Annotated in this window: 51 protein-coding genes and 2 pseudogenes (1 of these 53 only partly in view); 28 read left to right on the plus strand and 25 right to left on the minus strand. The window is 63.7% G+C overall.

What is annotated here, in order from left to right:
• Positions 1-358 precede the first annotated feature (358 nt).
• Positions 359-1,174: a hypothetical protein gene (locus tag ACODSK_RS12885; RefSeq protein WP_489016496.1), complete on the plus strand. Its 816-nt coding sequence runs from the start codon at positions 359-361 to the stop codon at positions 1,172-1,174.
• A gap of 38 nt (positions 1,175-1,212) precedes the next feature.
• Here the strand turns inward: ACODSK_RS12885 and ACODSK_RS12890 are convergent, their stop codons facing one another.
• The 4 genes from ACODSK_RS12890 to ACODSK_RS12905 form a co-directional block, all read right to left on the minus strand.
• Entirely contained in the window at positions 1,213-2,430 is a 1,218-nt protein-coding gene (locus tag ACODSK_RS12890) for a class I SAM-dependent methyltransferase (protein ID WP_489016498.1), read from the minus strand.
• A 102-nt stretch (positions 2,431-2,532) separates the two neighbouring features.
• Positions 2,533-3,150, minus strand: coding sequence for a TPM domain-containing protein (locus tag ACODSK_RS12895; RefSeq protein WP_489016499.1), 618 nt, complete (start codon positions 3,148-3,150; stop codon positions 2,533-2,535).
• A gap of 132 nt (positions 3,151-3,282) precedes the next feature.
• Complete coding sequence (locus tag ACODSK_RS12900) at positions 3,283-4,020, minus strand: TPM domain-containing protein (protein ID WP_489016500.1); 738 nt, start codon at positions 4,018-4,020, stop codon at positions 3,283-3,285.
• Positions 4,020-4,616 (minus strand): LemA family protein, encoded by a 597-nt coding sequence (locus ACODSK_RS12905; RefSeq protein ID WP_489016502.1) that lies wholly within the window; start codon positions 4,614-4,616, stop codon positions 4,020-4,022. The genes ACODSK_RS12900 and ACODSK_RS12905 overlap by 1 nt, the downstream gene beginning before the upstream one ends.
• Before the next feature lie 185 nt (positions 4,617-4,801).
• Here ACODSK_RS12905 and bglX point away from each other — a divergent pair, with 185 nt between their 5' ends.
• From bglX to ACODSK_RS12935, 6 genes are all read left to right on the plus strand, one after another.
• Positions 4,802-7,099, plus strand: a complete 2,298-nt coding sequence (gene bglX, locus ACODSK_RS12910; protein ID WP_489016504.1) for a beta-glucosidase BglX — start codon at positions 4,802-4,804, stop codon at positions 7,097-7,099.
• 60 nt (positions 7,100-7,159) lie between these two features.
• Positions 7,160-8,917 carry an ATP-binding protein gene (locus ACODSK_RS12915; RefSeq protein ID WP_489016505.1) on the plus strand — a complete coding sequence of 586 codons (1,758 nt, stop codon included), beginning with the start codon at positions 7,160-7,162 and terminating at the stop codon, positions 8,915-8,917.
• On the plus strand, positions 8,911-10,245 hold the full coding sequence (locus ACODSK_RS12920) for a sigma-54-dependent transcriptional regulator (RefSeq protein ID WP_489016507.1): 1,335 nt from the start codon (positions 8,911-8,913) through the stop codon (positions 10,243-10,245). Before ACODSK_RS12915 ends, ACODSK_RS12920 begins: the two co-directional genes overlap by 7 nt.
• Positions 10,246-10,518: 273 nt before the next feature.
• On the plus strand, positions 10,519-11,844 hold the full coding sequence (locus tag ACODSK_RS12925) for an MFS transporter (protein WP_489016509.1): 1,326 nt from the start codon (positions 10,519-10,521) through the stop codon (positions 11,842-11,844).
• Positions 11,845-11,950: 106 nt separating this feature from the next.
• A complete protein-coding gene (locus ACODSK_RS12930) occupies positions 11,951-12,550 on the plus strand; it encodes a DUF6036 family nucleotidyltransferase (RefSeq protein WP_489016510.1) in 600 nt (199 codons plus the stop codon).
• On the plus strand, positions 12,528-13,007 hold the full coding sequence (locus ACODSK_RS12935; RefSeq protein WP_489016511.1) for a hypothetical protein: 480 nt from the start codon (positions 12,528-12,530) through the stop codon (positions 13,005-13,007). Before ACODSK_RS12930 ends, ACODSK_RS12935 begins: the two co-directional genes overlap by 23 nt.
• 45 nt (positions 13,008-13,052) lie before the next feature.
• On the opposite strand, the gene ACODSK_RS12940 is transcribed toward ACODSK_RS12935, so the two are convergent.
• Positions 13,053-13,805, minus strand: coding sequence for a COG4705 family protein (locus tag ACODSK_RS12940; protein WP_489016513.1), 753 nt, complete (start codon positions 13,803-13,805; stop codon positions 13,053-13,055).
• Between the two features lie 351 nt (positions 13,806-14,156).
• Here ACODSK_RS12940 and ACODSK_RS12945 point away from each other — a divergent pair, with 351 nt between their 5' ends.
• Together ACODSK_RS12945 and ACODSK_RS12950 are read left to right on the plus strand one after the other, a co-directional pair.
• Positions 14,157-14,561 carry a heme utilization protein gene (locus tag ACODSK_RS12945; protein WP_489016514.1) on the plus strand — a complete coding sequence of 135 codons (405 nt, stop codon included), beginning with the start codon at positions 14,157-14,159 and terminating at the stop codon, positions 14,559-14,561.
• Positions 14,562-14,678: 117 nt separating this feature from the next.
• Positions 14,679-15,284: a flavin reductase family protein gene (locus ACODSK_RS12950; protein ID WP_489016515.1), complete on the plus strand. Its 606-nt coding sequence runs from the start codon at positions 14,679-14,681 to the stop codon at positions 15,282-15,284.
• A gap of 7 nt (positions 15,285-15,291) precedes the next feature.
• Here the strand turns inward: ACODSK_RS12950 and ACODSK_RS12955 are convergent, their stop codons facing one another.
• Together ACODSK_RS12955 and ACODSK_RS12960 are read right to left on the minus strand one after the other, a co-directional pair.
• Positions 15,292-15,522 (minus strand): hypothetical protein, encoded by a 231-nt coding sequence (locus ACODSK_RS12955; protein ID WP_489016516.1) that lies wholly within the window; start codon positions 15,520-15,522, stop codon positions 15,292-15,294.
• Positions 15,523-15,561: 39 nt separating this feature from the next.
• Positions 15,562-15,855 carry an antibiotic biosynthesis monooxygenase family protein gene (locus ACODSK_RS12960; protein ID WP_489016517.1) on the minus strand — a complete coding sequence of 98 codons (294 nt, stop codon included), beginning with the start codon at positions 15,853-15,855 and terminating at the stop codon, positions 15,562-15,564.
• 304 nt (positions 15,856-16,159) lie between these two features.
• Here ACODSK_RS12960 and ACODSK_RS12965 point away from each other — a divergent pair, with 304 nt between their 5' ends.
• The gene (locus ACODSK_RS12965; RefSeq protein WP_489016519.1) at positions 16,160-17,074 is read left to right on the plus strand and encodes an AraC family transcriptional regulator; all 915 of its coding nucleotides are present in this window, start codon (positions 16,160-16,162) and stop codon (positions 17,072-17,074) included.
• On the opposite strand, the gene ACODSK_RS12970 is transcribed toward ACODSK_RS12965, so the two are convergent.
• Positions 17,071-18,708, minus strand: a complete 1,638-nt coding sequence (locus ACODSK_RS12970; RefSeq protein WP_489016521.1) for a 5-guanidino-2-oxopentanoate decarboxylase — start codon at positions 18,706-18,708, stop codon at positions 17,071-17,073. The two genes, ACODSK_RS12965 and ACODSK_RS12970, sit on opposite strands and share 4 nt — an antisense overlap.
• A gap of 116 nt (positions 18,709-18,824) precedes the next feature.
• Here ACODSK_RS12970 and ACODSK_RS12975 point away from each other — a divergent pair, with 116 nt between their 5' ends.
• Positions 18,825-19,688: a LysR substrate-binding domain-containing protein gene (locus ACODSK_RS12975; RefSeq protein ID WP_489016523.1), complete on the plus strand. Its 864-nt coding sequence runs from the start codon at positions 18,825-18,827 to the stop codon at positions 19,686-19,688.
• 103 nt (positions 19,689-19,791) lie between these two features.
• On the opposite strand, the gene ACODSK_RS12980 is transcribed toward ACODSK_RS12975, so the two are convergent.
• Both ACODSK_RS12980 and ACODSK_RS12985 read right to left on the minus strand, forming a co-directional pair.
• Complete coding sequence (locus ACODSK_RS12980) at positions 19,792-20,406, minus strand: NAD(P)-dependent oxidoreductase (RefSeq protein ID WP_489016525.1); 615 nt, start codon at positions 20,404-20,406, stop codon at positions 19,792-19,794.
• 28 nt (positions 20,407-20,434) lie between these two features.
• Positions 20,435-21,319: an MBL fold metallo-hydrolase gene (locus ACODSK_RS12985; RefSeq protein ID WP_489016526.1), complete on the minus strand. Its 885-nt coding sequence runs from the start codon at positions 21,317-21,319 to the stop codon at positions 20,435-20,437.
• Positions 21,320-21,423: 104 nt separating this feature from the next.
• Between ACODSK_RS12985 and ACODSK_RS12990 the strand changes: the two genes are divergently transcribed.
• The 3 genes from ACODSK_RS12990 to ACODSK_RS13000 all read left to right on the plus strand — a co-directional run bounded on the left by ACODSK_RS12990 (position 21,424) and on the right by ACODSK_RS13000 (position 24,137).
• Complete coding sequence (locus ACODSK_RS12990; RefSeq protein WP_489016527.1) at positions 21,424-22,332, plus strand: LysR family transcriptional regulator; 909 nt, start codon at positions 21,424-21,426, stop codon at positions 22,330-22,332.
• A 76-nt stretch (positions 22,333-22,408) separates the two neighbouring features.
• Positions 22,409-22,582: a hypothetical protein gene (locus tag ACODSK_RS12995; protein WP_489016528.1), complete on the plus strand. Its 174-nt coding sequence runs from the start codon at positions 22,409-22,411 to the stop codon at positions 22,580-22,582.
• 154 nt (positions 22,583-22,736) lie between these two features.
• Positions 22,737-24,137: an MDR family MFS transporter gene (locus ACODSK_RS13000; RefSeq protein WP_489016635.1), complete on the plus strand. Its 1,401-nt coding sequence runs from the start codon at positions 22,737-22,739 to the stop codon at positions 24,135-24,137.
• Here ACODSK_RS13000 and ACODSK_RS13005 read toward each other — a convergent pair whose 3' ends face one another.
• Together ACODSK_RS13005 and ACODSK_RS13010 are read right to left on the minus strand one after the other, a co-directional pair.
• On the minus strand, positions 24,138-25,022 hold the full coding sequence (locus ACODSK_RS13005; RefSeq protein WP_489016529.1) for a DMT family transporter: 885 nt from the start codon (positions 25,020-25,022) through the stop codon (positions 24,138-24,140).
• Between the two features lie 156 nt (positions 25,023-25,178).
• On the minus strand, positions 25,179-25,811 hold the full coding sequence (locus ACODSK_RS13010) for a TetR family transcriptional regulator (RefSeq protein WP_489016531.1): 633 nt from the start codon (positions 25,809-25,811) through the stop codon (positions 25,179-25,181).
• A gap of 262 nt (positions 25,812-26,073) precedes the next feature.
• Between ACODSK_RS13010 and ACODSK_RS13015 the strand changes: the two genes are divergently transcribed.
• From ACODSK_RS13015 to ACODSK_RS13035, 5 genes are all read left to right on the plus strand, one after another.
• A complete protein-coding gene (locus ACODSK_RS13015) occupies positions 26,074-27,225 on the plus strand; it encodes an efflux RND transporter periplasmic adaptor subunit (protein WP_489016533.1) in 1,152 nt (383 codons plus the stop codon).
• A 3-nt stretch (positions 27,226-27,228) separates the two neighbouring features.
• Positions 27,229-30,381 (plus strand): multidrug efflux RND transporter permease subunit TtgB, encoded by a 3,153-nt coding sequence (gene ttgB / locus ACODSK_RS13020; protein WP_489016534.1) that lies wholly within the window; start codon positions 27,229-27,231, stop codon positions 30,379-30,381.
• Positions 30,378-31,811 carry an AdeC/AdeK/OprM family multidrug efflux complex outer membrane factor gene (locus ACODSK_RS13025; protein WP_489016535.1) on the plus strand — a complete coding sequence of 478 codons (1,434 nt, stop codon included), beginning with the start codon at positions 30,378-30,380 and terminating at the stop codon, positions 31,809-31,811. The genes ttgB and ACODSK_RS13025 overlap by 4 nt, the downstream gene beginning before the upstream one ends.
• A gap of 360 nt (positions 31,812-32,171) precedes the next feature.
• Positions 32,172-33,428: an OprD family porin gene (locus ACODSK_RS13030; RefSeq protein WP_489016537.1), complete on the plus strand. Its 1,257-nt coding sequence runs from the start codon at positions 32,172-32,174 to the stop codon at positions 33,426-33,428.
• 139 nt (positions 33,429-33,567) lie between these two features.
• Positions 33,568-34,494, plus strand: coding sequence for a LysR family transcriptional regulator (locus ACODSK_RS13035; protein WP_489016539.1), 927 nt, complete (start codon positions 33,568-33,570; stop codon positions 34,492-34,494).
• On the opposite strand, the gene ACODSK_RS13040 is transcribed toward ACODSK_RS13035, so the two are convergent.
• The gene (locus ACODSK_RS13040; RefSeq protein ID WP_489016540.1) at positions 34,491-35,180 is read right to left on the minus strand and encodes a Crp/Fnr family transcriptional regulator; all 690 of its coding nucleotides are present in this window, start codon (positions 35,178-35,180) and stop codon (positions 34,491-34,493) included. The two genes, ACODSK_RS13035 and ACODSK_RS13040, sit on opposite strands and share 4 nt — an antisense overlap.
• Before the next feature lie 91 nt (positions 35,181-35,271).
• Between ACODSK_RS13040 and ACODSK_RS13045 the strand changes: the two genes are divergently transcribed.
• Positions 35,272-35,796, plus strand: coding sequence for an Mpo1 family 2-hydroxy fatty acid dioxygenase (locus ACODSK_RS13045; protein ID WP_489016542.1), 525 nt, complete (start codon positions 35,272-35,274; stop codon positions 35,794-35,796).
• Positions 35,797-35,910: 114 nt separating this feature from the next.
• Here the strand turns inward: ACODSK_RS13045 and pcaC are convergent, their stop codons facing one another.
• From pcaC to pcaR, 8 genes and pseudogenes are all read right to left on the minus strand, one after another.
• Positions 35,911-36,303 carry a 4-carboxymuconolactone decarboxylase gene (gene pcaC, locus ACODSK_RS13050; protein ID WP_489016543.1) on the minus strand — a complete coding sequence of 131 codons (393 nt, stop codon included), beginning with the start codon at positions 36,301-36,303 and terminating at the stop codon, positions 35,911-35,913.
• Between the two features lie 13 nt (positions 36,304-36,316).
• Positions 36,317-37,108 carry a 3-oxoadipate enol-lactonase gene (gene pcaD, locus ACODSK_RS13055; protein WP_489016545.1) on the minus strand — a complete coding sequence of 264 codons (792 nt, stop codon included), beginning with the start codon at positions 37,106-37,108 and terminating at the stop codon, positions 36,317-36,319.
• An 11-nt stretch (positions 37,109-37,119) separates the two neighbouring features.
• Complete coding sequence (locus ACODSK_RS13060; RefSeq protein ID WP_489016546.1) at positions 37,120-38,484, minus strand: 3-carboxy-cis,cis-muconate cycloisomerase; 1,365 nt, start codon at positions 38,482-38,484, stop codon at positions 37,120-37,122.
• Between the two features lie 46 nt (positions 38,485-38,530).
• Positions 38,531-39,820 carry an MFS family transporter gene (locus ACODSK_RS13065; protein ID WP_489016548.1) on the minus strand — a complete coding sequence of 430 codons (1,290 nt, stop codon included), beginning with the start codon at positions 39,818-39,820 and terminating at the stop codon, positions 38,531-38,533.
• A gap of 122 nt (positions 39,821-39,942) precedes the next feature.
• Complete coding sequence (pcaF, locus tag ACODSK_RS13070) at positions 39,943-41,148, minus strand: 3-oxoadipyl-CoA thiolase (RefSeq protein WP_489016549.1); 1,206 nt, start codon at positions 41,146-41,148, stop codon at positions 39,943-39,945.
• Positions 41,145-41,282: pseudogene (locus tag ACODSK_RS13075) on the minus strand (CoA-transferase subunit beta); the annotation flags it as partial. The gene pcaF and the pseudogene ACODSK_RS13075, both read right to left, overlap by 4 nt.
• Positions 41,283-41,491: 209 nt before the next feature.
• A complete protein-coding gene (gene pcaK / locus ACODSK_RS13080; protein WP_330073371.1) occupies positions 41,492-42,838 on the minus strand; it encodes a 4-hydroxybenzoate transporter PcaK in 1,347 nt (448 codons plus the stop codon).
• 276 nt (positions 42,839-43,114) lie between these two features.
• Positions 43,115-43,990, minus strand: a complete 876-nt coding sequence (gene pcaR / locus ACODSK_RS13085; RefSeq protein WP_489016550.1) for a pca regulon transcriptional regulator PcaR — start codon at positions 43,988-43,990, stop codon at positions 43,115-43,117.
• 540 nt (positions 43,991-44,530) lie between these two features.
• Between pcaR and ACODSK_RS13090 the strand changes: the two genes are divergently transcribed.
• Complete coding sequence (locus ACODSK_RS13090) at positions 44,531-44,737, plus strand: hypothetical protein (protein ID WP_489016551.1); 207 nt, start codon at positions 44,531-44,533, stop codon at positions 44,735-44,737.
• Positions 44,738-45,066: 329 nt separating this feature from the next.
• The gene (locus tag ACODSK_RS13095) at positions 45,067-46,539 is read left to right on the plus strand and encodes an inorganic phosphate transporter (protein WP_489016553.1); all 1,473 of its coding nucleotides are present in this window, start codon (positions 45,067-45,069) and stop codon (positions 46,537-46,539) included.
• A gap of 141 nt (positions 46,540-46,680) precedes the next feature.
• On the opposite strand, the gene ACODSK_RS13100 is transcribed toward ACODSK_RS13095, so the two are convergent.
• Positions 46,681-48,156, minus strand: a complete 1,476-nt coding sequence (locus tag ACODSK_RS13100; protein ID WP_489016555.1) for a helicase HerA-like domain-containing protein — start codon at positions 48,154-48,156, stop codon at positions 46,681-46,683.
• 314 nt (positions 48,157-48,470) lie between these two features.
• Here ACODSK_RS13100 and ACODSK_RS13105 point away from each other — a divergent pair.
• The 5 genes and pseudogenes from ACODSK_RS13105 to gpgF all read left to right on the plus strand — a co-directional run.
• Positions 48,471-49,346 (plus strand): annotated as a pseudogene (locus ACODSK_RS13105) (HAMP domain-containing protein); the annotation flags it as partial.
• 90 nt (positions 49,347-49,436) lie between these two features.
• Complete coding sequence (locus tag ACODSK_RS13110; RefSeq protein ID WP_489016636.1) at positions 49,437-50,201, plus strand: methyl-accepting chemotaxis protein; 765 nt, start codon at positions 49,437-49,439, stop codon at positions 50,199-50,201.
• 153 nt (positions 50,202-50,354) lie between these two features.
• On the plus strand, positions 50,355-51,470 hold the full coding sequence (gene gpgS / locus ACODSK_RS13115) for an N-acetylglucosaminyl phosphatidylglycerol synthase (protein ID WP_489016638.1): 1,116 nt from the start codon (positions 50,355-50,357) through the stop codon (positions 51,468-51,470).
• The gene (gene gpgD / locus ACODSK_RS13120) at positions 51,463-52,227 is read left to right on the plus strand and encodes an N-acetylglucosaminyl phosphatidylglycerol deacetylase (RefSeq protein WP_489016557.1); all 765 of its coding nucleotides are present in this window, start codon (positions 51,463-51,465) and stop codon (positions 52,225-52,227) included. The genes gpgS and gpgD overlap by 8 nt, the downstream gene beginning before the upstream one ends.
• Positions 52,224-53,216 carry a glucosaminyl phosphatidylglycerol flippase gene (gene gpgF / locus ACODSK_RS13125; RefSeq protein ID WP_489016559.1) on the plus strand — a complete coding sequence of 331 codons (993 nt, stop codon included), beginning with the start codon at positions 52,224-52,226 and terminating at the stop codon, positions 53,214-53,216. Before gpgD ends, gpgF begins: the two co-directional genes overlap by 4 nt.
• A 159-nt stretch (positions 53,217-53,375) precedes the next feature.
• Here gpgF and purU read toward each other — a convergent pair whose 3' ends face one another.
• Positions 53,376-54,227: a formyltetrahydrofolate deformylase gene (gene purU, locus ACODSK_RS13130; protein ID WP_489016560.1), complete on the minus strand. Its 852-nt coding sequence runs from the start codon at positions 54,225-54,227 to the stop codon at positions 53,376-53,378.
• 309 nt (positions 54,228-54,536) lie between these two features.
• On the opposite strand from purU, the gene mvaT reads away from it, so the two are divergent.
• Positions 54,537-54,917, plus strand: a complete 381-nt coding sequence (gene mvaT, locus ACODSK_RS13135) for a histone-like nucleoid-structuring protein MvaT (RefSeq protein ID WP_489016562.1) — start codon at positions 54,537-54,539, stop codon at positions 54,915-54,917.
• 59 nt (positions 54,918-54,976) lie between these two features.
• Here the strand turns inward: mvaT and sbcB are convergent, their stop codons facing one another.
• Complete coding sequence (sbcB, locus tag ACODSK_RS13140; protein ID WP_489016639.1) at positions 54,977-56,422, minus strand: exodeoxyribonuclease I; 1,446 nt, start codon at positions 56,420-56,422, stop codon at positions 54,977-54,979.
• Positions 56,423-56,468: 46 nt separating this feature from the next.
• Positions 56,469-56,496, minus strand: the end of a protein-coding gene (locus tag ACODSK_RS13145; protein ID WP_489016564.1) for a PilZ domain-containing protein. 332 nt of this gene lie beyond the right edge of the window; only the last 28 of its 360 coding nucleotides appear in the window; its start codon lies off the right edge, out of view; its stop codon occupies positions 56,469-56,471.

The following is a 56,496-nucleotide window of genomic DNA, read 5'->3' on the forward strand; positions in this document are numbered from 1 at the left end:
AACAAATGTGGGAGCTGGCTTGCCAGCGATGCGCCGCGCGGGCGGCGCTCGATCTCAAGAACGCTGCAAGGATCAAGGCAAGCACCTGGCAGCCATGACGCGATCTCCTGCCAGGCCAGCCTCCCTTCAGATGGATGGCGCCAGCACCAAACCGCCGCTTATCTAGACTTGCCAGACAGCCAGGCGACATTGCGCGCCAGGCTTCCTCATCCGCTCCCTAGCAGAGTCGTCCGCCGTCGCTATCGCGCTGATAACACGGGGGCCGATCGTGTATCCCCCACCTTTCCTGCACGGGTACGGCGCCCGTTGCACCGGTCTTCTTGCGGTGGCACAGCGAGGTGCCGCCAGGGAGCCAGGTATGCGTACCATCACGTCGCTCAACGGACTTCAACAGCCTTATTCGCGAGGAACAGCACAACCCACCGAATCACCCATCTATTGCTTGTATTGGGACTTACGCCTTTACATGCTCGATGTTCCACCCTGGGGCATCATTCTTCCTGCGGAGATCGCCGAGGCGGGGCCTGTCGGTTTCTTTCTGGAAATCAAATCCCTCGGACTGCCCGCAGGTACGGTACTGGGGATGCGCTGGACACCGGAAAACGGTAACCATGTACACCGCATCACCCACCGTTTGACCGGCGATGAAACCAGCCATACCCACCTTAGCCTGGAAGACCAGTGGCTGCTGGAGGCCGAGGGCCAAAGTGTGCTGATCGAGCATGAAATCGTCCTGCCTGACGGCAGCATCACGGTTGGACAGCCGGTCACTGTGAAGGTCGCCAGTCGACTGGCATTCGGCAAGATGACAATCGACGGACTGGAAGAGGGAAGCCTGCTCGATCCTGCCGATTACCCTGATGGCATTCGCGTGCATTACCAACCGATCGACAATATCCGCGAATACCACAATGTGTCCTTTACCTGGAATGCCATTGGGGTCCTCGGAAATGCTCACGGATTGATCTCGACCACCCATTTCTCGTCACCCGGCAACCCGGGTGAGGACTATCAATTCCTGGTTCCGCCGGAGTGCTACACCGGCCTGGAAGATCCGCGTTACCAACTGATCTACTTCCAGGCGATTGCCGACGTGAAGCTGGTTCCGGCGCCGATCCCGCAGTTCTATTACGGTTACGGTGGAATAACCTTCGACTTGCTGCAAAACACCTAGGTCCGCGTCTGTCCGGGGACACCACGTCCCCGGACACCTCACCCCGCAATCAACCCATCCGCCTTGAGCAACGTCTCCAGGCAATGCTCCGACACCCCGTAGAACGCCTTCAACTCGGCGATCTTCTCCAGCAGCGCCGTCGGATCCCCGGCGTCCTTGCGCTTGGTGGCGAGGATCATCTTGTTCTTGTTGGTGTGCTCCAGCGAGATGAACTCGAACACCTTGGTGTCGTAGCCGCAGGCTTCCAGGTACAGGGCACGCAGGCTGTCGGTGAGCATTTCGGCCTGCTGGCCGAGGTGCAGGCCGTATTGCAGCATCGGCTTGAGCAGGCCCGGGCTGTGCAGTTGCGGGCGGATCTGCTTGTGGCAGCACGGCGAGCACATGATGATTGCCGCGCCGCAACGGATGCCGGTGTGGATGGCGTAGTCGGTGGCGATGTCGCAGGCGTGCAGGGCGATCATCACGTCGATCTGCGCTGGCACCACGCTGCGCACGTCGCCCTGTTCGAACACCAGGCCCGGATGCTCCAGGTGGCTGGCGGCCTTGTTGCACAGCTCGACCATGTCGGCGCGCAGTTCGACCCCGGTGACCTCGGCGGGACGCTGCAAGGTGTTGCTCAGGTAGTCATGGATGGCGAAGGTCAGGTAGCCCTTGCCCGAGCCGAAGTCCGCCACCCGCACCGGCTGCTGCGCGGGCAGCGCGACGCTGGTGAAGGCGTGGGAGAACACCTCGATGAACTTGTTGATCTGCTTCCACTTGCGCGACATGGCCGGGATCAGCGCCTGCTGCTTGTCGGTCACGCCGAGGTCATGCAGGAACGGCCGGCTCAGTTCCAGGTAGCGCTTCTTCTCGCGGTCATGCTCGCCCGCCGCGACCTGGCGCACCTGCTGCGCGGCATTGCGGTGGAGCATCGGCTTGCCCTTCTTGCTGAACTCCAGCTGCACTTCGTCGGCCAGGCTGAGCAGGTGGGCATTGCGGAAAGCGCCCGGCAGCCATTCGCCGATCTGCGCCAGGGCCTCGTCCAGCGCCAGGTTGCGGGTGATGTCGCGGGTCTTGTAGCGGTAGACGAACTGCAGGCTCGGCGTGCCCTTGACGGTCAGCGGCTTGGCCGTGATGCGCTGCAGGTCGGCTTCGGCACCGACGTGGCGGGCCAGCACCAGCTTGACCAGGGATTGCTGTTGCAGGCTCTCGGCCAGCAGGGCGAGAAACTGCGCACGCGCGTCCGAAGCGGACGGGGCGGTGGAGGTAGCGGACATGGAAATGGGGTGCCTCGGGGTTGCGGGGGCGCCAGCCGGCGCGCAATGCCGGGCATTTTACGTGGATGCCCGGCCAGCGCACAGGTTTTGTCGAGCCGTGTGTCAGTCGAGGATCACCAGGCGGTTGGGCAGCTCGTTGCGCTGGCTGGTGGCCGGGACGTGGACCTTGAGCAGTTCGCCACAGGCGGCGATGCAGGTGAGGAAGCCTTCCAGCACCTGCCCGGCGCGGACCTGGGCGGTGAAGCCGGCGACCAGGGCGTCCCATACCTGGTCGTCGAGCCGCGCGGCGATGCCGTCGTCCACCAGGATCTCCACGTAGCGCTCCGCCTCGCAGACGAAGATCAGCACCCCGGTGCGCCCGGCGGTGTGGTGCAGGTTCTGTTCGAGAAACTGTCGCCGAGCGAGGTTGGACGCCCGCCAGTGGCGGACCCGGCGCGGCACCAGGCGGCTGGTGAACAGCGGCAGGCGCAGGACCAGGACCAGCACGATGAAGGTCAGCCACTGGGTGAGCAGCAGGCCATGGGCGCTGAACCAGCCGGTGAGGTAATACAGCAGGCCCGGCACCAGCAGCGCCAGCAGGCTGGCCCAGACCAGCGGCACATAGGCGTAATCGTCGGCGCTGCGGGCCAGCACGGTGACCAGCTCGGCGTCGGTATGGCGCTCGGCCGCGGCGATGGCCTCGGCGACCTGGCGTTGCTGGAATTCGTTGAGTAGTGCCATGGATTTCCCTTGTGTCTTGTATTGCTGCTGATGGCCCCATCGCTGGCAATGCCAGCTCCCACAGGTACTGTGAACACCGCTAACTCTGTGGGAGCCGGCGTTGCCGGCGATGAGGCCGGCAGGAGCAACAACTCACCAACTGCCGGACGAACCTCCGCCCCCGAAGCTGCCGCCACCGCCCCCGAAACCACCCCCGCCACGACCGCCACCACCCAGCCCGCCGAAGCCACCACCGAACCCACCACCGGGCCCACCGTGCCGGCCACCACCACCGAGGCCCTGAAGATAAAGCACAACCACCACCAGCAGGATGAACAAACCAATCGCCCACAACGACGGCGGCTCGCCCTCCCCCTCGGCCGAACTGGCCCGCGACGGCTGGGCCAGCGGATTGCCGCCAAGCACCTGAAGGATCGCCGCGCTGCCCTGGACGATGCCCTGGCTCATTTCGCCGCGCTTGAACGCCGGCAGGATGATGCGATTGATGATCACCGAGCTCTGCGCATCGGTCAGCACGCCCTCCAGGCCATACCCCACCTCGATACGCACCTTGCGCTGCTGCGGCGCGACGATCAGCAACGCGCCATTGTCCTTGCCCTTCTGGCCGATGCCCCAGAAGCGCCCGAGCTGATAGCCGTACTCCTCGATGGGCAGTCCTTGCAGATCGGGCAGGGTGACCACTACCACCTGCTCGCCAGTGCTCTGCTCATGGGCTTCGAGCATCTGCCCGAGCTGGGCGCGGGTGTGGGCGTCGAGCAGGTTGGCGTTATCGACTACCCGCCCGCTCAGCGGCGGGAATGCCACCTCGGCACGCAGCGCCAGCGCCACCAGCAGCAGCACCAGCACCACCAGCGCCTTGGCCGGGCGCATCAGAATTTCACTTCAGGGGCTTTGTCGGCGTTGGCGCTGGTGGCCTCGAAGCTCTCGCGCAGCGGCAGGTCGCTGTACATCACCGTGTGCCAGATGCGTCCGGGGAAAGTGCGGATCTCGGTGTTGTACTTCTGCACGGCGGCGATGAAGTCCTTGCGCGCCACGGCGATGCGGTTTTCCGTGCCTTCGAGCTGGGATTGCAGGGCGAGGAAATTCTGGTCGGCCTTGAGGTTGGGGTATTGCTCGGCCACCACCATCAGCCGGCTCAGGGCGCCGGTCAGTTGGGTCTGGGCAGCCTGGAACTGCTTGAGCTTTTCCGGATCGTCGAGGGTTTTCGCATCGACCTGGATCGAGGTCGCCTTGGCCCGCGCCTCGATCACTGCGGTGAGGGTGTCCTGTTCGTGCTTCGCGTAGCCCTTGACCGTTTCCACCAGGTTGGGGATGAGGTCGGCACGCCGCTGGTACTGGTTCTGCACCTGGCCCCAGGCAGCCTTGACCTGCTCGTCGTAGCTGGGAATGTTGTTGATGCCGCAGCCGGACAGCAGGCTGGCGAGCAGGATCAGGGCCCAGGTGTTGATGCGGGTGAGTGCAACCATCGTGCGAAGCTCCTTGATTATCCGTTTGGCCATGGACTTGAGGCATAATCCGTGACCGCCGCTGGCGAGTGCAGGTTCGATCGACTACAAAACTGCCCCAGCAACCTACAACAATAGCCGCTCCCCCACTTTCGGCTGGCCGGTGTCGCCCGTGAACGCCGGTGTGAGCCACGAGAACAGAATTCATGAAGAAACTGTGTTTGCTGGGTCTGCTCGTCAGCCTGGCCAGTCAGACGGCCCTGGCCGACACCTCCGCCGCCGCCGCGCAGCTGCAGGAAAAGAAAGCCTTCGTCGACAAGCTGCTGGGCCAGATGACCCAGGACGAGAAGATCGGCCAGTTGCGCCTGATCTCCATCGGCCCGGAAATGCCACGGGAGAAGATCCGCGAGGAAATCGCCGCCGGCCGCATCGGCGGGACCTTCAACTCGCGCACCGCGCCGGAGAACCGGCCGATGCAGGACGCGGCCATGCGCAGCCGCCTGAAGATCCCGATGTTCTTCGCCTACGACACCATTCACGGCAACCGCACCATCTTCCCGATCGGCCTGGGCATGGCCTCGTCCTGGGACATGCAGGCGATCGCCAAGGTCGGCCGCACCTCGGCCATCGAGGCCGCCGCCGACTCCCTCGACATGACCTTCGCACCGATGGTCGACATCGCCCGTGATCCGCGCTGGGGCCGCACCAGCGAAGGCTTCGGCGAAGACACCTACCTGACCTCGAAGATCGGCAAGGTGATGGTCGAGTCGTTCCAGGGCAAGAGCCCGCAGAACCCCGACAGCATCCTCGCCATCGTCAAGCACTTCGCCCTGTACGGCGCGGTTGAAGGCGGGCGCGACTACAACACGGTCGATATGAGCCTGCCGAAGATGTACAACGACTACCTGCCGCCCTACCGCGCGGCCATCGACGCCGGTGCCGGCGGGGTGATGGTAGCGCTGAACTCGATCAACGGCGTGCCGGCCACCTCCAATACCTGGCTGATGAACGACCTGCTGCGCAAGGAGTGGGGCTTCAACGGCGTGACCATCAGCGACCACGGCGCCATCCAGGAACTGATCCGCCATGGCGTGGCCCGCGACGGCCGCGAGGCGGCCAAGCTGGCGATCAAGGCCGGCATCGACATGAGCATGAACGACACCCTGTACGGCGAGGAACTGCCGGGCCTGCTCAAGTCCGGCGAAGTCAGCCAGGCCGAGCTGGACCAGGCGGTGCGCGAGGTACTCGGCGCCAAGTACGACATGGGCCTGTTCAAGGACCCGTACGTGCGCATCGGCAAGGCCGAGAACGACGTGCCGGACTACTACGCCGACGCCCGCCTGCACCGCGACGCCGCCCGCGACGTGGCGCGCCGTGGCCTGGTACTGCTGGAAAACCGCGGGCAGACCCTGCCGCTGAAGAAGAGCGGCACCATCGCCCTGGTCGGCCCGCTGGCCGATGCGCCGATCGACATGATGGGCAGTTGGGCAGCCGACGGTAAGCCGGTGCACTCGGTGACCGTCCGCGAAGGCCTGCGCCGCGCCGTCGGCGACAAGGCGCAACTGGTCTATGCCAAGGGCTCGAACATCACCGGCGACAAGGCGATGTTCGACTACCTGAACTTCCTCAACTTCGACGCCCCGGAAATCGTCAACGACCCGCGCCCGGCTGCCGTGCTGATCGACGAAGCGGTCAAGGCGGCCAAAGGCGCCGACGTGGTGGTCGCAGTGGTCGGCGAATCCCGTGGCATGTCCCACGAGTCGTCCAGCCGCACCACCCTGGAAATCCCGGCAGTGCAGCGCGACCTGATCAAGGCCCTGAAGGCCACGGGCAAGCCGTTGGTGCTGGTGCTGATGAACGGCCGTCCGCTGTCGATCGGCTGGGAGCGCGAGCAGGCCGACGCCATCCTCGAAACCTGGTTCTCCGGCACCGAAGGCGGCAACGCCATCGCCGACGTGCTGTTCGGCGACTACAACCCGTCCGGCAAGCTGCCGATCACCTTCCCGCGCTCGGTCGGGCAGATCCCGATGTACTACAACCACATGCGCATCGGTCGGCCGTTCACCCCGGGCAAGCCGGGCAACTACACCTCGCAGTACTTCGAGGAACCGAACGGCCCGCTGTATCCGTTCGGCTATGGCCTGAGCTACACCGAGTTCTCCGTATCGCCGCTGACCCTGTCGAGCAAGACCCTGAAGAAAGGCGACAGCCTGCAGGCCAGCGTCAAGGTGAAGAACACCGGCAAGCGTGACGGCGAGACCGTGGTGCAGCTGTACGTGGCGGATGTGGCCGCGTCGATGAGCCGGCCGGTCAAGGAACTGAAGAACTTCCAGAAGATCCTGCTCAAGGCGGGCGAAGAACGCACGGTGACCTTCCGCATCAGCGAGGACGACCTGAAGTTCTACAACAGCCAGTTGAAGTACGCCGCCGAAGCGGGCGAGTTCAACGTGCAGGTCGGCCTGGATTCCGAGTCGGTGCAACAGCAGAGCTTCGAACTGCTGTAAGCGCCGCACGCCCAAGGGGGAAGCGCCATGCGGCCTTCCCCGCTGCCCGGATGGCTCCTCATGTCGCTTTCCTTTCGCACCTTGCGCCTGGGGCTGATGGTCCTGGCGATCAGCACCGGTACCCTGCTCGCCGCCACCTGGGCCCGGCAACATGCCGAGCACCAGGCCATGGTCGAGGACGCCGCGCGGGCCAGCCAGCAACTGGGCCTGTACGCCAACTCGCTGCACACCCTGATCGAACGCTACCGCGCCCTGCCGGCGGTGCTGGCCCTTGATCCGGAACTGATCACCGCACTGCGCGGCACGGTCAGCCCGGAAACCCAGGACCAGCTCAACCGCAAGCTGGAGCGCATCAACGGCGCGGCCAATTCCTCGACCCTGGAACTGCTCGACCGCACCGGCCTTGCCGTGGCGGCCAGCAACTGGCGCCTGCCCAGTACCTATGTCGGCCACAACTACGGCTTTCGCCCCTACTTCAAGCAGACCCGCAGCCAGGGCACCGGACGCTTCTACGCCATCGGCGTGACCAGCGGGATTCCCGGCTACTTCCTGTCCAGCGCGGTCAGCGACGAGCAGCAGGGCTTCCTCGGCGCCATGGTGGTCAAGCTGGAGTTTCCCGAGCTGGAGCGCGAATGGCGCCAGGGCAACGACGTGGTGCTGGTCAGCGATGCCCGCGGCATCATCTTCATCGCCAACCAGGACGGCTGGCGCTATCGCAAGCTCAATGCCCTGTCCGCCCACGATTTCAACGAACTGGAGCAGACCCGCCAGTACGACAAGCAGGCCCTGGTGCCCTTGCAGCGCCAGGTGCTCGACACCTTCGATGACAACAGCAACCTGGTCCGTGTGCAGGGCCCGCAGGGCAGCGTCGACTACCTGTGGGAGAGCCTGCCGCTGGCCAGCGAAGGCTGGACCCTGCACCTGCTGCGCCAGCCGCAGACCGGCAACGACGGACGCAACGCCGCCCTGGCCGCTGCTGCGGTATGGCTGAGCCTGGTGTTCGCCGCGCTGTTCGTCAGCCAGCGCCTGCGCCTGGCCCGCCTGCGTCAGCGCAGCCGCGAAGAGCTCAAACGCCTGGTGGAGGAACGCACCCGCGAGCTGCACACCGCCCAGGAAGGCCTGGTGCAATCGACCAAGCTGGCGGCGCTGGGGCAGATGTCCGCCGCCCTCGCCCACGAACTGAACCAGCCGCTGACCGCCCAGCGCATGCAACTGGCGACCCTGCGCCTGCTGCTGGACAACGATCGCATCGATGACGCGCGCCAGGCCCTGTTGCCGCTGGAGCAGATGCTGACGCGCATGGCCTCGCTCACCGGCCACCTGAAGACCTTCGCCCGCAACAGCCCCAGCGGCCTGCGCGAGCGCCTCGACCTGGCCACGGTGGTGGATCACGCCCTGCAACTGCTGGATGCGCGGATTCGTGCCGAGAACGTCAGCACCGCCCTGTACCTGGCGCGACCGGCCTGGGTCCGCGGTGATGCGATCCGCCTCGAACAGGTGCTGATCAACCTGCTGCACAACGCCCTCGACGCCATGCTCGACAAGGGCTTCCGCCGCCTGGAAATCCGCATCGACAGCGAGGCCGACGGCTGGCGCCTGAGCGTGCAGGACAGCGGCGGCGGCATCGCCGAGGAGCACCTGGGCAATGTCTTCGATCCGTTCTTCACCACCAAGCCGGTGGGTGAAGGCCTCGGCCTGGGCCTGGCGATTTCCTATGGCATCATCCACGAGGCCGGCAGCCGCCTGCTGGTGGACAACCAGCCCGGCGGCGCCCGTTTCAGCTTCACCCTTCCCCGCGATCCGGAGAACGCATGTTGAATTCGGTGATTGTCGTCGACGACGAAGCCAGTATCCGCACGGCGGTCGAGCAGTGGCTGGGCCTGTCGGGCTTCGAGGTGCGGTTGCACAGCCGCGCCGAGGAATGCCTGGCCGCCCTGCCGGCGCATTTTCCCGGGGTGATCCTCAGCGATGTGCGCATGCCCGGCATGGACGGCCTGCAACTGCTGGCGCAACTGCAGGCGCGCGATGCCGACCTGCCGGTGATCCTGCTCACCGGCCACGGCGATGTGCCGATGGCGGTGGAGGCCATGCGCAACGGCGCCTACGACTTCCTGGAAAAGCCCTTCAGCCCGGAAAACCTCCTGGACAGCCTGCGTCGGGCCCTGGAGAAACGCCGGCTGGTCCTGGAAAACCGCCGCCTGCATGAACAGGCCGACCTCAAGAGCCGCCTGGAAACCACCCTGCTCGGCATGAGCCAGGGCATGCAGCAGTTGCGCCGCCAGGTGCTGGAGCTGGCGGGGTTGCCGGTGAATGTGCTGATCCGTGGCGAAACCGGCAGTGGCAAGGAGCGGGTCGCCCGTTGCCTGCATGACTTCGGGCCTCGTGCGGACAAGCCGTTCGTCGCCCTCAACTGCGCGGCGATTCCCGAGCATCTGTTCGAGGCCGAGCTGTTCGGTCACGAGAGCGGCGCCTTTACCGGCGCCCAGGGCAAACGCATCGGCAAGCTGGAATATGCCGATGGCGGCACGGTGTTTCTTGACGAGATCGAAAGCCTGCCGCTAGCCCAGCAAGCCAAACTGCTGCGGGTGATCCAGGAGCGCAAGCTGGAACGGCTGGGGGCCAACCAGAGCATCGCGGTGGACCTGCGGATCATCGCCGCGACCAAGCCGGACCTGCTGGAAGAGGCCCGCGCCGGGCGGTTCCGCGAGGACCTGGTGTATCGGTTGAATATCGCCGAGCTGCGCCTGGCACCGCTGCGCGAGCGGCGCGAGGACATTCCGCTGCTGTTCGAGTCGTTCGCCCGGCATGCCGCCGAACAGGTCGGCCGGGTGGCGCCGTCGGTGAGCGTCGCGCAACTGGGTCACCTGCTCGGGCATGACTGGCCGGGCAATGTGCGCGAACTGGCCAATGCCGCCGAGCGCCATGCCATGGGCCTGAGCGATCCGGCAGCACCGCAGGTGGCGAGCGATTCGTCGCTGGCGGCGCAGAGCGAGGCGTTCGAGGCCAATTGCCTGCGCACCTCGCTGCGCCGGCACAAGGGCGAGATCAAGGCGGTGATGGAAGAGCTGCAACTACCGCGGCGGACCCTGAACGAGAAAATGCAGCGCCATGGGCTGGTGCGCGAGGACTTTCTCGAACGGCCTTGAGCGTGAGCGGGAATCCGCTTAGCGGCCGTAAAAGATAGGCGGAAATCCGCTTATTCACCCCTTCTTCGTTGTTGTCCGGGGTGGCCTCATCGCTGGCAAGCCAGCTCCCACAGGTCCCGTGCAAGGCCCGTAGTCCGCGGCTTGCAGCGAACTTGTGGGAGCTGGCTTGCCAGCGATGGGGCCTGTTGTATTTCCCTGGCACACCTCCTGCTATAGCCCCCGCAGGCTGCGTTCCGACGCGCTCCCACAAAAACAACATGAAGGTTCCGCCCCATGGATAACGCTTCTACCCTGCCTGGCGGGGCAGCCGCTGCCTCGGCTGCACCCAAGACCACCACCAGCCGCCTCAAGTCGATCTTCAGCGGATCGGTCGGCAACATGGTCGAGTGGTATGACTGGTACGTCTACGCCGCATTCTCCCTGTACTTCGCCAAAGCCTTCTTCCCGGCCGGCGACACCACCGCACAACTGCTCAACACCGCTGCGATCTTCGCCGTGGGCTTCCTGATGCGCCCGATCGGCGGCTGGCTGATGGGCCTGTACGCCGACCGCAAGGGCCGCAAGGCAGCGCTGATGGCCTCGGTGTTGCTGATGTGCTTCGGCTCGCTGGTCATCGCCCTGACCCCAGGCTACGAGACCATCGGCGTCGCCGCACCGGTCCTGCTGGTCATCGCCCGCCTGATGCAAGGCCTGTCGGTGGGTGGCGAATACGGCACCTCGGCCACCTACCTCAGCGAGATGGCGACCAAGGAACGTCGCGGCTTCTTCTCCAGCTTCCAGTACGTGACCCTGATCTCCGGCCAGCTCATTGCCCTCGCCGTATTGATCATCCTGCAACAGACCCTGACCACCGAGCAGCTCTATTCCTGGGGCTGGCGCGTACCCTTCGTGATCGGTGCGCTGTGTGCGGTGGTTGCCCTGTACCTGCGTCGTGGCATGGAAGAGACCGAGTCCTTCACCAAGAAGGAAAAGCCCAAGGCCAAGGAAAGCCTGATGCGCACCCTGCTGCGCCATCCGAAGGAACTCGCCACCGTGGTCGGCCTGACCATGGGCGGCACCCTGGCCTTCTACACCTACACCACCTACATGCAGAAGTACCTGGTCAACACGGTGGGCATGAGCATCACCGACTCGACCATGATCTCGGCAGCCACGCTGTTCCTGTTCATGTGCCTGCAGCCGGTGATCGGCGCGCTCTCCGACAAGATCGGCCGGCGCCCGATCCTGATCGCCTTCGGCGTCCTCGGCACGATCTTCACCGTGCCGATCCTCTCCACCCTGCACACCGTGCAGAGCTGGTGGGGTGCGTTCTTCCTGATCATGGCCGCGCTGATCATCGTCAGCGGCTACACCTCGATCAACGCCGTGGTCAAGGCCGAGCTGTTCCCCACCGAGATCCGCGCCCTGGGCGTGGGCCTGCCGTACGCGCTGACCGTGTCGATCTTCGGCGGCACCGCTGAATACGTCGCCCTGTGGTTCAAGAGCGCGGGCATGGAGACCGGCTACTACTGGTACGTCACCGCCTGCATCGCCTGCTCGCTGCTGGTGTATGTGTTCATGAAGGACACCCAGAAGCATTCGCGGATTGTCACCGACTGATGGATTAAGTCAGTGACCTGCTGAAAGACGAAGCCCCCGGCCGCGAGGTCGGGGGCTTTGTCTTTCAGACATGCAGCCAAAAACCGATGTCACACCATGGACGCCAATGACCATGCATGCCCCAGCGTACTTCGAAACCCCACTCACACTCGCCGTGATCCGCCTGTTCGATCGTGTTCTACCGCTACTGGACGGGCAACCTGCTGGCGTATTCAAGGCCTACGTTTTTGGCGGTTGCGCCTTGCATATGCTGACCAACGCTCGCGGCAGTGCGGATGTAGACGCGGAGCTGGCAATCGCGGCTGGAGTCGACCGCAGTGAGGTCATTGCTTTGCTCGATGGCATTCCGGAAGACTACGAGCTAGACGGTCGAGATATGCAGGTTCAGTACGACACGCGTTTCAATACCTCGCTCTGTCCGATTCATGAGGACTTTGAAGATCGGGCCATCCCGCTGACGCCAGGACAGGAAACGGCTCGACTGCAAGTGTTCGTCGCCGCGCCCATCGATCTCATCATCACCAAGCTTGGGCGTTTCACCGATCGAGATCACCAAGACATCCGCACGCTTATCCGGGCAAGGAACGTCAATTTGAAAAGTCTTGATATGCTTGCCAGACAAGCTATCGACTATTGCCCTTGCGACAGGTCGACAACCCTGAGCTATCTGAGACTGGTACTGGATGAGTTTGGCTACCAACCCTAAAACCTCGGCCCGGGAACGCGATGTTCTCGATCAGCTCGTGGTGAAAGTCAGCAAGGTGCCTCTGCACAGAGTGGACGAGGTGGCCTTCGCCTGCTTTGCCAAATCCGTCTGGTTCGATAGCGAACACCTCAAGCAAAAGGCCGATCTGCGTTTGAAGGATCCAGGCATCCCGTTGCTGCGCAAACGGCGATTGCTCTATCTGCTGGATCGATTACGCCGTTATCCATGCCTGGACGACCACGATGCCTGGCTGCTCAAGCAGTTCGTGCAGGCTTGGGAAAAAGAGCTCAGCAGGATCGGCTCATGGCGTCAGACCGCCGCCCATACCAAGGACAAGCTAGCCCAGGCCTGGGGGGTGGATGAAGATGCCAGTCGCCTGTTCTCCTCGGTACTGGACTTCCAGACCCGACACTATGTGGACGAGCACAAGTTGAAGTCGGGCTATTCCCTACTCTGAAAACGCCCCCGTGAGGGGCCACATGCCGCACACAGGGGATAAACATCAGGATGCCAGTTCAGCTTGCTGGCTTCGGCGAGTGTTGACCCAGTACGCCATCCCCACCATCAGCACCAGCACCCCACCCAACACCGCCGACGAGCCCACCGTGCCGAAGTCCAGCCCGCCTTTCTCGTACGGCTTGGTCAGGAAGTCCCCCAGGGTCGCGCCGAACGGCCGGGTCAGGACAAAGGCGATCCAGAACAGCGCCACCGGGGAAATCTTCGTGACATAGCGGGCGATCACCACCAGGCAGATGGCCGAGCCGATCAGCAGTGCGCCACCGGCGAAGCCCAGTCCCGAATCGTCCGCCAGGTAGTCGCCCAGCGCCGTACCCAGGGTGTTGGAGAACAGGATCGCCACCCAGTAGAAAATCTCGCCGCGCCGGCTGCTGATGTGGTTGACGTTGAGGGTGTTGCCGCTCATCCGCCACAGGGCGAAGGTCAGGGCGAGGATGCCGATGAGGATCGCCGAGCCGGTGGCGTAGCCCAGGCCCAGGGTGCGGTCCATGAAATCGGACATGGTGGTGCCGGCGGTACTGGTGGAGAGGATCACCAGCCAGTACAGCGCCGGATGGTATTTGCGCGAGAACAACTGGGCCAGCAGCGTGGCGAGGAACAGGCTGATGAGGATGACCGAGCTCAGCGCGTAGCCGACATTCAGGGTCATCGATAGCAGGTCGCCGGCGGTTTCGCCGAGGGTGGTGGCGCAGATCTTCATGATCCAGAACGCCAGGGTGATGTGCGGGAGTTTATTCATTGTGCGTGTCGCTCTTCGGGGGCAGATGCCGCGAAGACTGCTGATGGGCCAATGAAAAATGGGTCAGTGACAAATGAAAAAAACGTGGGTGAAAAATCTTTCATTTTCCGATGGCGTGACGCCGCACCCTGTGGGAGCTGGCTTGCCAGCGATGAGGCCAGACCAGAAACCATCTTTGCCAAGACGGGCCCTATCGCTGGCAAGCCAGCTCCCACAGTGTTCAGTGTCGGCAAATTGATCGATTTATATGATTTTTATGGCCGATTTTTTGCGCTTTTTAATCAAATTAATCGGCGTAGCATCAAACCCATAGAAACAAGCAACCCAACTCACTACCCCGGAGCAACCACCATGAAAAGCAAACTGATCCTGACCCTGGCCTTCTCTGTTCTGACCGCCAACGCCTTCGCCGCCGACGGCTTCGACCGCACCGGCAGCCATAACTTCAGCCATTCGCCAGCCCATGCTGCCGCTGTCGCCGAAGATGGCTACGACCGGACCGGCGCTGCCAAATTCGCTGAAGACGGCTTCGATCGCACCCACGGCGCCAAATTCGCCGAAGACGGCTTCGATCGCACCAACGGCGCCAAATTCGCCGAAGACGGCTTCGATCGCACCAACGGTGCCAAATTCGCCGAAGACGGCTTCGATCGCACCCACGGCGCCAAATTCGCCGAAGACGGTTTCGATCGCACCAACGGCGCCAAATTCGCCGCCGACGGTTTCGACCGCACCCAGGCCCATCGCTTCAGCTAAGATCTGAAGCTTCACCTTCCACAGCCCGGCTTCGGCCGGGCTTAATCGTTTTCAGGGCCCGGCACTCTTGGCACACTAGGCGCTCCTTCCCGTGTTCCAGCCCACAAGGCCCGCTCGATGTACTACTACGAACCCGCAAAAGGCCACGGCCTGCCCCACGATCCGTTCAATGCCATCGTCGGTCCGCGCCCGATCGGCTGGATTTCCTCCCAGGACGCCGAAGGCCGCCTGAATCTGGCGCCCTACAGCTTCTTCAACGCTTTCAACTACATTCCGCCGATCGTCGGTTTCTGCAGCGTCGGGCGCAAAGACAGCCTGAACAATATCGAGCAGACCGGCGAGTTCGCCTGGAACCTGGCCACCCGCCCGCTGGCCGAGGCGATGAACCAGAGCTGCGCGGCAGTGCCGCCGGAAGTGGATGAGTTCGCCCTGAGCCAATTGACCCCGGCGGCCTCGCGGGTGATCGCGGTGCCGCGGGTGCAGGAAAGCCCGGTGTCGTTCGAGTGCAAGGTGAGCCAGATCATCCAGCTCAAGCGCGCCGACCAGGAACTGGTGCCGAGCTGGCTGATCCTCGGCGAGGTAGTGGCGGTGCATATCGCCGAGCATCTGCTCAAGGACGGGATCTACGATACCGCTGCCGCCGAGCCGATCCTGCGTGGTGGTGGCCCGGCGGATTATTTCGAGCTGGGCAACCTGTTCAAGATGCGTCGCCCGCAGCCCTGAAGCCTGCTTACCAGACCAGCTCGCCGTCGGCAGTAACGCCCTGCAGACGCGCCAGTTCCGTGTTGGCCGCCTCATCGGCGGCCATGGCGGTCTGGAACGTCTGCTCATCGAGAACCTTGTGGAAAGTCGGCGCGCCTGTGGCGCCCAGGCCCTTCACCGCAATCGCGGCGTAGTAGCGGCCTTCGCTCGGGACCACCGCCGACACTGCTTCAAAACCCACGAACACTCTGCGCGTCATTGTCGTTACATCCGGATGCTTGCGAAAAAGGCCGCCATTCTAGCTGAAGGTGTGCAGGTCGAGGCTGTCCAGCACCCGCGCCTGGACCAGTTCACTAAACAGTTGCAGGCTCGGCGAATTGAAGTAGTCGTTCATCGCCGATTGGTCCTGCCATTGGCTGCTGAGCAACCAGAGATGGCTGTCGGAGGTCGAGCGTTGCAGGCTGAAGCCGAGGCAACCGGGGGTCGTGCGGGCAGGTTCGCGCAGTTGTTGCAGACGTTCGCCCAGTTCTGCGGAACGCCCCGCGCTGGCGCGCACGAAGGAAAGATGGCTGACCGGTCGAGATGTCGTCATGTTCGGTGCTCCTTAAAGCGGCCAGGGGAAACTTGCCAGGCTGCCAAGATTAGCCATCCCGCCGCCATCGCCGTTAGGCAGATGCTGTCGGCAAATTGCCTGATCCTGCACAACACCTCCCCCCCCCGGACATCTCCCTGAAACACCGCAGGAGCCGCGACTTCCACTTCGGGCAAGCGCAATCGCTTCACTTTGGTGACAAGCCGCACCGTTCGGCAGGATCGTGCAAGAACCCGACAGCTTTCGGCTAGCGCCGGTACTTGCACAAACCTATGCTGAGAAAATCCGCCGAGGAACGCTCTCCATGTCAGTCGTCGAACCGCTCGATCCCGCTCTCGAATCCCTGCGCGAAACCCTCGCCGACCTGGTCCGCCGCCACGCCGCGCCGGTGGCCAACGATCCTTCGGCGATCAGGGACCTGTTCCTGGTCCGCCATGAAGAAAACATCCGCTCGATGCCGACCCTGGCCCACCCCGCCCTGTGCATCCTGGCCCAGGGCAGCAAGGCCGTGCACCTGGGGGACGAGCGCTATGTCTACGACCCGCTGCATTACATGGTGGTGTCGGTATCCATGCCGATCAGCGGTGTCTACCTCGACGCCAGCCCGGAGAACCCGAGCCTGGGCATTCGCCTGGATATCGATCCGGCAGAGATCAACAACCTGATTGCCGACGCCGGGCCCATGGGTGTACCGACGGCCTCGGGGCGCGGATTGTTCGTCGAGCGCCTCGACACGCAGTTGCTGGATGCACTGATCCGTCTGATCCGCCTGCTGGATACGCCCAAGGACATCCCGGTGCTGGCACCGCTGATCCGCCGGGAAATCCTCTATCGCCTGCTGCGTGGGAAACAGGGTCATCGCCTGTATGAAATCGCCATGGCCAACAGCCAGACCCATCGGGTCTGCCAGGCCATCCAGTGGCTCAACGATCACTACGACAAGCCGTTGCGCATCGAGGACCTCGCCAGGGAAGTGAACCTCAGCGTCTCGGCCCTGCATCACCGTTTCAAGTCGGTGACCTCGATGAGCCCGCTGCAATACCAGAAGCAGCTACGCCTCCAGGAAGCCCGCCGGCTGATGCTCAACGACGGGCTGGAAGCGGCGGTGGCCGGTTATCGGGTTGGCTATGAAAGCCCGTCGCAGTTCAGCCGCGAGTACAGCCGGCTGTACGGCGCGCCCCCGTTGCGGGATATGGCGCGCCTGCGCAACGCGATTTAAGCGAGGACCGTCTCGGTCCAGCGGCGCTGGTCGATCTCGATCAGCGTCGGCCCCTGGCGACCGGCCGCCATGGTCAGCGCCGCTTTCAGGGCTTGCACGTCGTTGACCGCTTCCGCCACGCAGCCAAAGCCCCTGGCAATGGTGACGAAGTCCGGCGTGTGGATATCCACGCCCACCGGCTCGATCGCGCGGTTGACCATGTAGCGCTTGATCTCTTCATAACCCTGGTTGTTCCACAGCAGGACGATCAGCGGCACCTGCGCTTCTACCGCACTGGCCAGCTCCGGCAAGGTGAACTGGATACCGCCATCACCGATCAGGCATACCGCCGGCAGGCGCTGCGCAGGATCCTCGGCGCTGCCCAGCCAGGCGCCCATGGCCGCAGGAAGTGCGTAACCGAGGGTGCCGTAACCGGTCGAGGCATTGAACCAGCGGCGCGGGTGATCGAGGTCCAGGGTCAGGTTGCCGGTGTAGACCGGCTGGGTCGAATCGCCAACCAGTACCGCGTCGGGCAGGGCCTGGAGAACGGTGTTGAGGAACAGGGTCTGGGCGGTGGCGGCATCGTCCCACTGCGCCGCCAGGGTTTCGCGCAGACGGGCGGCACGGGCCGTCCCCCATTCGCCGGCGCGCACCGGCGACGGCTGGTCGGCCAGGGCGTGCAACAGAGCGTCGCAGGCATGGCCGGCATCGGCGACCAGGGCCAGCTTCGGCGGGTAGTTGCGCACGGTCTGGTCGGGATCGATATCGATGCGCAGCAGGGTGCCGGGGATTTCGAAGCCGCCCTTGAAGGTGACGTCGTAGTCGGTCTCGGCCAGCTCGGTGCCGATGGCCAGGATCACATCGGCCTCGCGCACCAGTTCGCGGGTGGCGACCAGCGACTGGGTCGAGCCGATCAGCAGCGGGTGACGGGACGGCAGCATGCCCTTGGCATTGATGGTCAGGGCGGTGGGGGCCTGCAGGTATTCGGCCAGGCGGGTCAGCGACGTGCTGGCATCGATAGCACCACCACCGGCCAGGATCAGCGGACGCCGGGCAGTTGCCAGCAAGGCGGCCATCTTCGCTACCGTCGCCGGAGCGGCGGCGGCACGATCGACCCGCACCGGCTCGCTGGCCAGCAGGTGGTCGGCTTCTTCGACGATCACGTCCAGGGGGATTTCGATATGCACCGGGCGTGGGCGGGCGCCATCGAACACGGCAAAGGCCCGGGCCAGTACTTCCGGCAGGTCGTCGGCGCTCATCAGGGTGTGGGAGAACGCGGCGACGCCAGACACCAATTGGCTCTGGTTCGGCAGTTCATGCAGCTTGCCGCGCCCGCCGCCCAGGGCATTGCGCGACTGCACGCTGGAGATCACCAGCATCGGGATCGAGTCGGCGTAGGCCTGGCCCATGGCGGTGGTGATATTGGTCATGCCCGGGCCAGTGATGATGAAGCACACGCCCGGCTTGCCACGGGTACGCGCGTAGCCGTCAGCCATGAAGCCGGCGCCTTGCTCGTGGCGCGGGGTGACATGGCGGATGCTCGATGCCGCCAGGCCACGGTAAAGCTCCACGGTGTGCACGCCGGGGATGCCGAAAACATGATCGACACCGTAGTTTTCGAGGAGTTTTACCAGTACTTCGCCGCAAGTCGCCATGTTCGTTCGCCTGTTGTGTGTATTCGGAACAAGGGCTTCATTGGACCGCCGAGGCGCTATCGGCACAAACCAAAGTTGCTCATACTAGCCATGCATCCAGATCATGGCTCCTCACTATGAAACGACTCCCGCCCCTGCCCGCCCTGCATACCTTCCTGATTACAGCCCAGTGCTGCAATTTCACCCGTGCCGCCCAGCAACTGCACCTGACCCAGGGTGCGGTCAGCCGGCAGATCGCCGGGCTCGAAGAGCATCTGGGCTACCCCCTGTTCATTCGCCAGGCCCGCGGCCTGAGCCTGACCCGCGAAGGCCAGGAATGGCTGCCGCGGGTGCAGCAGGTATTCGGCCTGATCGCCGAAGGTGTGCAGCAGATCGGTGCACCGCGCGGCACCTTGCAGTTGAAGGCACCGACCTGCGTGATGCGCTGGCTGCTGCCGCGGTTGATGGAATGGCAGGCGCTGCGCCCGGATGTGCCGGTGGAACTGACCACCACCATCCAGCATGGCGTGGATTTTCGCCGCGAGGGCTTCGATGCGGCGGTGGTCTATGGTGCCGAGCCGGAGGGTGAGGCGTTGCGGCTGTTCGACGAGCAATTGACGCCGGTGTGCTCGCCGCAGCTTTCGGGGGGCGTGCATGAGGTGGCGGACCTGCGCCGGCAGATGCTGCTGCACCCATCGCGGGACGAACGGGATTGGCAGACCTGGCTGGAAGCTGCGGGGGCGGACCTGGCGATCCAGGACAAGCGCCAGCACTTCGAGACGCTGGACATGGCGATGGCCATGGCCTCGCAAGGGACCGGGGTGGCGATCGGCGACTGGGCGCTGATCGGGGATGATCTGGCCAGTGGACGGCTGGTGATGCCGTTCGGCTTGAAGGTGGCTACCGGCAAGGCTTATTACCTGGCCAGGCCGGGGAAGGCGGCGGCGCCGGGGTTGCTGGAGCTGCTGGAATGGTTGGGGGAGCAGGCCGGGAGGCGGTGAGCTTGAGGGCCCTATCGCCGGCAATGCCGGCTCCCACAGGTTGGAGTACACCACCGAAATCTGTGGGAGCTGGCATTGCCAGCGATGAGGCCCTGAAGGTCGATCAATAACCGACGGTAAACCGCTGCCGCGAATGCTTCGGCTGCTCCACTTCATCCAGCAAGGCGATGGCATAGTCGGCAAAGGTGATCCAGCTCTTGCCGTCGGCACCGATCAGCAGGTGATCCTTGCCCAGCTTGTACGAGCCTGTCCGAGGCCCTTCGACGAACTCGGCGGAAGGCGAGAGGAAGGTCCAGTCCAGGTCCTTTTCCTGCTTCAGGGTATCGAGGTAGACCGCGCCGGCACTGGCTTCGGCCTTGTACGCCTCAGGGAAGTCGGGGCTGTCGATCACCCGCGAGTCATCCGGCAGCAGCAGGCTGCCCGCCCCGCCCACCACCAGCACGCGCTTGACCCCGGCCTTTTTCGCCGGCTCCAGCAGCGTGGCGGCAGGAATACCGTCGAAGCGTGCGGCACTCAGGACCACATCATTGCCGGCCAGGGCCTTGGCCAGTGCTGCCGCATCCTTGATATCCAGCGCGACCGGGGTCACCCCGGCACGGCCCTGCAATTTCGCCGGATCACGGGCGATGGCGGTGACGCTGTGCCCGCGGCGCAGGGCTTCTTCCAGCAACTGGCTGCCGGCACGGCCGGTGGCACCGATGATTGCAATCTTGCTCATGACAAACCTCCATTGAGAATTGAACGACTCACCATTTCATTTCGCCCTTGTCGACCTTGGCGCCCAGTTCCAGGGAGCTTTCTTCGGCCAGGTTCGGGTAACGCTTTTTCATCGCTGCGATCAGTTGCGCCGAGTCGGCGGCACGGGCGCTTTCCTGATCGAAGGCGCGGATGTAGTCAGCAGTAAAGCGCACCGCCGCCAGCGAACCGCTCGCCTTGCCGAGGGTATGACCCGGAATCACGGTTTGCGGCTTGAGGTCTTCGATACGCTGCAAGCCTGTCAGCCAGTCGGCATGGGATTGAGCGCCCTGGGTGTCGGCCATCCACACGTGCAGGTTTTCCGAGACCAGGATCCCGCCCACCACCGCCTTGATCGAAGGGATCCAGACGAAAGTGCGATCCGGTTGCGGGCCGTCGAGGCCGACCACTTGCAGGTCCTGGCCTTCAAGCTGCAGGCGGTCGCCTTTCAGGACCTGCGGCAGCACCAGACGCTGCGGCTTGTCGGCGCCCATCTGCGGGCCCCAGTAGGCCAGCTTGGCGTCCATGGTCTTCTGGATATGGGCGACAGTCGGTGCCGTGGCGACCACCTGCACATCGGGGAAGGCGCGCAACAGGGTGTCGAGGCCGAAGTAGTAATCCGGGTCGCCGTGGCTGATATAGATAGTGGTCAGGCGCTTGCCACTGGTCCGCAGTTTGTCCACCACCTGCTCGGCCTGGGCCTTGCCGAACTGGGCGTCGACCAGGATGGCGTCATGCTGGCCACTGACGATCACCGAGCTGACCGGAAACAACGCGTCGCTGCCGGGGTTGTAGACGGTCAGTTGCAGCGGTGTGTCGACGGCGATGGCCCGGCCGAACCAGACCAGGGCAACGACGGCCAGCAGCAGGCGACGGGGAGAAAGAAGACGAAGCATTGGCAGAGTCCTGTGGAAAACGAATGCTCCACAGCTTAGTTGCGCGATCCAACACAAAAAATGCGATTCTTGGCCATAGTTTGTTTCTGAAACCGGACAAATCCATGGACCGTCTTACCGCAATGCGGGTCTTCGTCACCGTGGTCGATCTTGGCAGCCAGTCGGCCGCCGCCGATCACCTCGATCTGTCACGCCCAGTGATTTCCCGCTACCTGGCCGACCTGGAGAACTGGGTCGGCGCGCGCCTGATGCAGCGCACCACGCGCAAGCTGAGCCTGACCGCCGCCGGCAAGGAAACCCTGCCGCGCTGCCGGCAGATGCTGGAACTGGCCGGCGACCTGCAAGCGGCGGTCAGTACTCCCGACCAGGCGCCACGGGGCGAGTTGCGCATCAGCGTCAGCACCTCGTTCGGCCAGGCGCAGTTGCTCGACGCGATCACCGAGTACGTGCGCCGCTACCCGCAGGTAAAGATCGACCTGCAGATGCTCGACCGTACCGTCAATCTGGTGGACGAGCGCATCGACCTGGCGATCCGCACCAGCAACGATATCGATCCCAACCTGATCGCCCGGCGCCTGAGCGTCTGCCATTCGGTGATCTGTGCCTCGCCTGCCTACCTGCGCGAACACCCGACGCCGCAGGTGGTGCAGGACCTCAGCCAGCACAACTGCCTGACCCATTCCTACTTCGGCCACAGCCTCTGGCATTTCGAGGTAGAGGGCGAAAGCGTCGCGGTGCCGATCAGCGGCAATATCAGCGCCAATGAAGCACTGACCTTGCAACAGGCGACCCTCGCGGGCGCCGGCATCGCCATGCTGCCGACCTACCTGGCCTATCGGCCACTGCGTAGCGGCGAATTGATCCGCCTGTTGCCACAGGCCAGACCCAAGACCCTCAACCTCAATGCGGTCTATACCTCGCGCAAGCACATGCCGGCGACCTTGCGCAGCATGCTGGACTTCCTCGCCGAACGCTTCACCGACCAACCAGAGTGGGACCGCGACCTGCCCTGAGCAGATTGGCGAGTGCTGGACTATCCTTGTAACAGCATGTCTGTAACGACATGCGTCGATGCAGGAGGTCCGCATCATGGGCGTCAGAACAAGAAAATGCGCCGTCGTCTTCACCATTCTCGCCGTGGCCGGGCTCTATGCCACTGCTGCCTGGCGAGTGGAACAGACCCGCAACCAGCCGTGGTCGGCGGCCAGTTGTTCGCTGGCGCACTGCGTGCCGCATACGGCGACCTTGAGTGCCTTGAGATAGGGTCAGCCCGATCCTGGCAAAAGCTTCATTTTCCACGCACAGACGCTTAGCAAGCTATCGGTTAGACTGGCCCGAAAAATACAATGCCGAGCCTGCCGTGACCCTACCCCACTCTCCCACCCAACCCGCCATCCGCACCGTACTCGTCGCGTTGATGCTGGCGATCTTCCTCGGTGCCCTCGACCAGACCATCATCGCCGTGTCGATGCCGGCGATTTCCGCACAGTTCAACGATGTCGGCCTGTTGGCCTGGGTGATTTCCGGTTACATGGTGGCGATGACCGTGGCCACGCCGATCTACGGCAAGCTTGGCGACCTGTACGGCCGGCGGCGGATGATCCTCAGCGGCACGGCGATCTTCACCCTGGCCTCAGTGTTCTGTGCCCTGGCGCAGAACATGGAGCAACTGGTGCTGGCCCGGGTGATCCAGGGCATCGGCGCTGGCGGCATGGTGTCGGTGAGCCAGGCGATCCTCGGCGACCTGGTGCCGCCCCGGGAACGCGGTCGCTACCAGGGCTATTTCAGCAGCATGTATGCCGCCGCCAGCGTCGCCGGGCCAGTGCTGGGTGGCTTGCTGACCGAGTACCTGTCATGGCGCTGGGTGTTCTGGCTCAATCTGCCGCTGGGGCTGACCGCCTGGTGGGTGACGCGCAACAGCCTGCGCGGCCTGGCGACCCCGCAGCGAGCGGCGAAGGTGGACTATCCGGGGGCGCTGCTGCTGATCCTCGGCCTGACCGCCCTGCTCCTGGCCATCACCCTGATAGGCCAGGGCCACGCCTGGCATGGCCAAGCCGTGCTGGCGCTGCTGGCCACCGCGCTGTTCGGCCTGACCCTGTTCGTGCTCTACGAACGCCGCGCCCCCGAGCCGCTGTTGCCGCTGAAGCTGTTTCGCATCCGGGTCGCGGTGCTGTGCTGGTGCACCATCTTCTTCACCAGCTTCCAGGCCATCTCCCTGAGCATGCTGGTGCCCCTGCGCTACCAGAGCATCACTGGCTCCGGCGCCGACAGCGCGGCCTTGCACCTGCTGCCACTGGCCATGGGCCTGCCGATCGGCGCCTACTGCGCCGGCCGGCTGACCAATCTGACCGGACGCTTCAAGCCGCAGATCCTGTTCGGCAGCCTGCTGATGCCGCTGGCGATCGTCGGCATGGCCCTTACGCCCCCTACCTCGACGCTGCTCAGCGGTCTGTTCATGCTGCTCACCGGCATTGCCGGCGGTGCCCAGTTTCCGACCTCGCTGGTGGCGACCCAGAGCGCGGTGCAACCACAGGACATCGGCGTCGCCACCAGCACCACCAATCTGTTCCGCTCGCTCGGCGGGGCAATGGGTGTGGCGCTGATGTCGGCGCTGTTGCTGGCGATGCTGCAGGACGGCGGCTATGCCCTGGCCGGCGAGGCGCTGCTGGGCAGCCTGCGCACGGGCGAGGCCAGCCTGGCGGTGCAGGCGGAACTGTCGGTGACCTTCCGCAACCTGCTACTGGCCAGTGCCTCGATTTCGTTGCTGGGCCTGGCCGCTGCGCTGGCCCTGCCCAACCGCGAACTGCGCGGGCACTGATCAGCGTCGACGCTGCACCCAGGCCACGGCCAGGCCGCTGAGGCAGATGATGGAAATGCCGACTACGCCGTAGACGTCCGGGCTGTGGTCGAAGACCAGGTAGCCGAACATCCCGGCGAAGAGGATCTGGCCATAACTGAACGGCGCCAGCAGGGCCGGCGCCGCGTGTTTGAAGGCCGAGGTCAGGAGCATATGACCGAGCATGCCGCAGGTGCCCAGGCCGATCATGAACAGGCCGTGGGTGAAGCTCGGCAGGGTCCAGAAGAACGGCACCAGGGCGGTCATGATCAGGCTGTTGAAAATGCCGGTGAGGAAGTTGCTGGTAGTCGGGCTGTCGGTCGCGGCGAGCTTGCGGGTCAGCAACTGATAGCAGCCAAAACAGAAGGCCGAGCCCAGGGGCAGCAGGATCGCCGGGGTGAACAGCGCGCCGCCGGGGCGAATCACGATCAGCACACCGATGAAGCCCGCCGACACGGCGATCCATTGTCCACGGGTGACCCGCTCGCCCAGTAGCGGCACCGACAACGCGGTGACCATCAGGGGCGCGAGGAAGTTGACCGCCGTGGCCTCGGCCAGGGGGATATAGCGCAGGCCGGTGGTAAACAGCAGGCTGGTGCCGATCAGGCAGAGCGCCCGCGCCAGTTGCAACAGCGGCCGCCGGGTACGCACCACCGCCGACAACCCGGTGCGCGGCACGAACACCACCAGCATCAGCAGGGTGTGCACCACATAGCGCGCCCAGACCACCATGACGATGGCATAGAACCCCGACAGGTACTTGGACAGGGCGTCATGGCTGGCGAACAGCAGCACCGCCAGACAGATCAGGGCGATCCCCCGCAGCGGTTGATCGGCGCCTTTCATTGTCGGGGTCTGCGCGGTCATGTCCGGACTCGATGAAGAAAATTTAATTAGCCAGCTAAGTATCCAGAAGGAACCGAGCCTACATAATGATGACGCCGGACAGGGTGTGATCTGTCCGGCGTCCTACACTACCAACGGAATCTGGAAATACAAAGATTCACAAATGCTCACAAAACCTCAATTGCGCAGGGAGGGGCTCAAGCGCAGCATGTCCAGCCCGGCATCCGCCCAGCGCTCGGCATCGCTGAACAGGTCGAAGCTCTCCGGCAACAGCAGCCAGCGCCGGATCAGGCCATCGATATAGGCGAACAAGGCAACCGCCGCATGATCCGGGTCGAGGTCGGCCGGCAGTTGTTCACGGCGGATGGCGTTGCCCAACGAACGGGTGATGCGCTCATGACAATCGATGACCGCGCTCTGCCGCTGCACACGGATCTCGCACATCTCATCGGTGAATTCGCATTTGTGATGAAGAATTTCATTGATACGCCGCGTCTTGGGATCGCTCGCCATCTGGTGCATCAGTTGCACCAGCAACTTGCGCATGCAACCCAGCGGATCGAGTTCGTCCTCGCTCTCGCTGGCTTGCGACAAGGCGTCCAGCGGCTCTTGCAGGCTGTCGAGCAGGGCCTGGACCAACTCGGCCTTGTTATCGAAATGCCAGTAGATGGCGCCGCGGGTCACACCCGCCAGTTCGGCGATGTCCGCCAGCGTGGTGCGGGCTATCCCTCGTTTATAGAAGGCCTTTTCCGCAGCTTCGAGAATCTGGTTACGGGTTTCCTGAGCTTCCTCTTTGGTTCGACGGACCATGGCAGTACAACCTCATCAAGGGACCGGGCGCCTGCGTCCAGCGGCCGGTTTCTTAGCCGGTGCGGCCTCTGTATGGCCGCTTCCCGGACGTTCTGGTTTCGCGCCTTGCAGCATCCTGTGGCCAAGGTAGCGGGTGTTTACAAACAAGCATGAATGTAAGTATATTCCTTAGCATGCTACTTATCCAGCTGTAAGATTTTTTACCGATTTCCGATTTCAATTACTCTTGAGCGTCTTCAGCTCTTCTGACCCGAGGATCTTCATGCAATTCAAGCCAGCTGTTACCGCTCTGGTTTCCGCCGTCGCCCTGGCAACACTGCTCAGCGGCTGTAAAAAGGAAGAAGCGGCGCCCGTGGCGCAAGCTCCTCAGGTCGGCGTCGTAACCCTCCAGGCCCAACCCTATACCCTCGTCTCCGACCTGCCAGGCCGCACCACCGCGTACCGCGTCGCGGAAGTGCGTCCGCAGGTCAACGGCATCATTCTCAAGCGCCTGTTCAAGGAAGGCAGCGATGTGAAGGAAGGCCAGCAGCTGTACCAGATCGACCCGTCGGTGTACGAGGCGACCCTGGCCAGCGCCAAGGCCAACCTGCAATCGACCCGCTCGCTGTCCGACCGCTACAAGCAACTGGTCAGCGAACAGGCTGTCAGCCGCCAGGAATACGACGATGCCCAGGCCAAACGTTTGCAGGCTGAGGCCACGCTGAAGAGCGCCGAGATCGACCTGCGCTACACCAAGGTCCTCGCCCCTATCAGCGGCCGTATCGGTCGCTCCGCGGTCACCGAAGGCGCCCTGGTCAGCAACGGCCAGGCCACCGCCATGGCCACCATCCAGCAGCTCGACCCGATCTACGTCGACGTCACCCAGTCCTCCGCCGAACTGCTCAAGCTGCGTCGCGAGCTGGAAAGCGGCGCGCTGAAGAAGGTCGGTGACAACGCCGCCGAAGTCAGCCTGAAGCTGGAAGACGGCAGCGCCTACGCACAGAAAGGTCGCCTGGAGTTCTCCGAAGTCTCGGTCGACGAAACCACCGGTTCCGTGACCCTGCGCGCCGTGTTCCCCAACCCTGAGCACAACCTGCTGCCTGGCATGTTCGTCCATGCCCGCCTGAACAACGGCGTCAACGAGACCGCGATCCTCGCCCCGCAACAAGGCGTGACCCGCGACCTCAAGGGCCAGGCCACCGCCCTGGTGGTCAACAAGGACAACAAGGTCGAACTGCGTCAGCTGAAAGCCAGCCGTACCGTTGGCAACGACTGGCTGATCGAGGAAGGCCTGAATGCCGGTGACCGTCTGATCACCGAAGGCCTGCAATACGTCAAGCCAGGCGTCGAGGTGAAGGTCAGCGAAGCGACCAACGTCAAGCCTGCCCAGCCAACCCAGGCCAGTGCCGCGAGTGCAGGGGCCAAAGGGGAGTAAACCATGTCGAGATTCTTTATCGATCGCCCGATCTTCGCCTGGGTGATCGCCCTGGTGATCATGCTGGTCGGCGCGCTGTCGATCCTCAAGTTGCCGATCAACCAATACCCGAGCATCGCCCCGCCGGCGATCGCCATCGCCGTGACCTACCCGGGCGCCTCGGCGCAGACCGTGCAGGACACAGTGGTCCAGGTGATCGAGCAGCAGCTCAACGGTATCGACAACCTGCGCTATGTGTCGTCGGAAAGTAACTCCGACGGCAGCATGACCATTACCGCCACCTTCGAGCAGGGCACCAACCCCGACACCGCCCAGGTCCAGGTGCAGAACAAGCTGAACCTGGCCACCCCGCTGCTGCCGCAAGAAGTGCAGCAGCAGGGTATCCGCGTGACCAAGGCAGTGAAGAACTTCCTGTTGGTGATCGGTCTGGTGTCGGAAGACGGCAGCATGACCAAGGACGACCTGGCCAACTACATCGTCTCCAACATGCAGGACCCGATTTCGCGGACCGCCGGTGTCGGTGACTTCCAGGTCTTCGGTGCCCAGTACGCGATGCGCATCTGGCTCGACCCGGCCAAGCTGAACAAGTACCAGCTGACCCCGGTCGACGTTAAGACTGCCGTCGCCGCACAGAACGTCCAGGTGTCCTCCGGCCAGCTCGGCGGCCTGCCTGCCCTGCCCGGCACCCAGCTCAACGCCACCATCATCGGCAAGACCCGTCTGCAGACCGCCGAGCAGTTCGAGAAGATCCTGCTCAAGGTCAACCGCGACGGTTCGCAGGTGCGCCTGGGCGATGTCGCCAAGGTCGGCCTGGGCGGTGAAAACTACGCGGTCAGCGCCCAGTTCAACGGCAAGCCGGCTTCCGGCCTGGCGGTGAAACTGGCCACCGGTGCCAACGCCCTGGATACCGCCAAGGCGCTGCGCAAGACCATCTCCGACCTGGAACCCTTCTTCCCGCCAGGCATGAAGGCGGTCTTCCCCTACGACACCACTCCGGTCGTGACCGAGTCCATCAGCGGCGTGATCCACACCCTGATCGAAGCGATCGTCCTGGTGTTCCTGGTGATGTACCTGTTCCTGCAGAACTTCCGCGCCACGGTGATCACCACCATGACGGTGCCGGTGGTGTTGCTGGGTACCTTCGGCATCCTTGCCGCAGCCGGTTTCAGCATCAACACCCTGACCATGTTCGGCATGGTGCTGGCCATCGGTCTATTGGTGGACGACGCCATCGTCGTGGTGGAGAACGTCGAGCGGGTGATGTCCGAGGAAGGGCTGTCACCGAAGGAAGCGACCAAGAAATCCATGGGCCAGATCCAGGGCGCCCTGGTCGGTATCGCCCTGGTGCTCTCGGCGGTACTGTTGCCGATGGCGTTCTTCGGCGGCTCCACCGGGGTGATCTACAAGCAGTTCTCCATCACCATCGTCTCGGCCATGGCCCTGTCGGTACTGGTGGCACTGATCTTCACCCCGGCGCTCTGCGCGACCATGCTCAAGCCGCTGAAACAGGGCGAGCACCACACCGCCAAGCGCGGCTTCTTCGGCTGGTTCAACCGCAACTTCGACCGCAGCGTGCGCAGCTACGAGCGTGGCGTCGGCAACATGCTGCGGCACAAGGCACCGTACCTGCTGGCCTACCTGCTGATCGTGGTCGGCATGGTCTGGCTGTTCACCCGCATCCCTACCGCGTTCCTTCCGGAAGAAGACCAGGGCGTACTGTTCGCCCAGGTACAGACCCCGGCCGGCTCCAGTGCCGAGCGCACCCAGGTGGTGGTCGACCAGATGCGCGAGTACCTGCTGGACAAGGAAGCCGACACCGTCGCTTCGGTGTTCACCGTGACCGGCTTCAACTTCGCCGGCCGTGGCCAGAGCTCGGGCATGGCCTTCATCATGCTCAAGCCGTGGGGCGAGCGTTCCGCCGAGAACAGCGTGTTCAACCTGGCGGCCCGTGCCCAGCAGCACTTCTTCAGCTTCCGCGACGCCATGGTGTTCGCCTTCGCTCCGCCTGCGGTACTGGAGCTGGGTAACGCCACCGGTTTCGACGTGTTCCTGCAGGACCGTGCCGGTGTCGGCCACGCCAAGCTGATGGAAGCGCGCAACCAGTTCCTCGGCATGGCCGCGCAGAGCAAGATCCTCTCGGCAGTACGTCCGAACGGCCTGAACGACGAGCCGCAGTACCAGTTGACCGTCGACGACGAGCGCGCCAGTGCCCTGGGCGTAACCATCGCCGATATCAACAACACCCTGTCGATCGCCCTCGGCGCCAGCTACGTCAACGACTTCATCGACCGCGGTCGGGTCAAGAAGGTCTACATCCAGGGCGAAGCCTCGTCGCGGATGAGTCCGGAAGACCTGCAGAAGTGGTTCGTGCGCAACGCCGCCGGCGAGATGGTGCCGTTCTCGGCCTTCGCCCATGGCGAGTGGAGCTACGGTTCGCCGAAGCTGTCGCGCTACAACGGCGTCGAGGCGGTGGAAATCCTCGGTGCGCCAGCCCCTGGCTACAGTACCGGTGAAGCCATGGCCGAAGTCGAGCGCATCGCCGCGCAACTGCCGGCGGGTATCGGCTACTCCTGGACCGGCCTGTCCTACGAGGAGCGCCTGTCGGGCTCCCAGGCACCGGCGCTGTACGCCCTGTCGCTGCTGATGGTGTTCCTCTGCCTGGCGGCGCTGTACGAAAGCTGGTCGATCCCGATCGCGGTGATGCTCGTGGTACCACTGGGGATCATCGGTGCGCTGCTGGCCACCAGCCTGCGCGGGCTGTCCAACGACGTGTACTTCCAGGTGGGCCTGTTGACCACCATCGGCCTGGCGGCGAAGAACGCCATCCTGATCGTCGAGTTCGCCAAGGAACTGCACGAGCAGGGTCGTAGCCTGATCGACGCGGCGATCGAGGCGTGCCGCATGCGTCTGCGTCCGATCATCATGACCTCGCTGGCCTTCATCCTCGGCGTAGTACCCTTGGCTATCGCCTCCGGCGCCGGCTCGGGCAGCCAGCACGCCATTGGTACTGGTGTGATCGGCGGCATGCTGACCGCCACCATCCTGGCGATCTTCTGGGTACCGCTATTCTTCGTGAGCGTGTCGTCGTGGTTCGGCAGCAAGAAGCCGGAAGAAGACGCCACTCCTGCAACCCAACAACCTGAGGCTGGGCAATGACCAAGTCCCTGTTATCCCTGGCGGTCACCGCGTTCATCCTCGGTGGATGCTCGCTGATCCCCGACTACAAGACCCCTGAGTCGCCGGTGGCGGCCCAGTGGCCGGCCGGTCCGGCGTACTCGCCGACCGAGTCGGCCCAGGTCGCGGCGGCCGAGCAAGGCTGGCGCCAGTTCTTCCATGACCCGGCGCTGCAGCAACTGATCCAGAGCTCGCTGGAAAACAACCGCGACCTGCGTGTCGCGGCGCTGAACATCGACGCCTACCGCGCGCAGTACCGCATCCAGCGCGCCGACCTGTTCCCGGCGGTCTCGGCAACGGCCAGCGGCACACGCCAACGTACCCCGGCAGACATGTCGACCACCGGCGAGTCCAGCATCAGCAGCCAGTACTCGGCCACCGTCGGCGTCAGCGCCTACGAGCTGGACCTGTTCGGCCGCGTGCGCAGCCTCAGCGAGCAGGCCCTGGAAACCTACCTGTCCAGCGAACAGGCGCGCCGTTCGACGCAGATCGCCCTGGTGGCCAGCGTCGCCAACGCCTATTACACCTGGCAGGCCGACCAGGCCCTGCTCAAGCTGACCGGCGAGACCCTCAAGACCTACGAGGAAAGCTTCAAGCTGACCCAGCGCAGCGCCGATGTCGGCGTGTCCTCCGCCCTCGACCTGAGCCAGTCACGCACCGCCGTCGAAGGCGCGCGGGTCAAGCTGGCGCAGTACCAGCGCCTGGTCGCCCAGGACCTCAACAGCCTGACCCTGCTGGTCGGCGCCGGCCTGCCGGGCAACCTGCCGGCGGCCATGCCGCTGGATGGCGACGTGCTGGCAGAGATGCCGGCCGGCCTGCCGTCGGACCTGCTGACCCGGCGTCCGGACATCATCGAAGCCGAGCACCTGCTGAAAGCGGCCAACGCCAATATCGGCGCAGCCCGTGCGGCGTTCTTCCCGCGCATCAGCCTGACCGCCAACGCCGGGACCCTGAGCCCGGACATGGACGGCCTGTTCAAGGGTGGCTCGGGCACCTGGCTGTTCCAGCCGTCGATCAGCCTGCCGATCTTCAATGCCGGCGCGCTCAAGGCCAGCCTGGATTACTCGAAGATCCAGAAGGACATCAACGTCGCCAAGTACGAAAAGACCATCCAGACCGCCTTCCAGGAAGTCTCCGATGGCCTCGCCGCGCGTCAGACCTACAGCCAGCAGCTGCAGGCCCAGCGCGACCTGGTCGCCGCCAACCAGGACTACTACCGCCTGGCCGAGCGTCGCTACCGCATCGGCGTCGACAGCAACCTGGTGTTCCTCGATGCCCAGCGCAACCTGTTCAGTGCCCAGCAATCGCTGATCACCGACCGGCTGTCGCAGTTGGTCAGTGAGGTGAACCTGTACAAGTCGCTGGGTGGCGGCTGGTATGAGAAGACCGGCGATGCCCAGGCTTCGCGTTGATGCAGTAAAGCTGTGAACAAGAGCCCACCTTCCCGGTGGGCTTTTTACTGGTGTTCACTTGAGGGCCTCATCGCCGGCAACGCCGGCTCCCACAATGTCCGCAGTGGAGCAGCAACCTGTGGGAGCCGGCGTTGCCGGCGATGAGGACCTAAAATCCAGTACGAAATAAAACTAACCATTCAGTTAGTGTTCGATTATCGCCCAATACCGCCTGTAACGAATTGATTCACCCCCTCCCCTCACAGCACCATCCTCCTGCCGCTTGTCCCCAAGCACACCCCAAAAGCACGCAACCCGGCCTGTGACCCTTTTCAGTCACAGCGGATGGTTTCGGCTTACATAAAAACAAGAGATACATCGATGAAGAACACTCCGCACAAAGCACGACACCTGCTTCCCGGCTTTATCGCACTGACCTGCGCTGTCCCCGCCATGGCCGCCGAAAGCGGTTTCCTGGAGGACGCCAAGGCCAACCTCAACCTGCGCAACTTCTACATCAACCGCAATTTCGTCGATCCGGCCAACGCCCAGGGCAAGGGCGAGGAATGGACCCAGAGCTTCATCCTCGACGCCAAGTCCGGCTTCACCCAGGGCACCGTCGGCTTCGGTGTCGATGTGCTCGGCCTTTACTCGGTCAAGCTCGATGGCGGCAAAGGCACCGCCGGCACCCACCTGCTGCCGGTGCATGACGACGGCCGCCCGGCCGATGATTTCGGTCGCCTCGGTGTGGCCCTGAAAGCCAAGGTCTCGAAGACCGAAGTGAAGGTCGGCGAGTGGATGCCGGTGCTGCCGATCCTGCGTTCCGACGACGGTCGCTCGCTGCCGCAGACCTTCCGCGGTGGCCAGGTGACGTCCAACGAAATCGACGGCCTGACCCTCTACGCCGGCCAGTTCCGTGCCAACAGCCCACGCAACGACGCGAGCATGGAAGACATGTTCATGAACGGCAAAGCGGCCTTCACCTCGGACCGCTTCAACTTTGCCGGCGGCGAATTCACCTTCAATGAAAAGCGCACCATGGTCGGCCTGTGGAACGCGCAACTGAAGGACATCTACCAACAGCAATACATCAACCTGACCCATAGCCAGCCCGTGGGCGACTGGACCCTGGGCGCCAACCTCGGCTACTTCCTCGGCAAGGAAGACGGCTCGGCCCGCGCCGGCGACCTCGACAACCGCACCGCCTCGGCCATGCTCTCGGCCAAGTACGGTGGCAACACCTTCTATGTCGGCCTGCAAAAGGTCAGCGGCGACGACCTGTGGTTCCGGGTCAACGGCACCAGCGGCGGCACCCTGGCCAACGACAGCTACAACTCCAGCTTCGACAACGCCAAGGAACGCTCCTGGCAGGTGCGTCACGACTACAACTTCGCCGCCCTCGGCGTGCCCGGCCTGACCCTGATGAACCGCTACATCAAGGGTGACAACGTGCACACCGCGACAGTCGACGACGGCAAGGAATGGGCACGGGAGTCGGAACTGGCCTACGTGGTCCAGTCCGGCACCTTCAAGAACCTGTCGATGAAATGGCGCAACTCCAACATGCGCCGCGATTTCAGCACCAACTCGTTCGACGAGAACCGTCTGATCATCAGCTATCCGTTCAGCCTTCTGTGATCCTTTGGGCGACGGCGGCCCTCTCTCGTCGTCGCCCGTTTTCTTATGCGATCCAGCGCTTACCCGACAAGAATTCATTCTTGGACGAAATAAGCGCTTACATTTACAACACCGGTTTTATGCACCACCGGTAACGTTCATGGATCTCCGCCAACTGCGCTATTTCATTGCGCTCAACGACCATCGCAGCTTCGTCCGCGCCGCCGAAGCCATGGGCATCACCCAACCCGCCTTCAGCCGCAGCATCCAGGGCCTGGAACAGGAATTCGGCTGCGTCCTGGTCGACCGCGGCAACAAGGACCTGCGCCCTACCCCCGAAGGTCAGATGGTCCTGCAACACGCCTTGCGCCTGGTCCAGGGCGCCAACCAGCTGAGCCACGACGTGCTGCGCATGACCAAGCTCGATGCCGGCGAACTGCATTTCGGCTCGGGCCCCGCTCCCGCCGTGGACCTGGTACCAAGGGCGCTGACCAGCTTCCTCAAGGCCCATCCCCGGGTGCAGACCCACCTTCGGGTGGACAACTGGGAAAACCTCAGCCGCGCACTGAGCCGCGAGGAAGTCGAGTTTTTCATCGCCGATATCCGTCATTTCGAAGCCGATCCCAACTTCCAGACCCAAGCACTGCGGCCCCGCCGCGGCCTGTTCTTCTGCCGCCCCGGACACCCGCTGCTGGCCAAGGACAGCCTGTCCACCAACGACCTGTTCGACTATCCGCTGGCCACCCCGCAGATCCTTCCCGGCGCACGCAAGCTGCTGGCCAACCTCAGCGGCAAGACCGACTTCTCGCCCCAGGTGCAGACCGAGCACCTGCCGACCTTGCTGAAAGTGGTGCTGGACAGCAATGCCATCGGCATCGGCCCGGAAGAAGCCTTCGCCAACGAAATCCGCAGCGGAGAGCTGGTGGAACTGCACTGGCGCAACCTGCCGGTCAACCCGGAAAGCCTGAATGCCCGCTGCGGCATCGTCAGCCGCAGCGGCTATCGGCTGTCGCCGGCGGCACGGGCAATGATCGACACGCTGGTCGCCCTGGATCGTCAGCCGCTGGAGCAAGCCGCAGCGGTCTAGCCCTGCGCCAGGCGCTCCAGGCGCGCGCTGTCGACGATCTCGATCTCGCCATAGCTCAGGCGCACCGCGCCCTCCTGCTCCAGGGCCTTGAGGATCTGGTTGGTGGTCTGCCGCGACAGCGACAGCATCAAGGCCAACTGCTCCTGGGACAGTTGCAGCACCCGCCGCGCGCCATCCACTTCGCCGTAGCCGGCAGCCATCTGCAACAGGCGGAACGCCACCCGCGGCGCTGCGCCCTTGAGGCTCTGCTGCTCCAGGGCGACGAACGCCAGGCGCAGCTTGTGGCTCATCAACAGGGCGAACTCGCGCCAGTAACCGGGCTGGCGTTCGAGCAGCGCCAGCAAGGTCGCCTGCGGCACCCGCAGCAGCCGGGTCAGGCCCTCGGCGAAGGCATCGTGGGTGCGCGGCTGGCCGTCGAACAGGCAGATCTCGCCGAACCAGTGCGGCGCCTCGATCAGGGTCAGCAGCGCCTCCTTGCCCTCGGCACTCACCGCACCGATGCGGATCGCCCCGGACAGCACCGCGTAGATCCCGCACGGCGCATCGCCGCGCTGGAACAGGCGCTCGCCGGCTGCCAGGCTGAGCGGGCGGGCGGCGGCCAGCAGATCGTCCTGCAAGGCGGGCGACAGTTGGCGGAACCAGTGACCGTGTTGCAAGTGTTCACGCCAGGCGTGGGCTTCGTTCATCCGTGGCCTCGAAAGCGACTCTGTCGGGTGGCCGACAGACTGGGTCAGGTCCGCGCGGCATGCTGGGGGCATCACGAACGGAGGAACAACAATGAAAAACCTCGTTGAACATTTGAGTCAATATGCCAGCTACCACCGTGACCCACGCAATATCGCCACCCACTTCGTCGGCATCCCGATGATCGTGGTGGCGGTCACCGTGCTGCTGTCGCGGCCGGGTATCGAGCTGGGCGGTTTGTGGGTGTCTCCGGCCTTGCTGGTGGCGTTGGCGTCGATGTGGTTCTACCTGAGGCTGAGCCTGAAGCTCGGGCTGCTGATGAGCGCCTTGCTGGCGCTATGCCTGTGGGCTGGCAAGGGCTTCGCCGTGCAAAGCACCGGGGTGTGGCTGGGGGCAGGACTGGGGTTGTTCCTGGTTGGCTGGGTGATCCAGTTCGTCGGGCACTACTACGAGGGGCGCAAGCCGGCGTTCGTCGACGATATCAGCGGGCTGATCGTCGGGCCGTTGTTCGTGGTGGCGGAGCTGGCGTTCATGCTCGGGCTGTTGCCGGAGTTGAAGGCGGCGGTGGAGCGGAATGCCGGGCCGGTAGTGTTGAGGGAGAAGAAAGCGGCGGCCTGATGCCGTTGTGTGTGATTTGAGGACCTCATCGCTGGCAATGCCAGCTCCCACAGGGTTCTGCGGTGCATGCAAAACCTGTGGGAGCCGGCGTTGCCGGCGATGAGGCCCTTAAGCTCAGCCCCGGGACTCGACCCCAAGCTCATCCCACACCGACTCCGCCAGGTGGAAGGTGGCATTGGCCGCCGGGATACCGCAGTAGATCGCGCTCTGCATCAGCACTTCCTTGATCTCGTCGCGGGTCACGCCGTTGTTGGCGGCGGCGCGCAGGTGCAGCTTCAACTCTTCGTTGCGGTTCATGCCGATCAGCATGGCGATGGTGATCAGGCTGCGGGTGTGCCGCGGCAGGCCCGGACGGGTCCAGATATCGCCCCAGGCATGACGGGTGATCATTTCCTGGAACTCGCTGTTGAACTCGGTCAGGTTGGTCAGGCTGCGGTCGACATGGGTATCGCCCAGCACCGCGCGACGCACCTGCATGCCAGCGTCGTAACGTTGTTTCTCATCCACGGAATACAGCTCCTCAACGGGCCAGCAGGAAATCGATGACGCGGCGGCTGAACGGCTCGCCCACTTCGACGTTGGACAGGTGCGCGGCCTGGAACTCGGCGTATTCGGCGCCGGCCACGTGCTCCTGGATGAACAGGCTGCCGGACGGCGGGGTCACCGCGTCGGCAGTACCGGCGATGACCAGCAGCGGCGCCTTGATCTCGCCCAACTGATCACGGAAGTCGGCATCACGCACCGCCGCGCAGTTGGCCGCATAGCCTTCCGGCGAGGTGGCGGCGAGCATATCGGTGATGCGCTTGGCCGACTCCGGATTGGCTTCGGAGTACGCCGGGGTGAACCAGCGGGCGATGGAGGCATCGCGCAGGCCGACCATGGCCGCCTCGCGGTCACGCAGCACGGTTTCGATACGCGGGTTCCACACTTCCGGCGAAGCGATCTTCGCTGCGGTGTTGCAGACGATCAGGCGATTCAGGCGCTCGGGGGCATTGATGCCCAGCCACTGGCCGATCAGGCCGCCCATGGACAGGCCGCAGAAATGCGCCTTGTCGATGTTCAGGGCGTCCAGCAGGGCGACGACATCGCGGCCCAGTTGCTCGATGCTGTACGGGCCCTCGGTGACCAGCGACTGGCCATGGCCACGGGTGTCGTAGCGCAGCACGCGGAAGTGCGCGGTGAAGGCCGGGATCTGGGTGTCCCACATGTGCAGGTTGGTGCCCAGCGAGTTGGACAGCACCAGTACCGGTGCGCCTTCAGGACCTTCGAGCTGGTAATTCAGTACGCCATCGGCGAGTTGTACGCTTCCCACAGCAGCCTCCTTCAGGCTTTGAATCGTTGATGTTCGGCCACTGCGCGCTCGACCCAGGCCTTGGCCTGGCCGAGATAGTTGGCCGGGTCGAGCAGGCGGTCGAGTTCGTCGGCGGAGAGTTCCGCAGTCACCTGGGCATCGTCGCCGAGCACGGCGCGCAGGTGACGTTGTTCGGCCACTGCACGCTTGCAGCAAGCTTCCAGCAGATGGTGCGCATGGTCGCGGCCGAGGCGCTGGGCGAGGACAATGCTCACCGCTTCGGCCAGCACCAGGCCCTGGGTCAGGTCGAGGTTGCGGCGCATGCGCTCGGCATCCACTTCCAGGCCCTCGGCGATGATCCGCGCCTGGCGCAATGCACCAGAGACCAGGCAGCAGATTTCCGGCAGGGTTTCCCATTCGGCGTGCCACAGGCCGAGGCTGCGCTCGTGCTCCTGGGGCATGGCCGAGTACAGCGTGGCGATCAGCCCGGGGACGCGGGTGGCGGCGCCGATCAGCACGGCGGCGCCCACCGGGTTGCGCTTGTGCGGCATGGTCGAGGAACCGCCCTTGCCCGGCGCCGAAGGTTCGAAGACTTCTCCGGCCTCGGTCTGCATCAGCAGGCTGATATCCCGGCCCATCTTGCCCAGGCTGCCGGCGACCAGGCCGAGCACCGAGGCGAACTCGACAAGGCGGTCGCGCTGGGTGTGCCAGGGTTGTTCCGGCAGGCTCAGCTTGAGTTGATCGGCCAGGGCCTCGGCGATCGGCAGGGCTTTGTCACCCAGCGCCGCGAGAGTGCCGGAGGCGCCGCCGAATTGCAGGGTCAGCAGGCGCGGCTTGAGCTCGTTCAGACGCTGGCGGCTGCGGTCGAGGGCGCCGAGCCAGCCGGCGATCTTCATGCCCAGGGTCACCGGCGTGGCATGCTGCAGCCAGGTGCGCCCGGCCAGCGGGGTGTCGGCATGGGCGGCCGCCTGCTGGGCCAGGGTGTCGGTCAGTTGCGCCAGTTCACCCTCGATCAGGCCCAGAGCGTCGCGTAGTTGCAGGACCAGCCCGGTGTCCATCGCGTCCTGGCTGGTGGCGCCCAGGTGCACATAACGCTCGGCCTCGGGCACGCCACTGGCGATCACCTTGCCCAGCGCCTTGACCAGCGGGATCGCCGAGTTGCCGGCAATGCCGATGGCCTCGGCGAGGGCGGCGAAGTCGTAGCGCTCGGCCTGGCAGGCCATCTCGATCGGCGCCACCACCACCGCCGGGATCACCCCGACGGCCGCTTCGGCACGGGCCAGTGCGGCTTCGAAATCGAGCATGCCCTGGACGCGGCCACGGTCGGAAAAGATCTCGCGCATGTCCGGCGCAGTGAAGTAGGCATCGAACAACTGGTTGCCCGGGCGTGGGGTCATGACAGGTCCTTGAAAAAGGCGCGCCCGTCGAGGGCGCGCCGGCAGGTCAATGATCGTGGTGCAGGTACGCCGCCTGCTTCGGCAGGCGCAGGCTGAACAGGAAGGCGATGGCCATCATCGCGGTAACGTACCAGTAAAACGCGTTTTCCATCTGGATCGACTTCAGGCTCAGGGCGACGAATTCCGCCGAGCCGCCGAACACCGCGTTGGCCACCGCATAGGCGAGTCCGACACCCAGTGCACGCACCTGCGGCGGGAACATCTCGGCTTTCACCAGGCCGCTGATCGAGGTGTAGAAACTGACGATGGCCAGGGCCAGGGTGATCAGCACGAAGGCCATGAACGGGCTGCTCACGGTTTTCAGCGCCATCAGGATCGGCACGGTGAACAGCGTGCCCAGGGCCCCGAACAGCAGCATCGAGTTGCGCCGACCGATGCGGTCGGAAAGCATGCCGAACAGCGGCTGCATGCACATGTACAGGAACAGCGCGCCGGTCATCACCAGGCTGGCGGTCTTGGCGCTCATCCCGGCGGTGTTCACCAGGTATTTCTGCATGTAGGTGGTGAAGGTGTAGAAGATCAGCGAACCGCCAGCGGTATAGCCGAGCACGGTGACAAAGGCGGCGGTGTGATGGCGGAACAGCCCGGCGATGCTGCCGGCTTCCTTGTCGTTACGGGTTTCGGCGCTGCTGGTTTCTTCCAGCGAGCGACGTAGCAACAGCGAGATCACCGCGGCAATGGCACCGATCACGAACGGAATCCGCCAGCCCCAGGCGCGCAGCTCCTCTTCGCTGAGCACCTGCTGCAGGATCACCACCACCAGTACCGCCAGCAACTGGCCGCCGATCAGCGTCACGTACTGGAACGAGGCGAAGAAACCACGCTGGCCACGCAGGGCCACTTCACTCATGTAGGTCGCGGTGGTGCCGTATTCGCCCCCCACCGACAGCCCCTGGAACAGCCGCGCCATCAGCAGCAGCGCCGGGGCCATCACGCCGATGCTGGCGTAGGTCGGCAAACAGGCGATCACCAGGGATCCGGCGCACATCATCAGCACCGAGATCATCATCGAATTCTTGCGGCCATGACGGTCGGCGATACGGCCGAACAGCCAGCCACCGATCGGGCGCATCAAAAAGCCCGCGGCGAACACACCGGCGGTATTGAGCAATTGCACCGTGGGATCGTCGGAGGGGAAAAACGCGGGGGCAAAGTAGATGGCACAGAAGGCATAGACGTAGAAGTCGAACCATTCGACCAGGTTGCCCGAGGAGGCACCGACGATGGCGAAGATGCGTTTGCTGCGTTCTTCGCCGGTGTAATAGCTTGAGGTCATGACTGCATACTCCTGGAGGGTCTAACTGAGTCTAGACACACTCAGTAACACTCTCGTTCCACACGACAATCACCCCGGACAGCCGGCCTTGCGTGGAGGCCGCCCATCCGGGGTCATTGGTTTTACACGCGCTCGATGGCCAGGGCGAGGCCTTGGCCGACGCCGACGCACATGGTCGCCAGACCTTTGCGGCCGCCGGATTTCTCCAGTTGATGCAGGGCGGTCAGGATCAACCGCGCGCCGCTCATGCCCAGCGGGTGGCCGAGGGCGATGGCGCCGCCGTTCGGGTTGACCTGGGGTGCATCATCGGCCAGGCCGAGACCGCGCAGCACGGCCAGACCCTGGCTGGCGAAGGCTTCATTGAGTTCGATCACATCGAAGTCGGACACTGCCAGGCCCAGCCGCTCGGTGAGTTTCAGCACCGCCGGCACCGGGCCGATGCCCATCACCCGTGGCGCCACACCGGCACTGGCCATGCCCAGCACGCGGGCGCGCGGGGTCAGGCCGTGTTTCTTCACCGCTTCGGCAGAAGCGAGGATCATCGCCGCCGCACCATCGTTGACGCCCGAGGCGTTGCCGGCGGTGACGGTCTTGTCCGGACCGTTGACCGGCTTCAGCTTGGTCAGGGCTTCGAGGGTGGTCTCGGCGCGCGGGTGCTCGTCCTGTTCGACGATGGTCTCGCCCTTCTTGTGGGCGATGCGTACCGGCACGATCTCTTCGGCGAAGAAGCCGGCGGCCTGGGCCGCGGCGGTACGCTGCTGGCTGCGCAGGGCGAAGGCGTCCTGGTCGGCGCGGGAGACGTTGTAGTCGTCCGCCACGTTGTCGGCGGTCTGCGGCATGGCATCGACGCCGTACTGGGCCTTCATCAGCGGGTTGATGAAACGCCAGCCGATGGTGGTGTCTTCCAGTTTCATGTTGCGCGAGTAGGCGGTGTCGGCCTTGCCCATGACGAACGGAGCACGGGACATCGACTCGACGCCGCCGGCGATCGCCAGCTCCATCTCGCCGCTGGCGATGGCACGGAAGGCGGTGCCCACCGCGTCCATGCCCGAGGCGCACAGGCGGTTGAGGGTCACGCCCGGCACGCTGTCCGGCAGGCCGGCCAGCAGCAGCGCCATGCGCGCCACGTTGCGGTTGTCTTCACCGGCCTGGTTGGCGCAGCCGAGGAACACTTCGTCGATCTGCTCCCACTGCACGGACGGGTTGCGCTCGATCAGCGCCTTCAGCGGCACCGCGGCGAGGTCGTCGGCGCGCACGCCGGCCAGGCCACCGCCGAAACGGCCGATAGGGGTGCGAATCGCGTCGCAGATGAATACGTCACGCATCATGCTTCTCCTGGTGCCTGGCCGAAGGCCTTGGCGGTAAGGGTTTCAAGGTCGCGCAGGGCGGCGTCGGCGAAACGGATCGCCCAGCCGGTGGCGGCGACGGTATGGGATGAGATTAAGGCGGGGATGGGGGCGGTTCAATCCGATAATCGGCATAGCGTTCGGTTATCGAACGGATTGTTAGACTGTTAATGGATAGGTTTTGCTGTGTTCTCTAGGCCCCATCGCTGGCAACGCCAGCTCCCACAAGGTTTTTCGGTCGGTCGCAAAATCCGCGCCCTACACAACACCTGTGGGAGCTGGCGTTGCCAGCGATGGGGCCATCAGCAGCGATGCAAGTCAGCGATCAGGTCGCATCAGCGTGGCTCACCATGCCCTTGACGATCACCGCCACGGTAGCCAGGCCTGCCGGAATCACCAGCGCCGTCAGCACCTGTTCGAAGTTCCAGCCCAGACCCAGCAGGGTCGCGCCCATCCAGGCGCCGAGAATCGCGCCGAAACGGCCGATCCCGAGCATCCACGAGACGCCGGTCGCACGGCCCTGGGTCGGGTAGAAACGCGCCGCCAGCGACGGCATCGCCGATTGCGCCCCGTTGACGCACATCCCGGCGATCAGCACCAGGGTCGCCAGCAGGGTGATGTTGCCCAGGCTCTGCCCTACCGCGTAGGCGAACACCCCGGCCAGCAGGTAGAAAGTGCCGATGACCTTGTGCGGATTGAAGCGGTCCATGGCCCAGCCCACTGCCACCGCGCTAAGCACGCCGCCGAACTGGAACAGCGCGCCGATAAAGGCGGCCTGCTCCATGCTCGCGCCGCTGTCACGCATCAGGGTTGGCAGCCAGCTGGTCAGCAGATAGACGATGACCAGGCCCATGAAGTAGGTCAGCCACAGCAGCAGGGTGCCGACGCTGTAGGTGCCGGAGAAGATCACCGCCAGCACGTTGCGGCTCTTGACGGTCTTTTGCTCCGGCACGCTGAAGCTGCTGGCCTGGGCGACGATGTTCGGTTCGATCGGGGCCAGGGTCTTGCGGATCTTGTCGACGCCACGGTTGCGCACCACCAGGAAACGCGCCGACTCCGGCAGCCACACCATCAACACCACCACCAGCAACAGCGGCAGCAGGCCGCCGATCAGCAGCAGGCTGTGCCAGCCGTAGGCCGGGATCAGCTTGGCGGAAATGAAACCGCCGCCGGCCATGCCCAGGTTGAAGCCGCAGAACATGCTGGTCACCAGCAACGACTTGAGGCGCTCCGGGGTGTATTCGGAGAGCAGCGTGGTGGCATTGGGCATGCCGGCGCCAAGGCCCAGGCCGGTCAGGAAGCGCAGCACCAGCAACTGGTCGACGTTGGTGGCATAGGCCGACGCCAGGCTGAAGGCACCGAACAGCAACACCGCGCCGACCAGCACCACCTTGCGCCCGAAACGGTCAGCCAGCGGGCCGGAGCCCAGGGCGCCGAAGACCATGCCGATCAATGCGGCGCTCATTACCGGGCCGAGGCTGGCGCGGTCGATACCCCAGTCCTGGGACAGCGCCGGGGCGATGAAGCCCATGGCCGCGGTATCCAGGCCGTCGAGGAAGACGATAAGGAAGCAGAGGATCACTACCCGCCATTGGTAACGCGACAACGGCTGGGCATTGATAAAGGACTGGACGTCCAGGGGTGTTCCGATAGCAGCGTGCGGACTGTTCATTATTGTTATCCGGATATGGACGCGCAGGCGCGAGCCGACGCGCGCGTCGAGGCAAAGACGATCAGTAAAGCGGAGAAGGTGGAACTAGCCAGCGCGTCGTCGGTGCGGAGACGGACGGCTGCAGAAGGATGTGCGGGTCATGGGACTTTGCCTCTCGCTCATTATTATTTACGGACGGGTCAAGCCGACCGTTGCGAGGGACATTAATCAGGGCCGTTCAGTGGTGCAATTCGATAAACGCATCAGTGTGCGTTTATCGAACAGCTTTGCACGGTTTCAGGCGAACAGTTGCGCGCTGAGGTCGCGGCTGGCGGCAAGCATGATCGGCAGGAAGCGCTGCTCCAGCTCGCTGCGGCTGACCCGGCCGGCGTGGGTACTGACGTTGAGCGCCGCGAGCACCTGGCCAGAAGCGTCGTAGACCGGTACGGCGATGGAGCGCAGGCCCTGTTCCAGTTCCTGGTCGACGATGCACCAACCCTGCTGGCGGACCACCTGCAGGCATTCGAGCAGGGCCTGCGGGTCGTGGATGGTACGGCTGGTCTTGGCCTGCAGGTCGGCGTGCTCCAGGTATTCATGGAGGGTTGCATCGTCCAGCGCGGCGAGAAGGATGCGGCCCATGGACGTGCAATAGGCCGGCAAGCGCCCGCCCACCGACAGGTCCACCGAGATCAGCCGCTGCACCGTGGCCGAGCGGGCTATATAGAGGATGTCGTCGCCTTCCAGGGTGGCCATGTTGCAGGCCTCGTGGAGCTGATCGCTCATGCGGTCCAGGTAGGGTTGGGCAGAAACCGCCAGCGGGGTCGAGGACAGATAGGCATGGCCCAGGGTCAAGACCTTGGGCAACAGCGAATAGGTCCGCCCGTCGGTAGTGGCATAGCCCAGCTTGATCAGGGTATGCAGGCAGCGCCGCACCGCCGCCCGGGGAATCTCGGTGCGGTGGCTGATCTGGGCAATGGTCAGGTGCCGCTTGCGCTCCTGGAAGGCCTGCACCACCGCCAGGCCGCGGGCCAGGGAGGTCATGAAGTCCGGGTCGCCGGTAAATGCCTGGATGCGCCGGGCCGGCGACGCCACGATGGGCGGCGCCAGTGACGCAAACGAGCTGCGCACGTTGTCGTTCAGTCCAGATCCCTTGGGGTTTGTTTCATCGCTCATGACTCACCTCGGTCACACACTCACGGGGGCGATTATCGAACCATCGACCGATAATCGCAATTGACCGATGACCACAATTGCTTATACCTTTCCTCCGCCCTTGTGGCTTCTTGGAGAGACTGGTCAGGTACCCACCGTAGAAGTCCCGGGTACGGCCTCGCCCACCAGCGAGGCCGTTTTTCTTTGAGCAAACAACACGCGACAGTTGTCCAGATATATCCAGCGTTCAAAAAAAGAAGGAAACAAACTCCCTTCTTTTAATGTTGGAGTAGCAACAAGCCTTGATTGGGCGTATCCATCTTCCCGTCACTTGCTATACTCCAACACTGTCGACGCCCGCCCGGGCCTCGGCAATCCGGATTCCCAGTCTTACTTGCGCGAATCCCCCGTGTCAGGCGCAAACCTGCGTCGACACCAGACAAAAGTCTGTTGCTGCGACAGCCGTTAATAACTCTGGCCACCGTAGCCGCGTGTGCGTTACGCAACTGCGCAATAACGCCTTCGCGAAAGCCAGCGTAACTTTGATCGACAGGTAGCACTGTGACGAAAGACGAACTGCGCGCGGAACTTGAGCGCCAGGAGCAACGTTTCAAGGAAGTCTATGGTGGCGAAGTCACCACCTACGCCGCTCAACCCGAACCGGAACGCAAACCCTGGCGCAAGCGTGCCACGGTGATGGATCAGGTCTTCGCCGAAGAACTGCGCAAGATGGAGCAGGAAAAGGACGAGAAGGCCGAAGAGCCTTGACACTGCCGTTGCAGTGACCTTTGCGGACCGTCACGGTACCTGTCCATGCAGGTACCCGGGCCCGTCATTACCCGTTCAGGATGAAACCGTAACGGATTCTCACAAATTTCATACGTTCGTTTGAATTCTTTCCGACATCAAAATTTCATGGTTTTGCCATCAAATGTCCACAATCTCGCGGATTTTAGCCGTGCTTTTCTGACATCCCCCCCTGTACCCGGGTAAACCCGGCAGCCTTCGCCCCCCTCCACCGGTCAGCAGTCAGTGCATTGATTACGGGGGATTTCTGGCATAATCGCGCCCCCTTATGACCGGGTCAGAAAACCTTCATGATCGAATTATTCAGCGGACTCGATGCCTGGGTACTCGTGAGCCTCTTCCTCGCCTTGACCTTCGTACTCGCCTTCGAGTTCATCAATGGCTTTCATGACACCGCGAACGCGGTAGCGACAGTCATCTATACCAAGGCCATGCCCCCGCAACTGGCGGTCTTCGCCTCCGGCGTCTTCAACTTCCTCGGGGTATTGCTGGGCGGCGTCGGTGTCGCCTATGCCATCGTCCACCTGCTGCCGGTGGAGTTGCTGATCAACGTCAATACCGGGCACGGCCTGGCCATGGTCTTCTCGCTGCTGGCGGCGGCCATCGCCTGGAACCTCGGTACCTGGTACTTCGGCATTCCGGCCTCCAGCTCGCACACCCTGATCGGTTCGATCCTCGGCGTCGGCCTGGCCAACGCCCTGATCAACGACATCCCACTGGGTGACGGGGTGAACTGGCAGAAAGCTATCGATATCGGCATGTCCCTGGTCCTGTCGCCGATGGCCGGCTTCCTGGTCGCCGCACTGGTGCTGATCGGTCTGAAATGGTGGCGCCCGCTGTCGAAGATGCACAAAACGCCAGAACAGCGCCGCATGCTCGACGACAAGAAGCACCCGCCCTTCTGGAACCGCCTGGTGCTGGTCATGTCGGCCATGGGCGTGAGCTTCGTGCACGGCTCCAACGACGGCCAGAAAGGTATCGGCCTGATCATGCTGGTGCTGATCGGTATTGTTCCGCAGCAGTTCGTTCTCGACCTGGGCAGCACCACCTACCAGATCGAACGTACCCGTGACGCCACCCTGCACCTGAGCCAGTTCTACGAGCGCAACCACGAGACCCTGGGCGAGTTCCTGGCCCTGGGCAAGGCGGCCAAGGGCGACCTGCCGGAGCAGTTCAGCTGCAATCCGCACCAGACCGAACCGACCATCGCCGCCCTGCAACAATCCCTGGCCGGCGTTGCCGACTACCGCGCGCTGAGCCCGGAGACCCGCGTCGAAGTGCGCCGCTACCTGCTCTGCCTGGACGACACCGCGAAAAAGGTCGGCAAGCTGCCGGGCCTGGAAGCCCGCGAGAAGTCCGACCTGGACAAATTGCGCAAGGACCTCACCGCCACCACCGAATACGCGCCGTTCTGGGTGATCCTGGCAGTCGCCCTGGCCCTTGGCCTGGGTACCATGGTCGGCTGGAAACGCGTGGTCCTGACCATCGGCGAGAAGATCGGCAAGCAAGGCATGACCTATGCCCAGGGCATGTCGGCACAGATCACCGCCGCCTGCGCCATCGGCATGGCCAACATCTTCAGCCTGCCGGTATCGACCACCCACGTGCTCTCGTCCGGTGTGGCCGGGACCATGGTCGCCAACCGCAGCGGCCTGCAAGGCGGCACCGTGCGCACCATCCTGCTGGCCTGGGTGCTGACCCTGCCGGCCTCGATGGGCCTGGCGGCCGGGTTGTTCTGGCTGTCGACGCGGTTTGTTGGCTGAATTGAAAAGGCGCCGTTTCAGGCGCCTTTTTATTGCTCTTTCGGACCTGATCGCTGGCAAGCCAGCTCCCACAGGTATCGCATGCACCGTTGCCCCTGTGGGAGCTGGCTTGCCAGCGATAGGGCCATCAAAAGCAACACACTACTTGCGCCGGCCTCCCAACAGCGACCCCATCAAGCCCCGCACCAACTGTCGCCCGAACTGATTGGCCGCCTGGCGCACCGCCGACTTGATCGCCTGCCCCGCCGCGCTTTGCAGGAACTCCCCCGCCTGGTCGGCGAAACTCTCTTCCTTTTTCTGCTCCGCCGCCGGAGCCGCCGGTGCTTCGCCTTTGCGCGCCGTCAGCATTTCATACGCCGACTCACGGTCGATCGGCTTGTCATAACGCCCGGCCAGCGGCGAAGCCGCCACCAACGCCGCACGTTCGGCCTCGCTCAACGGTCCGATCCGCGATTGCGGCGGCGCGATCAGCACCCGCTGCACCATCCCCGGCGTGCCCTTGTCCTGCAGGGTGCCCACCAGGGCTTCGCCGATACCCAGTTCGGTCAACACCGCCAGGGTGTCGAACGCCGGGTTGGGCCGGAAGCCATCTGCCACCGCACGCAACGCCTTCTGCTCCTTGGCGGTGAATGCCCGCAGGCCGTGTTGCACACGCAAGCCCAACTGGGCGAGGACGTCGTCCGGCAGATCGCCAGGCGACTGGGTGACGAAGTACACGCCGACACCCTTCGAACGAATCAGCCGCACCACTTGCTCCAGCCGGTCCTGCAAGGCCTTGGGCGTGCCGTTGAACAACAGGTGTGCCTCGTCGAAGAACAGCGCCAGCAGCGGTTTGTCGGCATCACCGCGCTCCGGCAACTGCTCGAACAGCTCCGCCAGCAACCATAAAAGGAAGGTGGCGTAGATCTTGGGCGATTCGTGGACCAGCCGGCTGGCATCGAGCAGATGAATACGCCCGCGGCCATCCGCCCCCGGATGCAGCAGGTCCTCCAGTTGCAAGGCCGGCTCGCCGAACAAGGCTTCCGCGCCCTGCTGCTCGAGAGTGGCCAGGCGGCGCAAAAGCGCCTGGGTCGAGCCGCTGGTCATCAGCGCACTGTCTTCACCCAGCACCTCGGGGTTGTCCTTGAGATGACCAAGCAAGGCCTTGAGGTCCTTGATATCCAGGAGCAGCAACCCTTCCCGGTCGGCCACCTTGAACGCGGCGTAGAGCGCGGCCTGCTGGCTGTCGTTCAGCTCCAGCAGGTTGCCCAGCAACAGCGGACCCATTTCGCTCAAGGTCGTACGCAAGGGATGACCGGACTGCCCGTGTATATCCCACAAGGTCACCGGATAGGCCTGAGGATGATGATTCAGCCAGGACATGCCGGCGATGCGCTCCGCCACCTTGCCCTGAGGATTGCCCGCTGCCCCCAGACCACACAGGTCGCCCTTCACATCGGCGGCGAATACCGCCACTCCGGCATCGCTGAACACTTCCGCCAGGCGCTGCAGGGTCACCGTCTTGCCGGTACCGGTGGCGCCGGCGATCAGGCCATGGCGATTGGTCAGGCGCATGGCCTGGGACACCGGCTGCCCGGCGAGATCGGCACCCAGAACGAATTGCGTGGAGTCCGCCATGTTTTTTCATCCTCCATATAAAGCTTTTGTAAGATTCAGCCGATATCAAAGTGTGATTGATCGCTCAAAAAAACAGAAAACCCCGATAAGGACATGGGCTCACTCTGCTCTCATCAGCGACTCCGTGCGAACCACCCGGCTATTCAAGACCTTAGCGGACCCAATACGCCATGAATAAAAATCTCCGTTTCAGCCACAAGATATTGCTGGCCGCATCATTGATCGTGATGCTCGCGTTCAGCCTGTTCACTTTGTACAACGACTACTTGCAGCGTAATGCCATCCGGGAAAACCTGGAGAACTATCTCGGCGAGATGGGCGATACCACCGCAACCAATATCAAGAACCTGTTCGACGGGCGCATCCTGCTGGTGGAAAACGCCGTGCAGAACATTGCCGCCGATCCGCAGAACGTTGGCAATCTGCTCGGCCAGAAAGCCCTGACTTCAAGTTTCCTCACCACTTACCTGGGCCATCCGAACGGCGACTTCACCATTCGTCCGCAAATGAAGATGCCCGATGGCTACGACCCGCGCGTTCGCCCCTGGTACAAGGACGGCCTGGCCGCCGGCAAGACCATCCTGACCGAACCCTATATCGACATGAGTACCGGCAAGATGGTGATTTCCATCGTCACCCCGGTATCCCAGCAGGTCGGTGTGGTCGGTGGCGACCTGGCCCTGGACGGTCTGGTGGAAATCATCAATTCGCTGAACTTCGGCGGCATGGGCTACGCCTTCCTGGTCAATGACCAGGGCACGATCCTTGTGCACCCGAACAAAGACCTGACCATGAAGGCGATGAAGGAGTTGTTCCCGAACAACACCCCACGCCTGGACAAGAAACCGGTGGAAGTGGAAATGGACGGCAAGCCGACCATCCTCAGCTTCACCCCGGTCAAGGGCCTGCCTTCGGCTAACTGGTATATCGGTCTGGCTGTCGATAAAGACAAAGCCTACGCAATGCTCAGCAAGTTCCGTACTTCTGCCGTGGTTGCCACCGTCATCGCCGTGGCCATCATCATTGGCCTGCTGGGCCTGCTGATCAACGTGCTGCTGCGCCCGCTGCACACCATGATCCGCGCGATGGAAGGCATCGCCCAGGGCGAAGGCGACCTGACCCGCCGCCTGAACATCCACAACCACGACGAATTCGGCATGCTCGGCAAGGCCTTCAACCACTTCGTCGGACGTATCCACGAGTCGATCCGCGAAGTGGCCTCGGCCACCGAGCACGTCAACGAAGTGGCCCTGCGGGTGGTCAGCGCCTCCAACTCGTCGATGGTCAACTCCGACGAGCAGAGCAACCGCACCAACAGCGTTGCCGCCGCGATTAACCAGCTTGGCGCCGCCGCCCAGGAGATCGCCCATAACGCCGCGCAGGCCTCGCAACAGGCCAGCTCGGCGCGGCACCTGGCCGAGGAAGGCCAGCAGGTGGTGGATCGCAGCATCCAGGCGATGAACCGTCTGTCGGACATGATCTCGACCTCCAGCACCCATATCGAGACGCTGAACAGCAAGACCGTGAACATCGGCCAGATCCTCGAAGTGATCACCAGCATTTCCCAGCAGACCAACCTGCTGGCGCTCAACGCAGCGATCGAGGCCGCCCGTGCCGGCGAGGCCGGGCGTGGCTTCGCAGTGGTCGCCGACGAAGTGCGCAACCTGGCGCACCGCACCCAGGAATCGGCGCAGCAAGTGCAGAACATGATCGAGGAACTGCAGGTCGGCGCCCGCGAGTCGGTGGAGACCATGAGTCAGAGCCAGCGTCACAGCCACGACAGCGTGAACATCGCCAACCAGGCGGGCGAGCGCCTGAGCAGCGTGACCCAGCGCATCGGCGAGATCGACGGCATGAACCAGTCGGTGGCCACCGCCACCGAGGAACAGACCGCCGTGGTCGACTCGATCAACATGGATATCAGCGAAATCAACATGCTCAACCAGGAAGGTGTCGAAAACCTGCAATCGACCCTGCGCGCCTGCGCCGACCTGGAACAGCAGGCCGGCCGCCTCAAGCACCTTGTAGGCAGCTTCCGCATCTGATCCCCGCCTCCGTCCGGCGGCGCAATGCCGCCGGATACCGCTGTAACAATTCGAACAAACTATCCTTTAACAGGGTCCACCTTAAGGCGCGTCACTGCGGTCTTTCAGCCGCTGCGTGACTGTCCGAAAGAAGATCCCGGAGGGATGCTGATCGTGCATATCGCCGACATCACCATGTTCTACGCGCCCGCCAGTGGCGGCGTGCGGACCTATCTTGATGCCAAACACCGCCGTCTGGGCCTGGCCCCGAACGTCCGCCACAGCCTGCTGATTCCCGGCGCCAGCGCGCGCCAGCACAACGGTATCCATGAAGTACCGGCACCGCCGCTGCCGTTCGGCAATGGCTACCGTTTTCCGCTGCGCCTGGCGCCCTGGTGCAATGTCCTGCACGAGCTGCAACCCGACCTGATCGAGGTCGGCGATCCCTACCTCACCGCCTGGGCCGCCCTTGATGCGCGGCGGCGCCTGGACGTGCCGGTGATCGGCTTCTATCACTCCGACCTGCCATTGCTGGTGAGCAATCGCATGGGCAACTGGTGCACCCCCAATGTGGAAGCCTATGTCAGCAAGCTCTATGGCAACTTCGACCGGGTCCTGGCGCCCAGTCAGGTCATGGCCCACAAGTTGCGCCGGCTGGGGGTCAGCAATGTCCATGTGCAGCGCCTGGGGGTGGACCTGAACACCTTCCACCCGGACCGCCGCGATCCGCACCTGCGCGCCGAACTGGGCCTGGCTGACGACACCCGCCTGCTGGTGTTCGCCGGCCGAGGCTCGCGGGAAAAGAACCTGCCGGTGCTGCTCGACTGCATCCAGCGCCTGGGCAAGCCCTGGCACCTGTTGCTGGTGGGCTCGCACATGCCGGCGAACGTGCCGGACAACGTCACGGTCTTCGGCGAATTCCGTCCGGCCAGCGAGGTCGCCCGGCTGCTGGCCAGCGCCGACCTGCTGGTGCATGCCGGCGATCAGGAAACCTTCGGCCTGGTGATCCTCGAAGCCCTGGCCAGCGCCACACCGGTGGTGGCAGTGGCGGCCGGGGCCTTTACCGAGATCGTCCAGCCGGACTGCGGTCGGCTCTGTGCGCCCGGCGATGGCCAGGCCATGGCCAACGCGGTACGCGAGCTCTTCGAGTGCGGCGTCGAACAGCTTGGCCAGCAGGCGCGGCGCCATGTCGAACAGCACTACAGCTGGGACAACGTGGTCAGCGGCCTGCTGGCCCATTACCGCGCAGTGCTGGGCTACAGCGATCTGCCGGTACGCGCCCATGCCTGATGCCCACACCCCCGGCCGCAGCGTATTGCTGGTGCTGCATGACGTGGCCCCGGAAACCTGGCCCGACTACCAACCCTTCGTCGAGGCCGTGGATGCCCTCGGCCAGATTCCCATGACCCTGCTGGTGGTCCCGGATTTCCACCAGCGCAACGCGCTGGAAGGTGACACCGGCTTTCGCCGGCTGATGGAGCAGCGCCTGCTGCGCGGCGCCGAACTGGCGCTGCATGGCTATTACCATGCCGACGACAGCCCGCCGCCGCGCTCGCCCGGCGAGTACTTCATGCGCCGCATCTATACCTGGGAAGGCGAGTTCTACAGCTTGAGCGAGGACCAGGCCCTGCGACGGCTCGAAGCCGGTATCGAACTGTTCCAGCGCATGGACTGGCCGCTGAATGGCTTCGTCGCCCCCGCCTGGCTGATGAGCGAAGGTACACGCCAGGCCTTGCGGCGCTTGCCCCTGAACTACACCAGCGACCCGCAGCATCTGTATCGACTACCGGATTTCACCCCGGTCAAGGCCCCGGGCCTGGTGTGGAGTGCTCGCAGTGCGTGGCGCCGCGGGCTGTCCAGGGTGCTCAGCGCAGTGCAGGAACAGCGCATGGGTGACGCCACGACCATCCGCCTCGGCCTGCACCCGGTGGACATGCGCCACGACTTCTCGCGCCGCTACTGGCTCGACACCCTGCAACGCCTGCTGGCAGACGGCCGCATGCCCATGACCAAGATGGCCTGGCTGGCCAGCAGGCCAGGCGCGTGAACCGTATCGGCTGGCTGCTGGCGGCGCTGCTGATGGCGGCGCTGGTGCCGGCCCTGCTCGGCGGCAGCGACCTGCTGCCACGCCTGCGCAGCTTCCCGCCAGGATTGCTGCTGGCCTTGTTCGGCATGATTGTCCTGTGCTGGGTTCTCAACTCGCTGCGCCTGCGCCTGTTGCTGGGCAGCCAGGGCGAGAAGATCGGACGCCTGCGCGGCCTCGGGGTGATCATGGCCACCGAGTTCGCCATCTGCACGACTCCCGGCGGCAGCGGCGGCCCGCTGACCCTGATGGCCCTCCTCGCCCGCGACCGGGTACGCCCCGCCCACAGCGGCGCGGTGTTCGCCATGGATCAGCTGAATGACCTGCTGTTCTTTCTTTGCGCGGTGCTCGGAATCATCGTCTACACACTGTTTCACAATCTCAACCGCAGCCTCGAAGCCATGCTGGTGGGCAGCGCGCTGTTGATGCTGGCATTACTCGGGCTGGGCCTGGGATTGCTGCGCTGGCGGCGCGGGCTGATGCGCTGGAATGGTCGCCTGCTGCGCAGGCTGAAGGTACGCGGCGCTACCCGACGGCGCTGGGCAAGACGGCTGCTGCATTTCTTCCGGGCATTGCGCGCGACCCTGGGTTTGCCCCGGCGGATCCTCGCCCTGGTCTTCGCGCTGACCTGCCTGCATTGGGGATTGCGCTACAGCGTGCTGTACCTGGTGCTGCTGGGGCTGGGTGGCAACCTGCAATGGATTTCCAGTTTCCTGGTGCAGGTACTGTCGCTGAGTGCCGGGCAGTTCAGCCTGCTGCCTGGCGGCGCGGGGGCGGCGGAGCTGACCTCGGCGACGCTGCTGACACCCATGGTGGGCAAATCAACGGCGGCGGCCGGGGTGCTGATCTGGCGGGTGGTGACCTACTACTTCTATCTGGTCGCCGGCGGGCCGGTGTTCCTCTGCCTGCTCGGCAAGCCCTTGCTGGAGCGCCTCGGCGGACTGCGCCGCTAGCTGCGCCTGCCACAGCTCGGCGGCACCGGGAAAGTCGGTGCCATCCTCGCTATCGAGCGCTTGCGGGTCATAACGGCTGAGGCAACCCTCGCCCAGGGTGGGCGGGGGATGGGCAGTGGCTTTGTCGAACGGATCGGCCATCGCACTGCCCTCCGGGGCTCAGTTGAACACCACGGTCTTGTTGCCATGCACCAGCACGCGGTCTTCCAGGTGATAGCGCAGGCCACGGGCCAGCACCATCTTCTCGACGTCACGACCGAAGCGGACCATGTCCTCGATGCTGTCGCTGTGGCTCACGCGCACCACGTCCTGCTCGATGATCGGACCGGCATCCAGCTCTTCGGTGACGTAGTGGCAAGTCGCACCGATCAGCTTCACGCCACGCAGCGACGCCTGGTGATACGGCTTGGCACCGACGAAGGACGGCAGGAAGCTGTGATGGATGTTGATGACCTTCTGCGCGTATTCCTCGCACAGCTGCGGCGGCAGGATCTGCATGTAGCGCGCCAGCACTACCACGTCGGCACCATGCTCGTTGACCAGGCGCGAGACTTCGGCGAACGCCGGCTGCTTGTCCTTGGGATCGACCGGTACATGGAAGAACGGAATGCCGTGCCACTCGACCATGCTGCGCAGGTCGTCGTGGTTGGAGATCACGCAGGGAATGTCGCAATCCAGCTCATTGCTGTGCCAGCGGTGCAGCAGGTCGGCCAGGCAGTGGGACTCGCGGCTGGCCATGAGCACGACGCGCTTTTTCTGGTCGGTGTCGGTGATCCGCCAGGTCATGGAGAATTCTTCGGCAATCGGCGCGAACGCCTCGCGGAAGGCCTCGATGCCGAATGGCAGGGTATCGGCACGGATCTCGTGACGCATGAAGAACCAACCGCTCAGGTCATCGGAGTGATGGCTCGCTTCGGTGATCCAGCCATTATGGGACGCCAGGAAATTACTGACTTTGGCGACGATGCCGACACGGTCGGGACAAGCGATCACCAGCCGATAGGTACGCATGCAGGGGGCTCCAGAACTTCGCAAAGGCGCACATTCTAACGATTGCCCGGCAAAACTACAGTATCCGTGTGACATCCGGGCTACCCGTTCACCCCCGCCCCTGCGCCACGGAGTCTCCAGCACGGAGCACGACGCAGTTTAAATTAGTTGCGATTTTCACCTATGGGCATTTGTAAAGTGCCAGCGCGACAAACCATAGCGGGAATAAACATTGAAAAAGTGCAGCACTCTAATGTTTACTTGAGCAAATTGTCTGACTATTATTGCCGCACTGTTATCCAGAACTCCCAAATTCCCAAGGAACGACTCATGTCCCTGATCAACGAATATCGCGCTACCGAAGAAGCCATCAAAGAACTGCAAGCCCGCCTGAAAAACCTGGCCGACGACGGCAAGCTGCAGCAAGAACTGGAGTTCGAAAAGAAGCTGCGTGAGCTGATGGCGGAGTTCGGCAAATCCCTGAAGGACATCATTGCCCTGCTGGATCCGGAAGCCAAACTGAACAAGGCCCCACGTGGTGCCGTAGTTAAAGCCACCGGCACCAAGCGCGCGCGCAAGGTCAAGCAGTACAAGAACCCGCACAACGGCGAAATCATCGAAACCAAAGGCGGCAACCACAAGACTCTGAAAGAGTGGAAAGCCAAGTGGGGCGGTGACGTTGTAGAAAGCTGGGCTACCCTGCTGGATTGATTTGCGTCCTTATCAATAAAAAACGCCGGCAGCCGCCGGCGTTTTTTATTGTCCGCTTTTTACGTTACTGACAATCCCAGACGCTGGCACAACGCCTCGGCGTGCGTGCGCCAGGCCTCCAGCAATACCTGCTGCGACCCGTCGGCACGGGCCAGGGCTTCCTGCAGAGCCGTTTCAAAGGCCTTCAGGGTATTCGGCGCACCAACGCTTTCGTCGGTAAGACGTTGTTGGCAGAACGTTCTCCATTGTGCTTTCTCTGTTTCATCAAGACTCATCGGAAAGTTCCTAGCCCTATATCGGAACAACAACTCCGTCAGCCGCGGGTCATCGAACATCCATTGCCCTCTCGCCAACTGCTCGGGGTCAGCCATCCTCACCTGCTCGCATAGACGCCGATCACGCTCACCGAAAAACCCGTCATACAGTTGCTGCTCCGGATCTTCACTTTCGGCAAAATCCGCCCCCGCATAGATTGACGCCAATTTATTTTCCCACTGCTCTCGCAGCGCAATCAGGCGTTCACCACGACGTAGCAATTCGGACATATCGAGGTTCAGACGCTGCTGGTCTTCCTTGCGCAGTACGCTCAATGGCGCCACCACCGGGCAGCGGTTGATGTGTAGCAACTTGAGAGGAACAGGCAATTGTCCGTCAGGCATTTCCTCGCGGCGCGTGTATAAGCGCTTACGCAATACTTCGGAATCTTCCGTCAACAACGGTGCAATATCCTGGTGCAGATCACAAACAATCAGGGCATTGCGATTGACCGGGTGCCAGGCCAGCGGCAGCACCACCCCCAGATAATTACGTGCTGCGGAGAAGCGTCCGGAGATATGTACCAGGGGCTGTAACAAGCGCACCTGATCGAGCACTTTGTGTTTGCTGCGCAGTTCGAATAGCCATTCATAAAGACGCGGTTGTTTCTGCCGGATCAGCCGCGCCAGAGCGATAGTCGCACGCACATCGGACAGCGCCTCGTGTGCCTGGCCGTGATGGATGCCGTTGGCCGCGCTGAGCAGTTCCAGACGCAGACTGACCTTGCCATCGACCATCGGCCACTCGATGCCTTCAGGGCGCAGCGCGTAGGCAGTACGTACCGTATCGATCAAGTCCCAACGACTGTTGCCGCCTTGCCACTCACGAGCGTAGGGATCGAAGAAATTACGGTAGAGGCTGTAGCGGGTGACTTCGTCGTCGAAGCGTAGGGTGTTGTAGCCCGCGCCACAGGTACCGGGACGCGCCAGCTCGGCGTGCACCCGGGTCATGAAGTCGGCTTCGGCCAGGCCATCCCGGGCCAGTTGCGCCGGGGTGATGCCGGTGATCAGGCAGGCAGCCGGATGCGGCAGGATATCGTCGCTGGGCTGGCAGAACAGATTGACCGGCGCCTCGATCTCGTTGAGTTCCAGGTCGGTGCGCACGCCTGCGACCTGCAAGGGCCGGTCGCAGCGTGGATTGATCCCGGTGGTTTCGTAGTCGTGCCAGAAAATGCTGGAGCTCACGGCGATTCGTCCTGAAGGGTAAATCGCCGAAGTCTACCTCAAGCCGGCCGGCCTATGCCGACGTTGGCAACGGCCGGAAA

It is taken from the genome of Pseudomonas sp. FG98, assembly GCF_057808595.1.

Bases quoted from the DNA above. Each gene is read 5' to 3' on its own strand.
- ACODSK_RS12885 (WP_489016496.1), top strand. From the start codon at position 359: ATGCGTACCATCACGTCGCTCAACGGACTTCAACAGCCTTATTCGCGA.
- ACODSK_RS12890 (WP_489016498.1), bottom strand. From the start codon at position 2,430: ATGTCCGCTACCTCCACCGCCCCGTCCGCTTCGGACGCGCGTGCGCAG.
- ACODSK_RS12895 (WP_489016499.1), bottom strand. From the start codon at position 3,150: ATGGCACTACTCAACGAATTCCAGCAACGCCAGGTCGCCGAGGCCATC.
- ACODSK_RS12900 (WP_489016500.1), bottom strand. From the start codon at position 4,020: ATGCGCCCGGCCAAGGCGCTGGTGGTGCTGGTGCTGCTGCTGGTGGCG.
- ACODSK_RS12905 (WP_489016502.1), bottom strand. From the start codon at position 4,616: ATGGTTGCACTCACCCGCATCAACACCTGGGCCCTGATCCTGCTCGCC.
- bglX (WP_489016504.1), top strand. From the start codon at position 4,802: ATGAAGAAACTGTGTTTGCTGGGTCTGCTCGTCAGCCTGGCCAGTCAG.
- ACODSK_RS12915 (WP_489016505.1), top strand. From the start codon at position 7,160: ATGTCGCTTTCCTTTCGCACCTTGCGCCTGGGGCTGATGGTCCTGGCG.
- ACODSK_RS12920 (WP_489016507.1), top strand. From the start codon at position 8,911: ATGTTGAATTCGGTGATTGTCGTCGACGACGAAGCCAGTATCCGCACG.
- ACODSK_RS12925 (WP_489016509.1), top strand. From the start codon at position 10,519: ATGGATAACGCTTCTACCCTGCCTGGCGGGGCAGCCGCTGCCTCGGCT.
- ACODSK_RS12930 (WP_489016510.1), top strand. From the start codon at position 11,951: ATGACCATGCATGCCCCAGCGTACTTCGAAACCCCACTCACACTCGCC.
- ACODSK_RS12935 (WP_489016511.1), top strand. From the start codon at position 12,528: ATGAGTTTGGCTACCAACCCTAAAACCTCGGCCCGGGAACGCGATGTT.
- ACODSK_RS12940 (WP_489016513.1), bottom strand. From the start codon at position 13,805: ATGAATAAACTCCCGCACATCACCCTGGCGTTCTGGATCATGAAGATC.
- ACODSK_RS12945 (WP_489016514.1), top strand. From the start codon at position 14,157: ATGAAAAGCAAACTGATCCTGACCCTGGCCTTCTCTGTTCTGACCGCC.
- ACODSK_RS12950 (WP_489016515.1), top strand. From the start codon at position 14,679: ATGTACTACTACGAACCCGCAAAAGGCCACGGCCTGCCCCACGATCCG.
- ACODSK_RS12955 (WP_489016516.1), bottom strand. From the start codon at position 15,522: ATGACGCGCAGAGTGTTCGTGGGTTTTGAAGCAGTGTCGGCGGTGGTC.
- ACODSK_RS12960 (WP_489016517.1), bottom strand. From the start codon at position 15,855: ATGACGACATCTCGACCGGTCAGCCATCTTTCCTTCGTGCGCGCCAGC.
- ACODSK_RS12965 (WP_489016519.1), top strand. From the start codon at position 16,160: ATGTCAGTCGTCGAACCGCTCGATCCCGCTCTCGAATCCCTGCGCGAA.
- ACODSK_RS12970 (WP_489016521.1), bottom strand. From the start codon at position 18,708: ATGGCGACTTGCGGCGAAGTACTGGTAAAACTCCTCGAAAACTACGGT.
- ACODSK_RS12975 (WP_489016523.1), top strand. From the start codon at position 18,825: ATGAAACGACTCCCGCCCCTGCCCGCCCTGCATACCTTCCTGATTACA.
- ACODSK_RS12980 (WP_489016525.1), bottom strand. From the start codon at position 20,406: ATGAGCAAGATTGCAATCATCGGTGCCACCGGCCGTGCCGGCAGCCAG.
- ACODSK_RS12985 (WP_489016526.1), bottom strand. From the start codon at position 21,319: ATGCTTCGTCTTCTTTCTCCCCGTCGCCTGCTGCTGGCCGTCGTTGCC.
- ACODSK_RS12990 (WP_489016527.1), top strand. From the start codon at position 21,424: ATGGACCGTCTTACCGCAATGCGGGTCTTCGTCACCGTGGTCGATCTT.
- ACODSK_RS12995 (WP_489016528.1), top strand. From the start codon at position 22,409: ATGGGCGTCAGAACAAGAAAATGCGCCGTCGTCTTCACCATTCTCGCC.
- ACODSK_RS13000 (WP_489016635.1), top strand. From the start codon at position 22,737: ATGCTGGCGATCTTCCTCGGTGCCCTCGACCAGACCATCATCGCCGTG.
- ACODSK_RS13005 (WP_489016529.1), bottom strand. From the start codon at position 25,022: ATGACCGCGCAGACCCCGACAATGAAAGGCGCCGATCAACCGCTGCGG.
- ACODSK_RS13010 (WP_489016531.1), bottom strand. From the start codon at position 25,811: ATGGTCCGTCGAACCAAAGAGGAAGCTCAGGAAACCCGTAACCAGATT.
- ACODSK_RS13015 (WP_489016533.1), top strand. From the start codon at position 26,074: ATGCAATTCAAGCCAGCTGTTACCGCTCTGGTTTCCGCCGTCGCCCTG.
- ttgB (WP_489016534.1), top strand. From the start codon at position 27,229: ATGTCGAGATTCTTTATCGATCGCCCGATCTTCGCCTGGGTGATCGCC.
- ACODSK_RS13025 (WP_489016535.1), top strand. From the start codon at position 30,378: ATGACCAAGTCCCTGTTATCCCTGGCGGTCACCGCGTTCATCCTCGGT.
- ACODSK_RS13030 (WP_489016537.1), top strand. From the start codon at position 32,172: ATGAAGAACACTCCGCACAAAGCACGACACCTGCTTCCCGGCTTTATC.
- ACODSK_RS13035 (WP_489016539.1), top strand. From the start codon at position 33,568: ATGGATCTCCGCCAACTGCGCTATTTCATTGCGCTCAACGACCATCGC.
- ACODSK_RS13040 (WP_489016540.1), bottom strand. From the start codon at position 35,180: ATGAACGAAGCCCACGCCTGGCGTGAACACTTGCAACACGGTCACTGG.
- ACODSK_RS13045 (WP_489016542.1), top strand. From the start codon at position 35,272: ATGAAAAACCTCGTTGAACATTTGAGTCAATATGCCAGCTACCACCGT.
- ACODSK_RS13060 (WP_489016546.1), bottom strand. From the start codon at position 38,484: ATGACCCCACGCCCGGGCAACCAGTTGTTCGATGCCTACTTCACTGCG.
- ACODSK_RS13065 (WP_489016548.1), bottom strand. From the start codon at position 39,820: ATGACCTCAAGCTATTACACCGGCGAAGAACGCAGCAAACGCATCTTC.
- pcaF (WP_489016549.1), bottom strand. From the start codon at position 41,148: ATGATGCGTGACGTATTCATCTGCGACGCGATTCGCACCCCTATCGGC.
- pcaK (WP_330073371.1), bottom strand. From the start codon at position 42,838: ATGAACAGTCCGCACGCTGCTATCGGAACACCCCTGGACGTCCAGTCC.
- pcaR (WP_489016550.1), bottom strand. From the start codon at position 43,990: ATGAGCGATGAAACAAACCCCAAGGGATCTGGACTGAACGACAACGTG.
- ACODSK_RS13095 (WP_489016553.1), top strand. From the start codon at position 45,067: ATGATCGAATTATTCAGCGGACTCGATGCCTGGGTACTCGTGAGCCTC.
- ACODSK_RS13100 (WP_489016555.1), bottom strand. From the start codon at position 48,156: ATGGCGGACTCCACGCAATTCGTTCTGGGTGCCGATCTCGCCGGGCAG.
- ACODSK_RS13110 (WP_489016636.1), top strand. From the start codon at position 49,437: ATGGTCAACTCCGACGAGCAGAGCAACCGCACCAACAGCGTTGCCGCC.
- gpgD (WP_489016557.1), top strand. From the start codon at position 51,463: ATGCCTGATGCCCACACCCCCGGCCGCAGCGTATTGCTGGTGCTGCAT.
- purU (WP_489016560.1), bottom strand. From the start codon at position 54,227: ATGCGTACCTATCGGCTGGTGATCGCTTGTCCCGACCGTGTCGGCATC.
- mvaT (WP_489016562.1), top strand. From the start codon at position 54,537: ATGTCCCTGATCAACGAATATCGCGCTACCGAAGAAGCCATCAAAGAA.